The 57,671-nt window shown below is 37.9% G+C and carries 57 protein-coding genes and 2 pseudogenes (1 of these 59 running past the window's edge); 36 read left to right on the top strand and 23 right to left on the bottom strand.

Going from position 1 to position 57,671, the window contains the following annotated elements:
* Nucleotides 1–741, top strand: partial view of a polysaccharide deacetylase family protein gene (locus tag ACI6MV_RS08105; protein ID WP_407269778.1) — the 3' portion only. The gene continues 213 nt to the left of window position 1, outside the view; only the last 741 of its 954 coding nucleotides appear in the window; its start codon lies beyond the left edge, outside the window; its stop codon occupies nucleotides 739–741.
* Here ACI6MV_RS08105 and ACI6MV_RS08100 read toward each other — a convergent pair.
* Nucleotides 714–791, bottom strand: a pseudogene (locus ACI6MV_RS08100) (hypothetical protein); the annotation flags it as partial. The gene ACI6MV_RS08105 and the pseudogene ACI6MV_RS08100 overlap by 28 nt on opposite strands.
* A 592-nt stretch (nucleotides 792–1,383) precedes the next feature.
* Between ACI6MV_RS08100 and ACI6MV_RS08095 the strand changes: the two are divergent.
* The 4 genes from ACI6MV_RS08095 (at nucleotide 1,384) to ACI6MV_RS08080 (ending at nucleotide 6,502) form a co-directional block, all read left to right on the top strand.
* Nucleotides 1,384–2,067, top strand: coding sequence for a response regulator transcription factor (locus ACI6MV_RS08095; protein ID WP_407269777.1), 684 nt, complete (start codon nucleotides 1,384–1,386; stop codon nucleotides 2,065–2,067).
* Nucleotide 2,068: 1 nt separating this feature from the next.
* Nucleotides 2,069–3,073: a HAMP domain-containing sensor histidine kinase gene (locus tag ACI6MV_RS08090; RefSeq protein ID WP_407269776.1), complete on the top strand. Its 1,005-nt coding sequence runs from the start codon at nucleotides 2,069–2,071 to the stop codon at nucleotides 3,071–3,073.
* 142 nt (nucleotides 3,074–3,215) lie between these two features.
* On the top strand, nucleotides 3,216–3,899 hold the full coding sequence (locus tag ACI6MV_RS08085) for an ABC transporter ATP-binding protein (RefSeq protein WP_407269775.1): 684 nt from the start codon (nucleotides 3,216–3,218) through the stop codon (nucleotides 3,897–3,899).
* A complete protein-coding gene (locus tag ACI6MV_RS08080; RefSeq protein ID WP_407269774.1) occupies nucleotides 3,896–6,502 on the top strand; it encodes an ABC transporter permease in 2,607 nt (868 codons plus the stop codon). Before ACI6MV_RS08085 ends, ACI6MV_RS08080 begins: the two co-directional genes overlap by 4 nt.
* Before the next feature lie 104 nt (nucleotides 6,503–6,606).
* On the opposite strand, the gene ACI6MV_RS08075 is transcribed toward ACI6MV_RS08080, so the two are convergent.
* The 3 genes from ACI6MV_RS08075 to ACI6MV_RS08065 form a co-directional block, all read right to left on the bottom strand.
* Nucleotides 6,607–7,095 (bottom strand): HIT family protein, encoded by a 489-nt coding sequence (locus ACI6MV_RS08075; protein ID WP_407269773.1) that lies wholly within the window; start codon nucleotides 7,093–7,095, stop codon nucleotides 6,607–6,609.
* Between the two features lie 68 nt (nucleotides 7,096–7,163).
* Complete coding sequence (locus tag ACI6MV_RS08070; RefSeq protein WP_407269772.1) at nucleotides 7,164–8,144, bottom strand: sensor histidine kinase; 981 nt, start codon at nucleotides 8,142–8,144, stop codon at nucleotides 7,164–7,166.
* Between the two features lie 14 nt (nucleotides 8,145–8,158).
* Nucleotides 8,159–8,857, bottom strand: a complete 699-nt coding sequence (locus ACI6MV_RS08065; RefSeq protein ID WP_407269771.1) for a LytR/AlgR family response regulator transcription factor — start codon at nucleotides 8,855–8,857, stop codon at nucleotides 8,159–8,161.
* Between the two features lie 198 nt (nucleotides 8,858–9,055).
* Here ACI6MV_RS08065 and ACI6MV_RS08060 point away from each other — a divergent pair, with 198 nt between their 5' ends.
* The 4 genes from ACI6MV_RS08060 (at nucleotide 9,056) to ACI6MV_RS08045 (ending at nucleotide 12,653) form a co-directional block, all read left to right on the top strand.
* Nucleotides 9,056–9,808: an ABC transporter ATP-binding protein gene (locus tag ACI6MV_RS08060; RefSeq protein WP_407269770.1), complete on the top strand. Its 753-nt coding sequence runs from the start codon at nucleotides 9,056–9,058 to the stop codon at nucleotides 9,806–9,808.
* Nucleotides 9,798–10,955 (top strand): ABC transporter permease, encoded by a 1,158-nt coding sequence (locus tag ACI6MV_RS08055; RefSeq protein ID WP_407269769.1) that lies wholly within the window; start codon nucleotides 9,798–9,800, stop codon nucleotides 10,953–10,955. Before ACI6MV_RS08060 ends, ACI6MV_RS08055 begins: the two co-directional genes overlap by 11 nt.
* 306 nt (nucleotides 10,956–11,261) lie before the next feature.
* Complete coding sequence (locus ACI6MV_RS08050; protein ID WP_407269768.1) at nucleotides 11,262–11,834, top strand: hypothetical protein; 573 nt, start codon at nucleotides 11,262–11,264, stop codon at nucleotides 11,832–11,834.
* A 144-nt stretch (nucleotides 11,835–11,978) separates the two neighbouring features.
* Nucleotides 11,979–12,653, top strand: coding sequence for a serine/threonine protein kinase (locus ACI6MV_RS08045; protein ID WP_407269767.1), 675 nt, complete (start codon nucleotides 11,979–11,981; stop codon nucleotides 12,651–12,653).
* Here the strand turns inward: ACI6MV_RS08045 and ACI6MV_RS08040 are convergent.
* The 5 genes from ACI6MV_RS08040 to ACI6MV_RS08020 form a co-directional block, all read right to left on the bottom strand.
* Nucleotides 12,613–12,852 (bottom strand): hypothetical protein, encoded by a 240-nt coding sequence (locus ACI6MV_RS08040; protein ID WP_407269766.1) that lies wholly within the window; start codon nucleotides 12,850–12,852, stop codon nucleotides 12,613–12,615. The two genes, ACI6MV_RS08045 and ACI6MV_RS08040, sit on opposite strands and share 41 nt — an antisense overlap.
* Before the next feature lie 71 nt (nucleotides 12,853–12,923).
* The gene (locus ACI6MV_RS08035) at nucleotides 12,924–14,594 is read right to left on the bottom strand and encodes a hypothetical protein (protein ID WP_407269765.1); all 1,671 of its coding nucleotides are present in this window, start codon (nucleotides 14,592–14,594) and stop codon (nucleotides 12,924–12,926) included.
* A 537-nt stretch (nucleotides 14,595–15,131) separates the two neighbouring features.
* The gene (locus ACI6MV_RS08030) at nucleotides 15,132–15,506 is read right to left on the bottom strand and encodes an SET domain-containing protein (RefSeq protein ID WP_407269764.1); all 375 of its coding nucleotides are present in this window, start codon (nucleotides 15,504–15,506) and stop codon (nucleotides 15,132–15,134) included.
* A gap of 112 nt (nucleotides 15,507–15,618) precedes the next feature.
* A complete protein-coding gene (locus ACI6MV_RS08025; RefSeq protein ID WP_407269763.1) occupies nucleotides 15,619–15,819 on the bottom strand; it encodes a cold-shock protein in 201 nt (66 codons plus the stop codon).
* 356 nt (nucleotides 15,820–16,175) lie between these two features.
* Nucleotides 16,176–17,798: a glycoside hydrolase family 9 protein gene (locus tag ACI6MV_RS08020; RefSeq protein WP_407269762.1), complete on the bottom strand. Its 1,623-nt coding sequence runs from the start codon at nucleotides 17,796–17,798 to the stop codon at nucleotides 16,176–16,178.
* A gap of 353 nt (nucleotides 17,799–18,151) precedes the next feature.
* Here ACI6MV_RS08020 and ACI6MV_RS08015 point away from each other — a divergent pair, with 353 nt between their 5' ends.
* Complete coding sequence (locus ACI6MV_RS08015) at nucleotides 18,152–19,012, top strand: ROK family protein (protein WP_407269761.1); 861 nt, start codon at nucleotides 18,152–18,154, stop codon at nucleotides 19,010–19,012.
* Between the two features lie 46 nt (nucleotides 19,013–19,058).
* Here the strand turns inward: ACI6MV_RS08015 and ACI6MV_RS08010 are convergent, their stop codons facing one another.
* On the bottom strand, nucleotides 19,059–20,264 hold the full coding sequence (locus tag ACI6MV_RS08010; protein WP_407269760.1) for a threonine synthase: 1,206 nt from the start codon (nucleotides 20,262–20,264) through the stop codon (nucleotides 19,059–19,061).
* Nucleotides 20,265–20,476: 212 nt separating this feature from the next.
* Here ACI6MV_RS08010 and ACI6MV_RS08005 point away from each other — a divergent pair, with 212 nt between their 5' ends.
* The 4 genes from ACI6MV_RS08005 (at nucleotide 20,477) to ACI6MV_RS07990 (ending at nucleotide 24,091) form a co-directional block, all read left to right on the top strand.
* Nucleotides 20,477–21,133: a hypothetical protein gene (locus tag ACI6MV_RS08005; protein WP_407269759.1), complete on the top strand. Its 657-nt coding sequence runs from the start codon at nucleotides 20,477–20,479 to the stop codon at nucleotides 21,131–21,133.
* A gap of 557 nt (nucleotides 21,134–21,690) precedes the next feature.
* Nucleotides 21,691–22,536, top strand: a complete 846-nt coding sequence (locus tag ACI6MV_RS08000) for a DegV family protein (RefSeq protein WP_407269758.1) — start codon at nucleotides 21,691–21,693, stop codon at nucleotides 22,534–22,536.
* Between the two features lie 114 nt (nucleotides 22,537–22,650).
* Nucleotides 22,651–22,998: a hypothetical protein gene (locus ACI6MV_RS07995; RefSeq protein ID WP_407269757.1), complete on the top strand. Its 348-nt coding sequence runs from the start codon at nucleotides 22,651–22,653 to the stop codon at nucleotides 22,996–22,998.
* Between the two features lie 385 nt (nucleotides 22,999–23,383).
* Entirely contained in the window at nucleotides 23,384–24,091 is a 708-nt protein-coding gene (locus ACI6MV_RS07990; RefSeq protein ID WP_407269756.1) for a SurA N-terminal domain-containing protein, read from the top strand.
* Nucleotides 24,092–24,161: 70 nt separating this feature from the next.
* Here ACI6MV_RS07990 and ACI6MV_RS07985 read toward each other — a convergent pair whose 3' ends face one another.
* Nucleotides 24,162–25,013, bottom strand: a complete 852-nt coding sequence (locus tag ACI6MV_RS07985; RefSeq protein ID WP_407269755.1) for a DegV family protein — start codon at nucleotides 25,011–25,013, stop codon at nucleotides 24,162–24,164.
* A gap of 155 nt (nucleotides 25,014–25,168) precedes the next feature.
* On the opposite strand from ACI6MV_RS07985, the gene ACI6MV_RS07980 reads away from it, so the two are divergent.
* Complete coding sequence (locus ACI6MV_RS07980; RefSeq protein WP_407269754.1) at nucleotides 25,169–25,978, top strand: hypothetical protein; 810 nt, start codon at nucleotides 25,169–25,171, stop codon at nucleotides 25,976–25,978.
* Between the two features lie 141 nt (nucleotides 25,979–26,119).
* Nucleotides 26,120–28,921, top strand: a complete 2,802-nt coding sequence (locus ACI6MV_RS07975) for a leucine-rich repeat domain-containing protein (RefSeq protein ID WP_407269753.1) — start codon at nucleotides 26,120–26,122, stop codon at nucleotides 28,919–28,921.
* Between the two features lie 70 nt (nucleotides 28,922–28,991).
* Here ACI6MV_RS07975 and ACI6MV_RS07970 read toward each other — a convergent pair whose 3' ends face one another.
* Nucleotides 28,992–29,264, bottom strand: coding sequence for a hypothetical protein (locus ACI6MV_RS07970; protein ID WP_407269752.1), 273 nt, complete (start codon nucleotides 29,262–29,264; stop codon nucleotides 28,992–28,994).
* Between the two features lie 213 nt (nucleotides 29,265–29,477).
* Between ACI6MV_RS07970 and sppA the strand changes: the two genes are divergently transcribed.
* Nucleotides 29,478–30,479, top strand: coding sequence for a signal peptide peptidase SppA (sppA, locus tag ACI6MV_RS07965; protein WP_407269751.1), 1,002 nt, complete (start codon nucleotides 29,478–29,480; stop codon nucleotides 30,477–30,479).
* Between the two features lie 11 nt (nucleotides 30,480–30,490).
* The gene (locus ACI6MV_RS07960; RefSeq protein ID WP_407269750.1) at nucleotides 30,491–30,955 is read left to right on the top strand and encodes an RDD family protein; all 465 of its coding nucleotides are present in this window, start codon (nucleotides 30,491–30,493) and stop codon (nucleotides 30,953–30,955) included.
* Nucleotides 30,956–31,010: 55 nt separating this feature from the next.
* Here ACI6MV_RS07960 and ACI6MV_RS07955 read toward each other — a convergent pair whose 3' ends face one another.
* Both ACI6MV_RS07955 and tnpA read right to left on the bottom strand, forming a co-directional pair.
* On the bottom strand, nucleotides 31,011–31,442 hold the full coding sequence (locus tag ACI6MV_RS07955; RefSeq protein WP_407269749.1) for a DUF3658 domain-containing protein: 432 nt from the start codon (nucleotides 31,440–31,442) through the stop codon (nucleotides 31,011–31,013).
* Between the two features lie 37 nt (nucleotides 31,443–31,479).
* The gene (tnpA, locus tag ACI6MV_RS07950; RefSeq protein WP_407269748.1) at nucleotides 31,480–31,689 is read right to left on the bottom strand and encodes an IS200/IS605 family transposase; all 210 of its coding nucleotides are present in this window, start codon (nucleotides 31,687–31,689) and stop codon (nucleotides 31,480–31,482) included.
* A gap of 278 nt (nucleotides 31,690–31,967) precedes the next feature.
* Here tnpA and ACI6MV_RS07945 point away from each other — a divergent pair, with 278 nt between their 5' ends.
* Complete coding sequence (locus ACI6MV_RS07945; protein ID WP_407269747.1) at nucleotides 31,968–33,326, top strand: RNA-guided endonuclease TnpB family protein; 1,359 nt, start codon at nucleotides 31,968–31,970, stop codon at nucleotides 33,324–33,326.
* A gap of 73 nt (nucleotides 33,327–33,399) precedes the next feature.
* Here the strand turns inward: ACI6MV_RS07945 and ACI6MV_RS07940 are convergent, their stop codons facing one another.
* The 3 genes from ACI6MV_RS07940 to ACI6MV_RS07930 form a co-directional block, all read right to left on the bottom strand.
* A complete protein-coding gene (locus ACI6MV_RS07940) occupies nucleotides 33,400–33,723 on the bottom strand; it encodes a DUF1835 domain-containing protein (RefSeq protein ID WP_407269746.1) in 324 nt (107 codons plus the stop codon).
* Between the two features lie 83 nt (nucleotides 33,724–33,806).
* The gene (locus tag ACI6MV_RS07935; RefSeq protein WP_407269745.1) at nucleotides 33,807–34,220 is read right to left on the bottom strand and encodes a hypothetical protein; all 414 of its coding nucleotides are present in this window, start codon (nucleotides 34,218–34,220) and stop codon (nucleotides 33,807–33,809) included.
* On the bottom strand, nucleotides 34,217–34,429 hold the full coding sequence (locus ACI6MV_RS07930) for a helix-turn-helix transcriptional regulator (RefSeq protein WP_407269744.1): 213 nt from the start codon (nucleotides 34,427–34,429) through the stop codon (nucleotides 34,217–34,219). Before ACI6MV_RS07930 ends, ACI6MV_RS07935 begins: the two co-directional genes overlap by 4 nt.
* A 225-nt stretch (nucleotides 34,430–34,654) precedes the next feature.
* Between ACI6MV_RS07930 and ACI6MV_RS07925 the strand changes: the two genes are divergently transcribed.
* On the top strand, nucleotides 34,655–35,023 hold the full coding sequence (locus tag ACI6MV_RS07925) for a hypothetical protein (RefSeq protein ID WP_407269743.1): 369 nt from the start codon (nucleotides 34,655–34,657) through the stop codon (nucleotides 35,021–35,023).
* Between the two features lie 127 nt (nucleotides 35,024–35,150).
* Here the strand turns inward: ACI6MV_RS07925 and ACI6MV_RS07920 are convergent, their stop codons facing one another.
* Complete coding sequence (locus ACI6MV_RS07920) at nucleotides 35,151–35,501, bottom strand: hypothetical protein (RefSeq protein WP_407269742.1); 351 nt, start codon at nucleotides 35,499–35,501, stop codon at nucleotides 35,151–35,153.
* 195 nt (nucleotides 35,502–35,696) lie between these two features.
* Between ACI6MV_RS07920 and ACI6MV_RS07915 the strand changes: the two genes are divergently transcribed.
* Complete coding sequence (locus tag ACI6MV_RS07915) at nucleotides 35,697–36,218, top strand: YehS family protein (RefSeq protein WP_407269741.1); 522 nt, start codon at nucleotides 35,697–35,699, stop codon at nucleotides 36,216–36,218.
* A 19-nt stretch (nucleotides 36,219–36,237) separates the two neighbouring features.
* Nucleotides 36,238–36,438 carry a hypothetical protein gene (locus ACI6MV_RS07910; RefSeq protein WP_407269740.1) on the top strand — a complete coding sequence of 67 codons (201 nt, stop codon included), beginning with the start codon at nucleotides 36,238–36,240 and terminating at the stop codon, nucleotides 36,436–36,438.
* A gap of 44 nt (nucleotides 36,439–36,482) precedes the next feature.
* Here the strand turns inward: ACI6MV_RS07910 and ACI6MV_RS07905 are convergent, their stop codons facing one another.
* On the bottom strand, nucleotides 36,483–37,265 hold the full coding sequence (locus ACI6MV_RS07905) for an SDR family oxidoreductase (RefSeq protein ID WP_407269739.1): 783 nt from the start codon (nucleotides 37,263–37,265) through the stop codon (nucleotides 36,483–36,485).
* Between the two features lie 169 nt (nucleotides 37,266–37,434).
* Here ACI6MV_RS07905 and ACI6MV_RS07900 point away from each other — a divergent pair, with 169 nt between their 5' ends.
* Both ACI6MV_RS07900 and ACI6MV_RS07895 read left to right on the top strand, forming a co-directional pair.
* Nucleotides 37,435–38,046 carry a TetR/AcrR family transcriptional regulator gene (locus ACI6MV_RS07900; protein ID WP_407269738.1) on the top strand — a complete coding sequence of 204 codons (612 nt, stop codon included), beginning with the start codon at nucleotides 37,435–37,437 and terminating at the stop codon, nucleotides 38,044–38,046.
* 77 nt (nucleotides 38,047–38,123) lie between these two features.
* Nucleotides 38,124–39,005: an SMP-30/gluconolactonase/LRE family protein gene (locus ACI6MV_RS07895; protein WP_407269737.1), complete on the top strand. Its 882-nt coding sequence runs from the start codon at nucleotides 38,124–38,126 to the stop codon at nucleotides 39,003–39,005.
* Nucleotides 39,006–39,081: 76 nt separating this feature from the next.
* On the opposite strand, the gene ACI6MV_RS07890 is transcribed toward ACI6MV_RS07895, so the two are convergent.
* The 3 genes from ACI6MV_RS07890 to ACI6MV_RS07880 are packed head-to-tail and all read right to left on the bottom strand — an operon-like array spanning nucleotide 39,082 to nucleotide 40,606.
* Nucleotides 39,082–39,888 carry a hypothetical protein gene (locus ACI6MV_RS07890; RefSeq protein WP_407269736.1) on the bottom strand — a complete coding sequence of 269 codons (807 nt, stop codon included), beginning with the start codon at nucleotides 39,886–39,888 and terminating at the stop codon, nucleotides 39,082–39,084.
* Entirely contained in the window at nucleotides 39,872–40,120 is a 249-nt protein-coding gene (locus tag ACI6MV_RS07885; RefSeq protein WP_407269735.1) for a hypothetical protein, read from the bottom strand. The genes ACI6MV_RS07890 and ACI6MV_RS07885 overlap by 17 nt, the downstream gene beginning before the upstream one ends.
* A gap of 12 nt (nucleotides 40,121–40,132) precedes the next feature.
* Nucleotides 40,133–40,606 carry a hypothetical protein gene (locus tag ACI6MV_RS07880; protein WP_407269734.1) on the bottom strand — a complete coding sequence of 158 codons (474 nt, stop codon included), beginning with the start codon at nucleotides 40,604–40,606 and terminating at the stop codon, nucleotides 40,133–40,135.
* Nucleotides 40,607–40,908: 302 nt separating this feature from the next.
* On the opposite strand from ACI6MV_RS07880, the gene ACI6MV_RS07875 reads away from it, so the two are divergent.
* The 11 genes from ACI6MV_RS07875 to ACI6MV_RS07825 all read left to right on the top strand — a co-directional run bounded on the left by ACI6MV_RS07875 (nucleotide 40,909) and on the right by ACI6MV_RS07825 (nucleotide 55,813).
* The gene (locus ACI6MV_RS07875) at nucleotides 40,909–43,827 is read left to right on the top strand and encodes a DUF4832 domain-containing protein (protein ID WP_407269733.1); all 2,919 of its coding nucleotides are present in this window, start codon (nucleotides 40,909–40,911) and stop codon (nucleotides 43,825–43,827) included.
* A 269-nt stretch (nucleotides 43,828–44,096) separates the two neighbouring features.
* Nucleotides 44,097–45,368, top strand: a complete 1,272-nt coding sequence (locus ACI6MV_RS07870) for an ABC transporter substrate-binding protein (protein ID WP_407269732.1) — start codon at nucleotides 44,097–44,099, stop codon at nucleotides 45,366–45,368.
* 76 nt (nucleotides 45,369–45,444) lie between these two features.
* Nucleotides 45,445–46,389 (top strand): carbohydrate ABC transporter permease, encoded by a 945-nt coding sequence (locus ACI6MV_RS07865; protein ID WP_407269731.1) that lies wholly within the window; start codon nucleotides 45,445–45,447, stop codon nucleotides 46,387–46,389.
* Between the two features lie 10 nt (nucleotides 46,390–46,399).
* Complete coding sequence (locus ACI6MV_RS07860; protein WP_407269730.1) at nucleotides 46,400–47,227, top strand: carbohydrate ABC transporter permease; 828 nt, start codon at nucleotides 46,400–46,402, stop codon at nucleotides 47,225–47,227.
* A 21-nt stretch (nucleotides 47,228–47,248) separates the two neighbouring features.
* A complete protein-coding gene (locus tag ACI6MV_RS07855; protein WP_407269729.1) occupies nucleotides 47,249–48,760 on the top strand; it encodes a glycoside hydrolase family 31 protein in 1,512 nt (503 codons plus the stop codon).
* A gap of 117 nt (nucleotides 48,761–48,877) precedes the next feature.
* A complete protein-coding gene (locus ACI6MV_RS07850; protein WP_407269728.1) occupies nucleotides 48,878–50,584 on the top strand; it encodes a sensor histidine kinase in 1,707 nt (568 codons plus the stop codon).
* Nucleotides 50,565–51,803: a response regulator transcription factor gene (locus tag ACI6MV_RS07845; RefSeq protein WP_407269727.1), complete on the top strand. Its 1,239-nt coding sequence runs from the start codon at nucleotides 50,565–50,567 to the stop codon at nucleotides 51,801–51,803. Before ACI6MV_RS07850 ends, ACI6MV_RS07845 begins: the two co-directional genes overlap by 20 nt.
* 148 nt (nucleotides 51,804–51,951) lie before the next feature.
* On the top strand, nucleotides 51,952–52,962 hold the full coding sequence (locus ACI6MV_RS07840; RefSeq protein WP_407269726.1) for a Gfo/Idh/MocA family protein: 1,011 nt from the start codon (nucleotides 51,952–51,954) through the stop codon (nucleotides 52,960–52,962).
* Complete coding sequence (locus ACI6MV_RS07835; protein WP_407269725.1) at nucleotides 52,959–53,927, top strand: Gfo/Idh/MocA family protein; 969 nt, start codon at nucleotides 52,959–52,961, stop codon at nucleotides 53,925–53,927. The genes ACI6MV_RS07840 and ACI6MV_RS07835 overlap by 4 nt, the downstream gene beginning before the upstream one ends.
* A 64-nt stretch (nucleotides 53,928–53,991) precedes the next feature.
* Nucleotides 53,992–54,843 (top strand): sugar phosphate isomerase/epimerase family protein, encoded by an 852-nt coding sequence (locus tag ACI6MV_RS07830; RefSeq protein ID WP_407269724.1) that lies wholly within the window; start codon nucleotides 53,992–53,994, stop codon nucleotides 54,841–54,843.
* 4 nt (nucleotides 54,844–54,847) lie between these two features.
* Nucleotides 54,848–55,813, top strand: a complete 966-nt coding sequence (locus ACI6MV_RS07825; RefSeq protein WP_407269723.1) for a Gfo/Idh/MocA family protein — start codon at nucleotides 54,848–54,850, stop codon at nucleotides 55,811–55,813.
* Nucleotides 55,814–56,049: 236 nt separating this feature from the next.
* On the opposite strand, the gene ACI6MV_RS07820 is transcribed toward ACI6MV_RS07825, so the two are convergent.
* Nucleotides 56,050–57,369, bottom strand: a complete 1,320-nt coding sequence (locus ACI6MV_RS07820) for a multi antimicrobial extrusion protein MatE (protein ID WP_407269722.1) — start codon at nucleotides 57,367–57,369, stop codon at nucleotides 56,050–56,052.
* A 134-nt stretch (nucleotides 57,370–57,503) separates the two neighbouring features.
* Here ACI6MV_RS07820 and ACI6MV_RS07815 point away from each other — a divergent pair.
* A pseudogene (locus tag ACI6MV_RS07815) lies at nucleotides 57,504–57,587 on the top strand (transcriptional regulator); the annotation flags it as partial.
* Nucleotides 57,588–57,671 lie beyond the last annotated feature (84 nt).

Raw genomic sequence — 57,671 nt, 5'->3', positions numbered from 1 at the left:
AATAAGGTGGCATTAACGTTTGATGATGGACCAGACCCAAGGTTTACCCCGCAACTACTAGATGTTCTAAAGGAGCATAATGTAAAAGCAACCTTTTTCCTGATGGGAGCCCGCGCGGCAGCTTATCCAGACCTCATACAGCGGATTATCAATGAGGGCCATATTATTGGCAACCATACATACTGGCATCCAAATCTCGTCGAAGCGGGTGATATAGAAACACTGGAACGGGAAATCATGCAAACAGAAGATATTTTGAACGTTGTTATTGGCTACCGAACGAAGCTATTCCGAGCTCCATACGGTTTTTTAGATAACGAAATTGTGGAAAAGCTCATCTCTTTGAACTATACGGTTGTCGGTTGGTCGGTTGATTCACTAGATTGGCAAGAGTTACCGCCAGTACAAATTGCCGACAATGTCTTAAGTAATCTCCATCCCGGAGCGATCATTTTAATGCACGACGGTGCTGATTGGGAAGGAGATCGCACCAACACGATCGAAGCATTACGGCAAATTATTCCCGAGATAAGAGAGCAGGGACTAGCGTTTGAGACGGTTCCACAATTGTTGATACGGTTATGGAGCTTGTCTTTACATAAATATAGCCATACACGATGCCTCCTTTTAACCAACTGGCGGTCAAAGTCTCCCATAATAAAATGTAACGCCATAAACAGTACAGCAGACACGAGTATCGCATTCGGTACGCTTAAACGCTGTAAGTTTGCCATAAAATAACCACGTGCGAGCACTTCTTCTTTTAAAGTAGCAAAAAACCAGCCAATCATTGCCACACCTAACAGCTGATAAAAATGAATGGTAAAGATGCGATTGAAATGATATGTTGCTATCACAGTGCCTGAGCGGTCCATCATCCAAATGAAAGCTAACACCGTTACTAATGAAGCAACCGTGGCAACAACCGAATAGACAATATCCTTTTTAGTCATCTTGAAGCCCAATCGCCAAGGTTTCTTTTTGTCGACCTTGCTATACAGCCAAAATACTAAAAGCGTCGTTAATATGCCGACTAGTGCGTAGATAAAATGAGAAAAAGTAAATTCCGTTTGTAAATCATCAAATAGACCTAGTAAAACTAACAATCCGGCAATTGCGGCTAATAATATGTTTGTTAATACAATTGATGCCGTGATGCGTGTTGTGCTGCTCCATTTCATTAACATCGCCTCCTTTTGACTTTTTCTAACTTCATCATATAGAGCATTAGTCATATGACTGTAGTGAAATCAGTCATGACTTTTGTGTGATTGGAAAATGAATTTAGTAGCATGGAGATCATAAGATAAAAATTACTCTTTTATAATCGCGATGTTCAAGTATAATTTGCATATAGGATCTATATAGTTAGGAGCTGAATCAATGAAAATCCTATTTGTCGAAGATGATAAAACGATTGCCTCTGGGCTGGAATATTCCTTGCAGCAGGAAGGGTATGTTACAATTTTGCGCCATGATACTACTTCGGCTAAACAAGTGCTGTCGCAGCAATTAGAAAGCATCGACTTGTGTTTATTTGATTTATCGTTACCGGATGGCAGTGGCTATGATTTGTGTTCCTATGTGAAAGGGCGAAAAGATACTCCAGTAATTTTCTTAACGGCATTTGATGATGAAGTGAACGTCGTTATGGGGCTTGATATGGGAGCGGATGATTATATTACAAAGCCGTTTCGAGTGCGGGAGCTTTTATCTCGAATTAAATCCGTGCTTCGCCGATATCAAAAGCAAACAGTAGTGAAGAACATTATTGAAATTGAGCATATACGGATTAACACGTTAGAAGGGAAAGTATATAAAAATGGAGAGGAAGTACTCGTAACTGCTTTAGAATACAGGTTATTACTTATCTTCGCCAACCATATTGGACAAGTACTTTCTAGGAACCAATTATTAGAACAATTGTGGGACGTTGCCGGTGATTTTGTTAACGATAACACGCTGACCGTCTACATAAAAAGGCTACGCGAAAAGCTTGAGGATCAACCGCAGAATCCAACGATCATTAAAACAGTTCGTGGGATTGGCTATAAGGTTGGTGATTAAGATGTTTCGTAACCGTGAAATTCAACTATTTCTGTTGGTGATGTGTACAATCTCGTTAGTCGTGGCTGGTATAGCGGCGTTCTTCTTTTCATTGGAAGCTGCTATTCTTGTAGCTGTTACAGCGATAATGTTAATTGGTTGTGCACTTCTATTTACGAGGTGGCGTTACCGGGAATTGGAGAAACTGTCTGGTTATTTGCGAAAAATTAGCAGTGGCGATTACGCGCTGGATGTTCGTGATAATCATGAGGGAGAGCTTAGTATACTAAAGAATGAAATATATAAAGTCACCCTCATGCTCTCACAGCATAGCTCACAACTTGAGCAGAATAACGACCAGCTAACCGACGCCATCTCGGATATTTCACATCAACTGAAAACACCACTTACTTCGATGATGGTGATGGCTGATCTTCTCAGTGATGCACGATTGGATATAGCAAAACGAAGCGAATTCACCCGCAACATCCGTGTCCAGTTAGAAAGAATCGAGTGGCTCGTTTCTTCCTTACTAAAACTTTCTAAAATCGATGCTGGAACGGTACATTTTAAGAAAGATCGCATTTTAGTTAAAGACCTCATCCAAAAAGCTGTTGAGCCTGTTTTAATTCCGATAGATATCAAAACGCAGGCACTTGAAATAAAAGGGGAAGATACCGTTGCATTCTTAGGTGATTTGAACTGGACAGCGGAGGCTTTGATCAATATATTAAAAAATTGTGTGGAACATACGCCAGAAGCTGGAACACTAAGTTTGAAGTATAGCGAGAATCCTTTGTACACAGAACTTGTGATACAAGATAACGGCAAAGGCATCCCTAAAGAAGATCTCCTCTATATATTTAAACGATTTTATAAAGGAAAAAATGCAAGTGATGAAAGTATCGGCATCGGCCTGGCGCTTGCTTATACGATCATTAAAAGTCAAAATGGCGATATTGAGGTACGCAGTGAAGAGGGAAAGGGTACAGAGTTTCGGATTAAGTTTTATAAGCAGGTAATTTGAAATTGAACTTTTCTCAAGAATTTGCAATACAGTCATCAAGTAAGGATGAGTCACTTAAGTGACTAAACTGTCACTTTAAAGTCACTTGATAGTCATTTTAGACAGATAAACTAAAGATAATCAAAAATATGGAGGTTTTCACATGGACATATTAAAAATCGAACATCTGTCTAAAGTGTACGGAAATGGTGAAACGGCTGTAAAGGCATTGGATGACGTGTCTTTCACCGTCAAAAAAGGGGAATTTGTTGTTATTATCGGTCCATCGGGCTCAGGAAAATCAACACTGCTTCATATGCTTGGTGGCGTGGACCGTCCAACTAACGGCAAAGTGCTTGTCGATAACACTGATATGTACCAGTTAAATGAAACACAGCTTGCGATCTTTAGACGTCGTCAAATTGGCTTGATCTATCAGTTTTATAATCTAATTCCAGTGCTAACGGTTGAAGAAAATATTACCTTGCCATTACTACTTGATGAGCATAAAGTTGATCGAAAGCAGTTTAACAATATTGTGAAAACTTTAGGTTTAAACGATCGTTTAAACCACTTGCCGAATCAGCTTTCCGGTGGGCAGCAGCAACGTGTATCGATTGGTCGCGCACTAATTAGTAACCCGTCGATCATGCTGGCAGACGAACCGACTGGAAACCTTGACAGTAAAAACAGTACGGAAATTATGGATCTATTAAAAATGTTTAATAAAACTTATAATCAAACGTTAATTGTGATTACACATGATGAGCGAATCGCACTACAAGCAGACAGAGTGATATCAATCGAGGATGGAAGGGTTGCTAAGGACGAGGTGATCCATCCATGAACATCGTTAACAAGCTAACCATAAGGCATTTGAAAGAAAATAAACGGCGCACACTCGTTACGATTGTAGGGGTTATTATTTCGGTAGCGATGATTACTGCAGTTGCTACGCTCGGGGTTTCTTTTTTAGATTTACTGAAAAGACAAGTAATTGCAGAGCAAGGGGAATGGCATGTTCTATATAAAAATTTGGACGAGGAACAGCTAGCAGCAGTTCAGAATGATGATGCTACAAAATCAGTCGTGCTCACCCAGGACCGTGGCTATGCCTTGCTAGAAGGATCAGAAAATGATTACAAGCCGTATGTTTTTGTAAAAGGATACGACAAGCAAGGATTTGAAAATTTCCCTATTACATTATCAGAAGGGCGTTTTCCTGAGTCACCTAACGAAGTGGTGCTACCTGAGCACATTGAATCAGATGCGGGGGTAACATACGAGCTTGGTAGTCAAATGACGCTTGCGGTAGGTGACAGAGAGTATCAAGACATGCCACCAGATGTTCCTACTATTGGACAATCGACCTCATTACAAACAAATGGTGAGGAAGTTGCGGAAACGCTCGTGAACACATCTGAAGAGACGTATACTGTTGTTGGTTTCATCGAGCGTCCAACGTGGGAGCCAACATGGGCACCAGGCTATACGATTATTAGCTATATCGATGAAAGTACGGTAAGTGCAGATAATCGGGTGAATGCTTCCATCGTGCTAAATAAGGTAAATAGTGGACTTTATAATCATGCGGATCAATTAGTCGCTGAAAACAAGATTTCATCGGTTACTTTTAATAGTGAGCTACTTCGCTATTATGGGGTAACAAAAAATGATGGCTTAAGGACAACGTTGTTTTCGTTAGTTGCAATTATTATGGGTGTAATTGTCGTCGGTTCTGTGGCACTGATTTATAATGCTTTTGCGATTAGTGTATCGGAGCGTGCGCGCCATTTAGGCATGCTATCAAGCGTTGGTGCAACGAAAAGGCAAAAGCGAAATTCGGTTCTTTTTGAAGGGGTAGTTATCGGGAGTATTAGTATCCCAATCGGAATCATTGCTGGCCTTGCAGGGATGGGAATCACATTCTTATTGATCAACTCGGCAATCAAAGGGGTATTTGGGATTGCACAAGGGCTTCAATTAACGGTCACACCAGTATCAATTCTTGCAGCCTGTGGTGTATCCTTGCTAACTATTTTTATATCAACGTATATGCCTGCTAGAAAAGCTTCGAAAATTTCAGCTATCGATGCGATACGTCAATCGCAGGATGTAAAGCTGACTGGTAAAAAAGTTAAAACGTCTAAACTCGTGCGTAAGCTTTTCGGAATTGAAGCAGAATTTGGTTTGAAAAATTTAAAAAGAAATAAGCGTAGATATCAAATAACCGTGTTCTCACTTGTAATCAGCATTTTATTATTCTTAACCGTGTCGTTTTTTACCGATAACGTGAGAAGATCATTAGTTATGTCACAAGATGGCATCGATTATGATATTCAAGTAGGAGCTGAAGGTAATGGATCGACCAATATGGAAGAGCTAACAAAGTTTGCCCAGCTTGATCATATAACCGAATATAATCTAGTTAAAAAAGGTGAAGCTTACGCTTGGATTGATCAGGAAGCCGCAGGAGAAGAATGGGTTAACATCATACAAGCAGAAGACAATACGGAGGCACAAAAAGATAGCAGTATAAAATATTCGCTTTATATAAATGCCCTGGATGAAGCTAGCTTAGCTGCCTATGCGAATTCGGTTGGCGTCGATGTAGCAAAACTGCAGGATCCAGAACAACCAAGGGCAATAGTTATTGATACGATTGAATATGAAGATTACGAGACTAAAAAGTTAGTTAATACGAAGGCAATACATGCCAAGGTTGGTCAAAGTCTTGATGTCTTTGCTGAAAATTGGGAGACAGAGGAGCACTTGGAGATGGAGGATGTAGAAGTTGCGGGCATCACGGATGATTATCCTGTTGGCATCACTTCTCCCGGTTTAGGTGGAATAATTATTATTGTCTCAGAACAAGTGATGGATCACATTTATCCAGAATCAATAAAGGCAAATTTAGGAACATATGGCTACTTTAAATCATCAGATCCAATCAAGACACAAGAACAATTGGAAGAAACGATGGATAGTAATTATTTTGCTTATAACGTCTACCAAGCTCGCCAACAGGAAGAACAAATCTTATTGTTAATGTCAGTATTCACATACGGATTTATCGTGTTAATTACGGGTATATCGATCGCCAACATTTTTAATACGATTTCAACGAGTATCTCATTGAGAAGAAGAGAATTCGCTATGCTCAAATCGGTCGGGATGACGCCAAAAGGCTTTAACAAAATGATTAATTACGAGAGTATTTTTTACGGTGTAAAGGCACTATTATACGGATTACCACTAAGCATCGGTGTTATGTTCCTGATTCACAAGTCGATGCAAAATACGTTTGAATACGCATTCGAACTGCCGTGGATTAGTATCTTGTATGTGGTTGTTGCAATCTTTGTGATTGTTGGTGCAGCGATGCTTTACTCGATACAGAAGGTGAAGAAGGAAAATATAATTGATGCGTTAAAGCAGGAAAATGCTTAAAGGATTATGAAAAGTATGTTGTGCAGAATGTAGCAGTAAGTAGTTCCATTATTAGAATACTGCATGTGCAAAGGAGCATCAAAGCAACTCGATGCTCCTTTTGCTTATAATTTATTTAATTCAATCGTTAAAGCACGAATCGCAGCAATAACTTCTTGCATGTTTTCTTTGCTATTCATATGATTTCGAGCGTGAAGCAGCGTAGGTCTAACCGATTCAACGGAACGACCAAATTCGTGCATCCATTCATATCTTGGCACCATCCAGGTGTGGAAATGATGTGTGGTGTCTTCATTATAAAAATAATAAACATATTCTATGCCTAGCACGTCCCGTTGTGCCTTCCTTATTTTTGTTAGAACGTTTATATAATCTAACCTTTCTTCTTCTGTTAATTCGTCTATGCAGATAATATGCCGTTTCGAAGCTAAAATGATAAGACCCTTTATTGGATAGGCAACATCTTGATGAGCGTGAAAATATTCCGTCTCAAGCACAACACCACCTTCCGGCTCGATCAGACCACTCGTTAATGCACAGCTCAAACATTCCACTTCTACGGTTTTTCCATTTGCTAAGGTGATTTCTCTCATCGGTAAGTCCTCCTTCCATTCCAACTCCCGGTTATGGTGTCAGCGTTTCTAAGCGCTATCTATTTCTTTTACACGATCGCTGGGAATTTAATTTTCACGGTAAATGATTCGTCTTTATATATAAAATCTAAGAATCCTTGATAATCAATTACGATATCATCGATTTTTTTGGTGCCGAGACCTTGGTGGTCACCGGACTTGGTTGACTTGCCGTAATCAACAAATAGACGGTCTAATATGTCCGTTGGTATCGGTAAACTATTATTTTGACAGGTTAATAGATATAAGCCACTGCGTTTATAAAACTGTAAAGTAATTTGGGCTTGGGCATCATGTTGCTCTTGCCACTGTTGGCACGCATCAATGCTATTAGAAAGTAAATTACCTACTAGTGTGACGATATGCTTATCAGACAAAGGTAATGATGATAGCGGCACATCAAAATCGTAAAAAGTGCTTATGCCTAAGGCGCTGGCACGTCCATACATTTGATGCAAAATACCGGCAACAGCTCCATGCTCCCCTTTGATTGATAAGTTTGTTTCTTCATATCCATCTACCAAATCATCTAAATACGTTTTCGCCTCGAGATGCTTCTCGTTGTCCAGCATAAAATGAATCGCAGCTACATGCTTTAGAAAATCATGGCGTTCACTACGGACAATACGAAATGTTTCATTAAACTGTGCACGCTCTTGTTCAAATATTTCCAACTCTTGCGTAAGTGAAGCTAATCTACTTGCTAGTTGGACACGTACTACTTCGATGCAGACAAAAACCACAGCAAGTAGCAAGTAGCCTAACAACGGCACTATAAACAGGTAACATCCTAAGAGCAACACCTGCACACCGAACAACATGCCATTCCATTGCAAACCTAGAGAATCGATACGCGGGATTGTTCGTTTATACAAAATGTAAACAACGGCAATTGGTAGCAAACTAGAAAGATAAATAGGGATGTTCATAGGAATCAACAATTGAAGAGCGTACATGTGAAGCATTCCTAAAACAGTAATTATTCCCCAATAACCAAGACTTTGTTTCAATATAGTTCCACCTTTTAAAAGTAATTGTGTTGTAAAAATTCAACTTTATCCTTTGTAATCATCGCTTGCTCCTTTAAGCCTTCGAACGTGACGATGTACGAGTTCTTTGCATAAAGCGAGAAGCTTTTTACAAAGTGGATGTTAATAATAAAGGAGCGATGAGACCGCAAGAAATCCCGTTCTCTTAATTCTCCTTCTAGTTCATTAAGTGTTTGATACGTTTTTATTGGACCAGAGCGAGTGAAAATCGTCGTTGAGCGCCCGGATCTTTCGATAAAAACGATATCCTTTTTTAAAATGATATGTATATCTGATTTCTGTTTAATGTACAGTCTACCTGCAATTTCAGCTGTGTTCGATTTTTCCATTAACCGTGTGATGGAAGTAATTAATCGGTCTTTTGGGTATGGCTTCATAATATAATCATGGACATTTAATTCAAATGCATGGACAGCAAAGCCGCTATTGGCTGTAACAAAAATAACTGAAATGTTCAATGCGTGTGAATGAATAATATCAGCAAGTTCATAGCCCGATAAATTAGGCATCTCTATATCGGCAATTAATAAATTGATTGTTTCTTTCTTGATTTGTGCATACGCTTCTTCCGCAGATGTAGTGGAGAAAATAACTTCTACATTCGGTATATTTGTAACGATGCCATAAAGTTTATCTAGATCAATTGCTCGATCATCCACAATACCGATCTTCATGTTTCTCACCTCAACCAATTTCTGAAATTATCCCTCGTCCATTATACAGTTTTCTCCATCACCATACGTCATTTATTGAAAAATTCTATAAAAATACCTTTTCGCGACATCAAGTGGAACTTTTACGACATGAGTAGAGATTTCCTTAAGAAATCTTTGTATGATGAAATCAAGATATAACACAGAGAGGTGAAAGTAATGATAGAAATCAAACAGGTAACAAAAAAGTTTCAAGATAAAAAAGTATTTGTTACAGCATTAAAGCATGTCAGTTTTACGGTGGAAAAAGGTCAAGTTGTCGGCCTGCTAGGGGAGAACGGTGCTGGCAAAACGACGTTGCTACGATCGATTGCAACACTGTTAACACCAACGGAAGGATCGATCACAGTCGAAGGATACGATACCACGAAACAGCCGGATGAAATTAAGAAAAGAATCGGTGTACTTTTTGGTGGTGAAACCGGCTTATATAATCGCTTGACTGCGAGAGAAAATCTAGAATATTTCGCAGCAATGTACGGACTAAGTAAGCATGAAACAAAGGTGCGGATTGATGATTTAGCTACTATGTTTGGCATGCGAGATTACTTGAATCGTAAGGTTGGTGGTTTTTCTAAAGGGATGCGCCAGAAGGTAGCGATTGCTCGAACGTTAATTCATAATCCAGATATTATTTTGTTCGATGAACCAACGACCGGTTTAGATATCACATCATCCAATATCTTTCGCCAGTTCATTCACCAACTTAAACAGGATGGAAAAACGATTGTATTTTCTAGTCACATTATGGAAGAAGTATCAACGCTTTGTGATTCAGTTGCGATGATGCATAAGGGAGAGCTCGTCTACCATGGCGATTTGGATGCTCTTTATAAAACAGAAGGCAGTAATGATTTAAACTATATCTTTATGAGTAAATTAGTGAGGGGGAGCGAATACCATGCTTCTTAAAATATATATCAAAGAAATGAAAGACAGCTTCAGAGACCGCCGAACACTATTATTAACCGTATTATTACCGATTGTTATGATGACAGGATTAACTCTTTTTTATGAGCAGATGATTTCGGAAGGGGAGGAAAAGCTGTTAACACTTGCAGTGGACGAATCAACGACCGAAGCAGAGATGGCAATTTTTACAGAATATGAAAATGTTGAACTATTAAACGTAGCTGACCCAGAGAAGGCAGTGCAAGACGGGGAAGCACACGCGGCAGTGTTATTGTCAACTAACTTCTCAGAAGCTGTCGCATCGGGCCAACAAGCAGCTGTAACGATCATAGGCGATTCAAATAGTCAAAACTCAGACAATTTAATGAGTATGGTTAGAGCTGCACTTGGAACATATGAAAAATCTACGATCGCGGAAAGACTAGAGGCACAAGGAGCTGATCCGCAGCTCGTTCAACCATTTGCACTTGAACAAAAGGAAATAGCTGAAGAATCACCTGGTATTGGTTTGCTAGCAATGTTAGTACCACTAATATTGGCACTGTCTATTGGGGTTGGCGCTGGTCCTGCAGCAGCAGACTTATTTGCTGGGGAAAAAGAAAAGAAAACGATGGAAGCTTTGCTGATGACACCAGTAAATCGCGCAACAATGTTAGGTGCTAAATGGATGACCATTTCATCGATTGGAGCAATAACAGGAATCATTACGCTAATTGTCGTGTCGTTAGAGATTGCCTTTTTAACAGAAAACCTAAAAAAATCAATCTCCTTTGGTGATAATGCACTGCTTATCGTTGGAGTTGCACTTCTTGTATCCGTTATGTACGCGATGTTTGTGGCGTCAATGCTCATGCTAACGAGCATCATCGGGAAAACAGTCAAGGAAGCACAAAGCTACAGCACACCAATCATGATGCTAGCAATGTTCCCGACATTTATCGTATCAACAATGGGTGTAAATGAGTTAGCCTTTCAGCATTTCGCAATACCTTTGTTAAATCTATTTAGTTTATTAAAAGAATTGTTGTTTGGCGTTGTTGATTTCCAACACGTATTGATTACATTAGCTAGTAACCTGATTTGCATGATTGTTGTCTTTATCATTGGTCGAGTGTTGTTCCTGAAAGATAAGTGGGTAATGAATTAAAGCGAGGGCTCCGGGGTATATTACCGGAGCCTTTTGTGTGGGATGAGGTTGTGATTGTCGAGATAGGTGGCTGGCGAGGATGAGGGAGTGGGGCGTGATTGCACCATAGGTGGACGGAATTGCACCACGTTTTGGGATAATTGCACCAGACGTTAGAACAATTGCACCATACATGCGGTTAATTGCACCACAACTTCGTATAATTGCACTTTATAGGTGTTAACCCAAACTTTCACTAGGTGGTTGCGGAACCCAATATCGTGACATATGGTAACGTGTAGACAATTTGAGGAGGTTTTAGCGTACATGAACCAAAATAGATATACAGGTTATCCGCAGGGAAGCTATCCAAACTGGAATCAGCAGCCAAACTTCGAAGGCCCATTACCAGGCCCAGGTGGAGGCAATTGGAATCAGCAACCATACCCGCCAAACTTCGAGGGACCAGGCCCAGGCCCAGGCGGAGGTAACTGGAATCAGCAACCATACCCGCCAAACTTCGAGGGACCATTACCAGGCCCAGACGGAGGTAACTGGAATCAGCAACCATACCCGCCAAACTTTGAGGGACCATTACCAGGTCCAGGCGGAGGCAATTGGAATCAGCAACCGTACCCGCCGAACTTAGAAGGACCATTACCAGGTCCAGGCGGGGGTAACTGGAACCAGCAACCGTACCCACCAAACTTAGAAGGACCATTACCAGGCCCAGGCGGGGGTAACTGGAACCAGCAACCGTACCCACCAAATTTTGAAGGACATTTACCAGGCCCAGGCGGAGGCAATTGGAACCAGCAGCCATACCCGCCAAACTTTGAAGGCCCACTACCAGGCCCAGGAGGCAATTGGGCTCAGCCATACGGTCCTTATGAAGATTAACTAGTATAGTAATAGAGTCCTTTCTTAATGATGGGGCTCTTTTCTTCTAAAAAAGTTGGCATTAATTAACATACAAGTGAATATCTATTACTTTACTAGGTTTTCTGTTAAGCTATGATAAATATAATTAAAGGGGAAGTGAATATGAAATCTGACTGGGAAGATGCGATACCAAGCCTATCGGAAATTTCGATTACTTCTAATCCAAATAATCAGCCTGTGACCATTCATGGTAGTTCGCCAAACCTCAGGTGTGTTGGGGTTGGTACCGATGCAGCTGTTTTTCAATATATTCATACACCAGTCTATGCATTTAAGATCTATGCTGCGGATAAAACCGATAAGATTAAAGTAGAGGCAGAGGTTTATCGAAGACTGGGAGAATCCCCATTTTTTCCAACATGTTATGCTGCTAATGATCAATACCTCGTTCTAAGCTTTGAGCAAGGAACAACCTTATTCGACTGTCTCCTGCAAGGTATACATATCCCACAACAGGTTGTTCAGGATGTCGATGAGGCGAGAGAATACGCCAGGCAGAGATCATTAAATCCCCGTGACATTCATCTAAAAAATATATTACTGCAAAATGGTAGAGCAAAAATTATTGACGTATCTGAATATGTGCAGCCAGGCAATGATTATCGTTGGGAGCATACGAAGAAAGCTTACCAATATTATCATCTTATTGATGGCAAATCTGTTCCTTTTTGGTTAGTAGAAACAGTAAGAAAATGGTACCACCAGCGGAACAGTCACTTTGCATCATTCGATGAATTTATTGAAAGCGTTTTAAAATTGACGGCTTTTCGGAAATAAAGAATGGTGTGCTTGGTAAGATGCTGAGTGGATGGATTGGAGACACAGTTTGGGAGGCAATTGCACCACAAAAGCCGACGATTGCACCACACGGCGGGATAATTGCACCACACCAGCGCACAATTGCGCCACACGGCGGGATAATTGCACCACACCAACGCATAATTGCACCACACCAATGCATAATTGCACCAAACAAGCTCCTGGCCAACACTTGCCCTAAACTAATAAAGATAGTACCCCGAACTATGGGGTACTATCTTTTTACATTTACCTCAAACCTTCAATTTCAATTTCTTTCACCGGTAAGAACATTTCGCCTGTATCTAGGAACGTAACATCTACTGTGTCGCCTTCTTGGATGTAGATGGCGAGTGGATATGTTTCGGATGACACGATATAACTGTTGCCGTTATCCAGTAAGAATGACACAATCGTGTACGGATCAGATTTTTCCTTATAGACGCGGACGACCGTTCCGGTTACCTGTTTTTCATCTGCTGCTGAGTTGCCGTCGACACTTCCACCACCGCGCTGTAATGCAGTTTTATAGCTTTTTAATGCTGCATTTGGCGTGTCTGCATAGGCAGAAATTTCCGGGTTTGCTGCGGAAACGATAAAGTAATTTTGCAAAAATCCATTTGAATCAAGTACTGGGACAAGCCAGCTCGCTTCACCGTAGAAGTTATACAAAATTGGCATTTCGCCATTCCATTCTTTTTCAATGAATTTCTTCTCAATAATATCAAGCGCACCTCGAGAATCCATATAAGAATTCTCTAGGTTGCCCGTATAGTACGTGGCCTCACCAGTTCTGGAGTTGGTTAACGCATAGCCAAGCATCGAATCAACGCCTTCTTTCGGGCTTGTAAAATCAGTAAAATAATACATATCACCGTTTTCGTCAAAAACCGGACTAACGTTTGCCTCTGTTCCCTCATCAGAAGGAAGCTTCACATCTGATTTTCCAAATACACTATTCCAGAATCCGTTAATGTAATTACCGAAATAGCTGTTGTGAAGGCTGACAGACTCAGGTGAAATTGCTCCATCGATAAATGCTGGAATTTCACTAATTGGATAATCCTCTGTACTTCCACTCGTTGGGTCAACCATGACAATCCCCAGGGGATCAAAACCATTACGTGCCGAGATAAATTCACCGTACGTACGAATATAATATGGTTTTCCTTCATCATTTACTTCTAGCTGTACACTTCCATAAAAAATTCGATTCGGATAGGCCATACGAATATGGCGTTCTATATTTTTATTAAAGAAAGAAGATGGTGTATAGCTCATTGATTCATCGATGAATTTAGGGTTAGCGGATGAATCCGTTGCACTCATCGTAAAATACCCTGGCGTTTGGTTTCCTTTGATCCATTTGAATAAACCAGAAAATTCAACAGGTGCAATGTAAACATACTCGCCGTTTACCTTTTGAATTTGCAAATTACCTAATTCATAATAGCTTGTGTTTGGTACTTGACCGAATGATTTTTTCATTTTGTTACGCGCGAACTGCGGTGGAACACTTGCGGGTGTCTTTGTTTCATCAAACGCAGTAATTTCTGTTTGCTCATCCATATTGGCACGCTCATACTTTTCATCTGCATTGAAAATCGGTGCGGCAAGAATGTAAATAGCAACGAGTATGCTGGCGATGAGCAGACAGGTCTTAACGATTCTTTCCATCCCTCGAGCAAATACAGCGCCAGTCGCGGTTACAGCAATTAACAGTGGCCACAAAGACGTGAAATTTCGATCGAGATTAGTTAAGTAGTAGAATCCGAAAATTAGTGGAAATAATAGAATTAGTGTAGTAATTAACGGCCCTTTGCGATTGTTTTTTTTATCCTTTTTGCTATTCGTAATGGGTAAAATAACAAGTGCAGATGCAAGTGCTACGATAGCAGAAAACAGCAATATACTTCCCATGTGATCTCTCCTTTTAAAATAAAGCGTAATGTTTTCATTATAAGAGGCCGTTCAAAAAAGAGCTAAATGATCAGCGATGAACTCTAGAGTTATTGTTTTTCCGGGTCCTCAAGTAGCGTACATGTAGCTTCTAAGGGACTTCACCGTCTCGACCTTCTTACTGCTTTGAACATGCTATATATATTCATACGATTAGATTGAAGCAAAAGTTTCATACATTATCTTACAAACACAGAGAGGGTTGCACCGATAGATTATTCATGATACACCCTTTTAAATTATACAAATAAAGGAACTGTTATCTCAATGCTTATCCGGAGTTTTAGCAAGTTATTGTATATCTGAATAATACCTTTTTGCATGATATAAAATCTAAGTGGGAGATCGTTTTTGAGGAACAAGATGAACAAATGGAAGAATAGTCAATGTAGCATTTAAAGGCTAACCTTTATTCCAAATAGCTGGATGAAACACAAAAAACGATAGGAAAGCTAAAATGCACCGATCCTATCGTTTTTTTCGCCTAATGTCCCTTGATTACTCATTGAACCATAAAGGATCATCAATATCGACATCACCATTATAATTAATTAATATTTCTTCGCCAGCTTTTATATCAGTGTAAGCAAAAAATTTAAAGGTATGGTCAGAGAAACTAATTTCATACTCGGCATTTGGTGTATAGGAATGATTAAACAACATGCCATAGCCTAACAAAATTGCTGTATGGTTCTCTCCATATTCAAATGCGTAATCAGCAAGCAACGTTTTTTCAATATGTACATGCTGCTCGTTTGGATAAGAGATAACCGGTGCTTCATGGATCAACGCACCTTTTTCTATATCCTCGATAGCGAATACACCTCTATTGAACTCTCCGTCACTTAATGTAGAAGTCTTTATTTCAATCATGCAAGTCACCTGCTTCTTTTACTTGTTATTTTGTTTAAAAATACAAAAATTATTATAATGCAAAATAAAAAGCTCTTCCCGTATTAGGGGAAGAACCTTTTTTAAGAGCAATTTATGCTTTTTCTACATTAGTAGCTTGTGGTCCACGTTGTCCGTCTTCGATACCGAAAGTAACAGTTTGACCTTCTTCTAATGTTTTGAAACCTTCGCCTTGAATAGCTGAGAAGTGTACGAATACGTCGTCTCCACCTTCTACTTCGATGAAACCGAAACCTTTGTCTGCGTTAAACCATTTTACTTTACCTGTGTTCATTTGTGTTGCCTCCTAGTGCTTATTGCACAATAAAATTACTATCCTTGCTCTCATACTCATTCAAGACAAAAATTACCTCTTAGTTATTTCTGCTATCATTACGAATTTCCGAACAACAATAATTGAATTAACTATAACACATAAAAAATAAAAAAGATATAGGGAATGCTTTTCCTTTTAAAAATAAATGTAAGATTTGTTTTCGATTAGATAAAAATATAGTGTGCGCCTATGATAGGAAGGGTTTTGGTAATATTTGTTTATTATAATGTTTTTGTTCACATCACCCGTATAATAATGATAACGATGAAGATCACACATAACAAGTTACATTGACAGTACTATTGATAAAAATACTATTTTGGTTTAACCCAATGAGATACAACAAACACAGTCGGTGAATTCCAATAAATGGTGACTTCGTTCGTTGAGTAACTGTCTTGATGATCAACAAAACATTGAGCAGGTGCTCTACCTTGTAAATGTTTTTTCACATATTCATCTTGTAATTTTTTGTTTGGCCCGCCTGAAACGAGACCGGGGACGGGTTCAATCACGTTATCTGCCACTGATGGTCGGTGGTGGTGATTCATAACACGGTGGTCACCAAAACCAGTAACAAAGCTAAGGTCATGGACATTTCGACCGATAATGTAATGGAGGTGCTCTAGCGCGCTTGCCTCAAAAGTTGTATCACCAGTAAAATGGTAGGCGAATAATAAGGTCATTGCATGGTTCATCACAAGCATATTACTGCCCCATATATATTGATTTTCTTGTAAAGAAATTAAATATCCATCACGATTACTTTGTGCTACTAGCTTATCTGCCTCCTCGATCAAGCCAGTCTTTAATGATTCAAACAGGGAATCATCGGCATTTGATTGACCATGCAACAAATAAGCTAGTGTTCCATATCCACCAACATCGGTCCAGCCTAATTCATATTTATTAAATGATTGCTTGGCGATTTGTATGAAACGTTCATGGTATTGTTGGTCACCAGTAGTACGATACAATTCAGCCATCGCCCAATAGCGTTCATCAATGTCTTGGCTGTCACCATATTCTCCTGTGCTGATTTCAGGAGGGTTTTTAAAGCCAGCAACATTGGAGTTTTTTGCTAGCCAGTCATCCGCAAACTGTGCTGCACGTAAACAGTTCTCCGAGAATATAGCATCAAATGGCTTGTATACACGTGCTGCCATGGCCATAATTGCTGCAAAGGAAGCTGTAGCTGTGGCGGAAATCGGTGAAAAGTATAAATCAGCCTTGTCAGCCTCTGGCATCACGTCTAGGCCAGGAAACTGAAGAGTGGTCAGCTTATGAAAAACACCACCAGATCGATTATCTTGCATTTTAAATAACCATGCTAATTCATAGCGGCATTCATGTAACACATCAGGGGTGTGGTTGTCCGTTTCTGGAATAGGGATCGGTCTTGTAAAAGCGTCTGGATACATGTCATAAGCGAGAAGTAGGTCGGCAATTGCTTTAGCTGCTGCCACGGTATATTTACCATAATCACCAGCATCATGCCATCCACCACTGCTAACGAGCTTGCGGTCTGGTTCGCCGTAGACGATACCTTCTGCGGTATGGCAAGCGCTATGCTTCCAAGGCCCAGCAAGTTTTTCTTCCAAATCGATTCCACAGCGAAATAAATAAAATGCCTTCAATAATCCGTGATGAAGTGTTTGGTAAGGTGCCTCTGAAATTTCAAACCACGCAGAGGTAGCGGATCCACTTTTCACTTGATATGTACCAGGTTTAGTTAATTCAGTAAAATCCCCTTTGCGGATGATCATACCACTATTGTTATCTTTAAGTGGCGTGCTCAGTTCACCTTTATAAACGATTTTCCCAGCTTGATTGATTACTTGAAAAGAGCGGTTAGGTTCAGTAAAAACTGCTACTTTCTTTGCTGCTAGTGGGTAACCAATCTGATTCACTGTTATTGTCCGTTTTCTATGTTTCATGCTTCATCACTCCTCAATTTGTGTGTAACGCTTACATGCTTTTAAATGATAGTGTACTATGCTTTCAACAAAAACAGGCGAGAATTCCTCTTCAAAATCTTAGATTTAGGTGGAGAGTGTTCACTGATAATAGAATATATTATCGCCAAGAAAAAAATAAATGCCAGCTTTATCAGAAGTTCTAACAAGTTAGTTGACGACTGTACAAAGTTTGAATGGACTTGTTTACTTGCTTGCTATTACTTTAATTTTGGGATTGCGTAAAATCATTCTTTTCCATTTCTGCTAACGATGGTAAAGTTTACATAGGACAATTAATAAAGCGACGTAACAAATTAGTAGGAGGATTTCTTATGTATTATGGTGGAATAGAAGCAGGCGGAACCAAATTTGTTTGTGCTGTCAGCGATGAGCAGTTTCAAATAGTAGAAAGGGTTAGTTTTCCAACAACAACGCCGACAGAGACGTTGGAGCACGTGTTTGCATTTTTTGACCAATACAAGTTAAAGGCAATCGGGATTGGCTCTTTTGGACCTATTGATGTAAATAAAAATTCGGATACATACGGTTACGTAACATCTACTCCGAAAAAAGGCTGGAACAACTATGATTTCCTTGGCGCGATTAAAGATCGTTATCACGTACCTGTCGCATGGACGACAGATGTGAATGCAGCGGCTTATGGAGAAACGAAAAAAGGCAACGCCAAAGGAAGCAGCTCCTGTATTTATTTAACGGTAGGTACAGGCATTGGAGGTGGAGCTGTCGTTAATGGAGAAGTGCTAGAAGGTTTTGGTCATCCGGAAATGGGGCATATTCTAGTCAAAATTCATCCTGAAGATGATTACGCAGGTACTTGTCCATATCATGGTAATTGTTTGGAAGGAGTAGCGGCAGGGCCAGCGATTGAAGGTAGGTACCATAAAAAAGGCCATGAATTGGCTGATAATGCAAAAGTGTGGGAGATGGAAGCCTATTATTTGGCGCAAGCACTTATGAATTATACGTTAATTCTAAGACCGGACGTGATTATTCTAGGTGGTGGCGTGATGAAGCAGCAGCAGCTTTTTCCGCTCGTTCGTGAGCAGTTCGAAAAGCTGTTACATCATTATGTTGAAACGCCGGCACTGGAAGATTATATTGTTCCACCAGGCTTAGAGGATAATGCTGGAATTACCGGCAGTCTTTTATTAGCGGCGGATAAAGCCGAATAAATTAAAAAAATCCCCGATGGACGTTTACATCGGGGATTGATTTTTGTTATATTTTGTCGCCTTTTTCAATTACAGGCACATCAACCGAAACAGTTTCTGGATATTTAATACCCATTCCTGTATTTAACGCGACAACAACTTGATTGTCTTCAATCCATCCTGATTTTCGTAATCGACGTGCAGCTACGAAGGTCGCAGCGCCCTCAGGACAAACAAACGCACCTTCCATGGATGCGATCTTTTCTTGCTCTTGTAATATTGCATCATCTTCAATTGCGATCGCACAACCCTCTGTTTTATAAATCGCATCAAGGACTAAGAAGTCCCCGATTGCTTTTGGTACATTGATCCCAAAAGCAATCGTTGAGGAGTTTTCCCAGAAAAGTGATTCCTGTTTCCCTTCCTGCCAAGCTTTTACGATTGGCGCGCAACCTTCTGCTTGCACAGCTACTAACCGTGGGAGTTTTCCTTCTACCCAACCAAGCTCTTTCAATTCTGTTAAAGCTTTATAAATGCCGATAATACCAACACCACCGCCAGTTGGATAGAGGATTACGTCAGGCATTTTCCAATCCATTTGCTCTGCAATCTCAAGTCCCATTGTTTTCTTTCCTTCAATTCGGTATGGTTCCTTTAACGTCGAAGCATCAAATAATTCATATTCCTTAACGGCTTGTCCAACAACCTTGCCAGCATCACTAATTAATCCATTAATGATATGAAGATTGGCACCTGAGACGGCGACTTCATTCCTCGTTATTTTCGGTGCATCAACAGGCATGACAATCGTTGATTTCAGCCCTGCTCGTGCAGAGTACAGTCCCCAGGCTGCACCTGCATTTCCATTCGTAGGCATCGCTAATTCTTTCACACCTAGTTCTTTGGCCTTGGATACACCAACAGCTGCACCGCGCGCTTTAAAGGAACCAGTCGGAATAATTCCCTCATCCTTCATGAATAGATTAGGAATATCCATATCAGCTCCGATTGAGGGCATATCCAATAAAGGTGTCATGCCCTCCCCTAATGTGACAACATTGGCTTCGTCTACTACTGGTAAAAGTTCATGGTAACGCCAAAGGCTAGCGGTTCTAACAAGTAATTCGGCTTTGGTTAAATTTTTAGAAAGCTCTTCTAAATCGTAGGCCACCAATAGTGGTGCTCCGCACTCGCAGAGCTGATTCACTTTTGTGTGATCATATGTAGTTTCGCATTTTGGACAATAGAGATGGGAAATATAACTATATTTCATTTAAAGCGCTCCTTTCTGTTTGTAAGCTATGATTCTATTATTGCATATTATTTTGTGCAACAAATAGTCTTAGGAAACGATATATTGTTAAAAGGTTTGTATGATGAAATTGGCCAATTGATATAGTCCAAGAATTTATAAGTTAACTGTCCCCTGTACCCATATGATTGCATAGGATATTAGAAAAATAACAAAAAGGGGGAAGGCTAAAAATGAGCTTATTTATTAACAATGGCAAATATCCAACACTGTATAAAACGAAAGCTAACTTAAAGGCATCAAATCAAAGTAGTTTTCGGCTTAACTATCTTTCTGAGCTGTTAGATGAACAGCAAAGAATTAACAAATCATTATCAAGATCATTTGATGAATTACAATTGCTTCAGCAGCAACATCAGTTCAAGCAATCAACGCGTTGGCAGGATGTGGATAACCAATTAAACGCATTAAAAGAACAAAATGTTGACCGAGAGAATGTGACTAAGCATACACAAGCACAGCTAACTGAAATTGATCAATCAACACAGGCGGTGCTACAAAAGTTAGAAAGTTATCAGCAAATTAATCTGCAAATGATGGAAATGCTGTCCTTACAAAAACAGATGGCAGATCAAATAAATCATCAAGAAAAGCATCATGATCACGTACTAGACCGGTTGGAAAGCCAAGAGGCATTAATGCAAAAAGCACTAAGGCAGTTAGACAATATTCGAGCGACGATCTTTGAGCGAGCGAGTCACCTTTCAGACAAAATGGAAGATGGATATCATGTAACAGCTGCCTATTTTTATAAGTTGGTTTCAGGGTCTAAACAACCATTGAATTTTTTTATGATGAAGGATAGAAAGGAAGAGCAAGATAAAAAGTGATATATAATCTGATAACTGTCGATTATAAAAAAAGCCAAAACCTTTTGTGATAGAGTGTTTTGGATTTTTTTGTGCGTGTCTAGCTCCGAGCGCCAGAAACTAGGCGACTTCACGAATCGCCTACGATAAGTCATCATTGATTCGCAAGCTCATCATGATTCCTTTATCTTTAGTCGATTCGCTCCAGTCGCTACGTTTCTGAGCGGCGCTCTGCGCTTTTCTTATATATTTCCCTATTATAATAGCTAGACAGTATACGACATATTTCCCGGGAAAAGATTTTTGCTTCGTAATTTCATAAAGTTTGTCGAATTAGTTACAAATCTGTTTGGAGAAAAAGGGGAAAGTCGTCCTAGAATAGAACAGTCAAGCCTATATATATACGAATAATTGGAAAGTAGTAAACAAATTATATAGGTATAAGCTAACAGCTAATTCAAATTATAGTTAAAAATAATTACGTTTGTCACTATTATTAATACGTTGTTCATGATAAATTCAGTAGCAACTACTACTATTAAGTAACAATACTTCTATTGCATAAAGGGGAAATTTTAATGACTAAAATTGCCTGGATAACGGATAGCACATGTGGGTTGTCTCAAGCATTTATTGATGAAAACAATATCCATGTATTACCGATGATTGTAAATATAAATGGCATATCGTACCGAGAAGATATTGATATATCAAAAGAAGAGATTTATGAATTATTAAGACAGCATGGCGAAGGTGCAAAAACGAGTCAGCCTGCTTATGGAGAATTCGTCGAATTATACGAACGTCTAAAAGGTGAATACGATGTCGGGATTGCGATTCATGCATCAAGTGAACTGACCGGTACATACCAAAGTTCAATCAGTGCAGCGGAACTGGCTGACTTTCCAGTTGAAGTCATCGATTCAAGAATCGGCTCCTACGCACTCGGTAAAATGATTTCTAATGGCATTGAATTCCAATCAAAAGGAAAAACGTACGAGGAAATTGTGCAAACGTTACGCACGTATCCTGCTAAAACTGAAATGTACTTACTGCCAGAAAGTTTGGAACAGTTAAAACGAAGTGGGAGGGTAAGCACCACTCAAACCGTGTTTGCAAACCTGCTTAATATTAACTTGTTGTTAAAGTTTGATGATGGCAAAGTAGTTGTTGATGAAAAAATCCGCAGCAAAAAACGAACAACAAGAAGGATTTTCCAAATCATTGAAGAAGCTGTCGAGAAAAAAGAATTTACTGAGTTGTGTATCATGCACGCAGGTGTGAAAGAGACAGCGGATCAGTGGAAACAAGAATTGGAGAAGCTCCATGACCATATCAAAATTAAGGTGGAAGCTTTAGTTCCAGTTGCCGGTGTACATACAGGATATGGGACAATGTCTGTTGCTTGGTTAAAAGATAAGTAAAGAACAATAGACCCTTTATGCAGGGGTCTATTTTTGATTGCAAACTTGAGAAAAAACTTATATCTCGTAAGTGGTAAAGCATTCATTTATAATGAGGACAAGGAGGTGAACAAGATGGAAAAGCAAATATTAGAACTGTTGACTGATTTTAAACATGAACTTACTGGAATGCGTAAAGAATTTAAAGAAGAGCTAACAGGAATACGTACTGAATTTAGGGAAGAACTAACAGGAATTCGCACAGAGTTTAAGGAAGAACTGTCAGAAATGCGAAAAGATCAGAATTCACTTAGAGTAGAAATGAGGAATGGATTTGCTCAAGTAAATGACAAGCTGGATATACTAACAAAGCAAATGAGTAATGTGGTCATAGAAACGTATGTAGCGGGAGCGGCGTCAAAGAAGGAACTGAAATCCTTATCATCACGAGTAAATAAATTAGAAGATGAAGTGTTCAAATAGCCATCAAGAGGACGGTTTCTTGATTCTGGAGTCTTTTTTTGAACAAAATACAGAATCGTTTAACTATAATAGGGTGTTAATGAAAAAAATCATGTTAAAGAAGCTGAAATTTCCTCTTATAATCAATCACTATGAATTACACCTTGCAGCGTCCTTGGTTAAAGTCTTGTAATGCATACCTAAAAACAACCCCAGTATTAAAGTTAACTTTAACGCATTTTTATTTTAAATCAAATGTCTCCCCATACTTAGTTAATTTCCACACTCAATAAACCATCATGGAAAAACTCTTTTTCTATTCTAACAAAAAATGTTTATTCAGATTCTGACTGAGGAACAGTTGTTAGTGAAGTATACTTAATAAGGAAAGAGAGGGGTTATTAATATGAAACAAAAATTACTATTAATTGTCGCTGCTGTAAGTTTAAGTCTACTTCTAGCAGCTTGTAGTGGGCAAGAAGAAAGCGCAGATGATAACACACAAAATACGGATGATACCTCCTCAGATGTTACAGAGGTAGAAAAAGTAGCAGAGGATAAGGTTGTTGCTACAGTCAATGGTGAAGAAATTACTGGTAGTAAATATAATGATATGTATAGCCAAACGCTAATGATGTTTCAGCAGTATGGACAAGATGTGAGCGACGCTAGCCAGTTGCAAGAACAGACATTGAGCCGATTGATTGAACAGGAGTTACTCCTGCAGGAAGCAGCAGAGGTAGGAATTGAAGCTCCGAGTTCCGAGATTGATGACAGACTAGCACAGATTAAATCACAATTTGAGAGTGACGAACAATATCAGCAACAATTAACAGAGCTTGAATTAACGGAGCAATCATTACAAAATCAGCTTGCCTATGAAATTAAGCTTAACAAATATATGGAGCAAGAACTTCCAGCGGTGGAAGTAACGGATCAAGAAATTCAAGATTATTATGATCAACTTGTGAATCAGCAAGGTGATCAAGCTCCAGCATTAGAAGAAGTTGAATCTCAAATTAGAGATGCACTAATGCAGCAGAAGCAACAAGGTAAACTTGCAGCTGAAATTGAAATTCTCAGAGAAGAAAGTGAAATTGAGACATTAATTTAATTTTGTCACCTGATAAGGAGTGGGTTTCCATCTGTGAAATCCACTCCTGTTTTTTTATTGTAGATGAAGCTTAAACTTCTAATCCTGCAATTCCGAACCCACCAGGACCGGCGTGAGTGGAAATCATTGCGCCAGCTTGCATCCATTGGACATTTTTGAATCCAAATTCTTTTATTAATTCATCGATCCGCTCCATAATCTGTTCATCCAATCCAATCGAGTATTGTAGGTAAATAAGTTCTCTATCAATGTCATATTGATTGAAATAATCTTTGATCAGCGCTTCTGCAACATTACTCATTTTCCCACGGTATTTCTTTGTTGAAACGAGTTTGCCATCAATCAATTCAATACGAGGCTTTATCTTTAGCAAAGCACCTCCGAGATAAGCGACATTGCTAACTCGTCCACCCGCTCTTAAAAACTCTAAGCTACCAGGAACGAAAGCAAGTTTTGATTTTGGAATGATTGCTTCAATTTTTTCTATCAATTGTTCAGGCTGAATCGTAGGCTCTTTTTCTAATACGCTAGCAGCATACAACACAACCGCAGCAAGGCCACCTGTAACGTTCAGGGCATCAATGAGAAAAAGATTATCAAAATTCTCTGAAGCAATCACTGCGTGTTGAAAGGAGGAAGAGGCTTTAGACGTATAACCAATATGAACGATAATGCAGTCAGGAAAATCAGCTTTTATCTTGGTGAAAAAATCATGATACTCATGAGGATTTGTTGAAGTTGTAGAAGGTATTTTTTTTGTGCGGTCATAATGATCGTAAATATCCTGTACGGGTAAAGAGCCATCTAAATAATCCTTTTCACCCATAATAATGTGCATCGGAACGATTTGAATATTATGCTTTTCTGCTAGGTCCTGTGGCAAGTCTGCTCCGCTTTCTGTCGATAGAATAATTCTTCTCATACTTTTTCCCCTTTCCATATATGTATTACATTTAATACTATACAGGAAAAGGTGCCGTCATTCATAAGAACCGTGTAAATTATATGTTATTATAAGGAAAAAATCTTAATTACTAAGCTAAATAGGCTAGTTATCATTGTTAGGGGGAGAAATGTTTGATTGCAGCAATGTATAAACGAAGGGAAAAATTTGCTTACGTCGGATTTGTAGTAATTACAGTCTTGTTTGTTGGATTTATCATATTTGATAGACCTGATACAGGGCAGGAATGGATGGAGGCATCACTCATCTTAATGCCAGCTTTATTTCTATTCTTTTTAGCTATTGTTAGTAGACGACATTATAACAAGATAAAGGAAATCGCCATACCCAATTCAGATAAAGCCATAACGGATGTAGATCACCTTGTATTAAAGAAAGATGCTGGACTAAACCCAAGGGTGCTTTGCTTTGAGAAAAATGGACATTACATAGGGATGTTTAAGTCTGCTCAGCTTCCTTGGTGGTTATATCCTGTCCTGCTTTACCAAAGTTCACTGATCACTTTGTTTCCGATTACAATTGCATTTATTTCAAACGACAATAAGACGTTGTTGACGTTAAAACGTAAAGGCTTTAAGGAAAGTATCATAGCTGTCTATGATCAGAATCGTACATTTCTAGGTGAATATGTGCGAAAGGAATTTAAAAGCCTTATAAAATTACATGGAGAATTACGAAATGAGCAAGGCGAGGTTATTTTACCTGTCAACGTAGATGGATTTTCAGGTGATTTCACATTGAAGGATGAAAAACAGCATACATGGGCGCATTTTTATAACGGTTATTTCCCACATGAATACACTAATATTTTTAAGGATATCGACAATGATATTGTGGAATTAAGTAATGAAATTCCGACACCTCATAAACAAGTCTTGTTAGGAATGGTAGGTTACTTATTTCTGGAAAGGAATAATAGGTGAGATAAAGGGGGGCAGTAACCCCGTCACTGTGAAAATGTATACCAGGGTATAGTGTTCGTGCGTAAGCGTTAACGGTAGTATGGTACATACACATGAGAATTGGATTTGATTGTGGAATAACCATACAAAGGAGACGTGTTAATGATAAAAAAGAGTTTTGTACTGATGGTACTCTTATTTGTAGCAGTGATTGGACTAGTGGTACCGAAAGCGGATGCCGTTACAGCAGTAGTTCCAGATACTGGCTTAAAAGAAGCGATTAATGATGAGCTGGGTGAACCTGCCACATATGAACCTACCATCGCAGATATAGAATCGCTTACAACACTGACTGCTTTTGGTAGGGATATTTCAAATTTAGAAGGGCTACAACATGCGATCAATTTGGAGGAGCTTATTCTAAATGGAAATGAAATTACAGAAATATCACTACTAAGCGGTTTAGTCAACATAGAAGAGTTGAGCATAGCACACAATTCTGGATTGAGTGATATTACACCATTAAATAACCTAAATCAATTAACCTACTTAAGTTTAGAAGGAAATAATAATATTGATATCGCGCAACTTAGTAATTTCGTCCAGCTAGAATACTTGTCGTTACGTTCTGTCGATATTAATGATATAAATCCTTTAAGCAACTTAACAAATTTAACTATGTTGGATTTAGCTTTTAACAATGTCAAAGATCTTACACCAATTAAAGACTTTACTAATCTACAAAGCTTATCAATAAGAGGTAACAATGTAAGTGATTTATCACAAATAGACACGGTCATTAGCCTGTTAGGAACTTTCGATGCAGAAATGCAAACAATCACGTTACCTGATAAAGTATTGGCAGATTCAGCCACTTCATTGACGATAGATAATCCAGTCATTGCTAGTGACGGTAGCGTTGTTGATGGCAATATTACGCCAAGTGACGGTGGAACCTACAATTCTCCAGAAATTGAATGGACAGGATTAACTGCTACGGATACAGAAAGGTCCTTCACTTTTGAACAAGGAAACTTCGCTGGAACCGTAACACAGCCGATCAAAAGGACGTTGATCCCAGATGACGCATTAAGACAATTAATTAATGTTGAATTAGGAAAGTCTACATCCTACGAACCGACACAAGTGGACTTAGAATCACTTACGAAGCTTAGAGGTTTTAGAGAGAATATAGCTGATTTGGAAGGACTGCAATATGCAATTAATTTAGAGGAACTGACGTTGAGTTATAATCAGTTCGATGACCTTACACCAATAAGTGGACTAACTAGTTTGAAGCACTTAAATATCGACAGCAGTATGCTTGATGATATTTCAGCGATAAGTGGATTGACTAACTTAATCTCCCTAGACATAGGTCATAATCAGATTAGCAAGCTAACAGCACTAAACAATCTGACCAACCTAACTGAATTAAGAATCCAAGCAACGCCAATTGATGATCTCACACCTTTAAGCAATTTGACGAATTTAACGAGCCTATACCTTATGGACACAGATATCACTGATCTTTCACCGATCAGTAGTTTAACAAATCTAACTGAATTAACCGTGAACAGACAGCAATTTGAAGATGATGATATCCAGCCGATCTTCCAATTACCTAACTTAACGTACCTTAGTCTTAATGACAATAACATCACTGATCTATCACGATTCACCGTATTTACAGATTTAGAGGAGCTTTCACTTGTAGACAACAAAGGAATTACCGATATCCAGCCGTTGGAAAGTCTGGATCACTTAGAAGCGTTAAATATAGCCTATCTTGAAAATTTAGGTGATGCTGGTGTAGCGGTGCTAGAAGGTTTAACGCAGTTAAAAGAGTTGAATGTAGCAGGTTTAAACCTTAGTAATCTTACCTTTTTACGTAACATGACAGATTTGGTGGAATTGATGGTGTTCAGCAATAATATTACTGACCTTACACCAATAAAGGATTTACAAAATTTAAAAATACTAAATGTAAGCTATAACTCGGTTAGTGATTTATCACAAGTGACAGGTCTGATTAATCGATTAGATCATTTGTATGCTTTTGATCAAGAAATCATATTACCGGCAAAAGAAGTGCAGTCGACAGAAACGTCTTTAACTTTAGAAAATCAGATTATGTTGGCGGATGGATCGATTGTTGGTAATATAATGCCAAATGATGGTGGGACATATCAAGCGCCAAACGTTACATGGACTGGCCTGACAGTATATGAAACCGATCTTTCCTATGCATTTGATGAAGGGCAATATACAGGGACTGTAACACAACCACTTAAATGGAATCACGAAGATATAGTGATAGACCCTGATGTTGAAACGGAAGTATTTGCAGATCAAAATGTTACAATCAGAGGGACAAATGTTGTGATCACGACGCCATCTGATTTACCACTTGGAACAAAATTGACTGTATCAGATAAGACTGGTAATACAACAGGGGATGGAATGGAATCCGCAGGTAAAGCGTTCAGCTTTAACTTTGTTTACCCTGCTAACACAAGTTTTTCTGATGATTTTACTTTAGTTATGGGCTATGAAACGAATAGCTATACAGAAAGCCAGGTAGACATATATTATTATAATCCATCAACGAGTAAATGGGAAAAGCAGAACGGACATGTAGATAGTGGGAAAATCATGATCCACCCTGCTCATTTCTCCACATATGGTGTTTTTGCTACTGTTGACAGTAAGGAAGACAGCGATGACGAGCAAAATGATGACAACAACGATAATACTGACAGTGGAGAAAACGACAATAATAATGGTGGAAACGGCGATATGGACAATGATACAACCGATGACGAGGGTACTAGCACAGACGAAGAAAATGAATTACCGAACACCGCAACACCATGGGTATATCAATTGATGTTACTAGGTCTTGGACTACTGGTAGTTGGTGGTGGACTGCTTTTATTCCGATTGCGACAGAGTAAACTGTAAATTTCAAAGAGTTTAATATGGATGGGACCGCCTACTATGGTGGTCCCATTTTCTATTTTGACAAACCGAATTACATATTTTGATTTAAATCCTGAAAAGCTTGTTTTTGTTGTGCCAACTCTTGACGAGCTAAACCTATAGCACTTTCGTTGTCGGCAACCTGTTCTGCTTGCTCGAGCGATTTCTCGGCACGTTCCATTGCGTGTGTGATCTGACCCATCACCTCATTGGTTGGATGACTTTGTGCTTGATGTATCGCATTTCGCAGGTGCATGATAGACTGCTGTGCTTGCGTAAGCTGCGTTTGGTCCTGCATACTTGAAAGATTATTGCCTCTTCTCAAAATAATACCTCCTTATTTCTTCATGAATCGTCGTTTTTAATGTGCCTATAAGTGCGTTAAATATACGTGGTATCTTGGAGACGGTTACATGGTAGAAGGTTTGTGCTTTCTGAGAAAATGTAAATACTCAAATCCGAAGTTGTCAAAACTCGAAAATGGGTATTTTTTCTTGTACTATTGATACTATAAATAGAAGAATGGAGGACATTACATATGAACATGAAACGATGGATTGCATTAGTGATTGCAGTTGGGCTGTTTTTTGTGTCGATAGCATTTCAGTTTATATCAAGTATTGCCACTGCTGATTTTGAATCTATGTTTAGCATGGAACAAATCGATGATGACATTTCTGAAAAGGTAATTGAGGAAGGGGCAGGAACGAATAAAATTGCAGTGCTTCATTTAAATGGAGTTATTCAGGATACGACACCTAGCTCGTTTATTAACACGGGTGCCTATAACCATAAACGATTTTTGGAGATGCTTGATAAAGCAGGAGAAGATCGTAATGTAAGTGGGATTATACTCCGCGTTAATACACCTGGCGGAGGAGTCGTGGAAAGTGCAGAGATACACGATAAAATCGTTGAAATTCAAGAAGAATATGAGAAGCCTGTTTACGTATCAATGGGCAATACCGCAGCTTCAGGCGGTTATTATATTGCGGCGCCAGCTGATAAAATCATTGCGCATAACGCAACACTAACCGGGTCGATCGGTGTTATTATGGAAAGTTTTAATTTTGCAGAATTGGCCGATAAAATAGGCGTGGATTTCAATACGATCAAGAGTGGAGAATACAAAGATATTATGTCAACATCACGTGAAATGACCGATTCAGAGCGTGAAATCCTGCAGACGATGATTGATGATATGTATGATGATTTTGTGCAAGTAATAGTCGATGGCCGAGATTTGTCAGAGCCACGTGTGCGCGAGTTAGGTGATGGACGCGTGTATACAGGAGCCCAAGCACAAGAGGTAAATCTCGTCGATGAACTAGGCTCTCTAGATGATACCATCGCGATGATGATAGAAGAGCAAGAATTAGGTAACGCAAAAGTTGTCGAGTATGAACAAGGCTTGGGGATTAACCAATTCCTAGGTGTATCGATGCAAAGTATGTTCAGAGCGGACTCGGATATGTTTGAAATACAAGATCTGTTACGCGAAGGTAACGCACCGCGTGCCATGTATTTATATTCTAAATAGGGGGTGTCGTAATGAGTGAAGCGCAAGTAGTGTTTGCTGAAGAGCAACCTAAGGAAAAGCGATATGCAGGATTTTGGATGCGGTTTTGGGCGTATGTGACCGATTTAATCATTGTATTCAGCATTAACGGCATCCTGCTCATTCCATTCAAATTTATGAACGATAATATTCAATTGGATATTGGCTTTTGGACGGTCACTGGGATTATTAGTTCGATCGTCTTTTATTTATACTTTTTGTTTATGACAAAGAGTTTTAAGCAGACGTTAGGAAAAATGATTTTTGGATTGAAAGTAATACGGGAAGATGATAAACCACTAACATGGAGTGATCTTCTGTTCAGAGAAGTTGTCGGTAGATTCATTCATCGTGTGTTTTTTATTGGTTTATTTTTGTATGTGTTTGTAGCCTTTACAAATGAAAAACAGGGAATACATGATATGTTTGCTAGTACGCGAGTCGTGTTTGCGGAATAGGGATAGTTCAGACAAGGAAATGCTGTGTTGCATTTCCTTGTCTGAACACACCAACTTATCGAAGTTTCACACTATAAAACCGCATCGCCTTGGGCACGCCTTCAATGTCAAATACACCATTGATAATTAAATGTCTAACCCTATATTCCACATACCCATCGCCGATGTATTGTTCTAAATGCCCAATCACTTCACCAATGAGACGTGCTGATTTCATAAATTCACCTCTGTCCAATTTTTTTGCTTTACTTATAATAAAGTCATCGAAATAGGATGCATCAACATGATGTAACTTACCTTCTTGCCAAATCCGAAGTACTTCCTGCTGCGTGGATAATTGCTCCCATTCAGATTCAAGTTTTTCCCTTTCTTCAGCAGTTAATAGGTGTGTGATTCTTTCTGGTGATAATTCTCCTGTATGTAATGGGAAATGCTCCGTGCCGAATTGAGTTTTGAACCAAAATGTTAGCGCCGCATTCCCCTTCAAAATCTACCGATTTAGTGGGGGTTAGGCGCTAAGGTCTTTATTCTCCTTGATTTTCGATATATTTTTTTATTACATCAATAGTTGCTCCACCAGTAGTTAAGATCATATAGCTTCTACTCCAGAAATAAGGTTTCCAATAATAATTCGATAGTTCTTCTTGGAAATCTTTCCTAATATAACGTGATGTCACAGTTTTATAACTATTAATGGTGTTTGCTAGATTGATTTGAGGTGGGGCATCAAACAAAATATGTATAAGCTCCTCCTTGCCATTCAATTCTATAAGTTCGCAATCTCATTTTTCAAATAGTGATAGATTATTCTCTCTTAGCCTTTTCAAGATGACCTCAGAAATACACTTATGTCTATATTTTGTTCACAACAATTAAATGATATGTGAGTTTGTAAAAAGAATGCCTATTCTTGTTAAAAGGTGTCATTGATTTACCCTTTTCTGTTTACAACTAAATAACTACATGATATAGTTTATTTTAGAACACACGTTCTGTAAAGAGGGGTGTAATAATGAAAATAGCAAAAACGCTAAGTCATAAAATCACCAATCACTCACATATTTTTGATAACACTTTAGCTATTTATAATTGTGCACTATCCTTTGTCATTAATGTTATAGAAAAAGAGTTTAGTAACCTCAATGAATTTACCTCAAAAGATATCGTGCCTGCTGTAGAGCGACTTATACATAGAACCACATCAAATCCTTCTCCAAAATATAAAGATTTTGATCAACACTTTTATAAATTTCCTTCTTACTTTAGAAGAAGTGCCATTGCAAGTGCTTTTGGTAAAGTCAAAAGCTTTCGCTCTAACTATCGTAACTGGTTAAAAGAAAAAGAAATTGCTCTAGCCGAAGGTAAGAAGTTCAAGAAAAATTCCCCAACATTACAAATAGAACATAAAGAATTCCCAGTTTTTTATCGAGGAAACATGTTTGAGCGAACATCCGATACAAGTGCTCAAATAAAAATATTCCATAAGAATGATTGGGTGTGGGTGGATATCCAATTCAAAGAACAAGACCTATATAAACGCGGGGTTTGGGATTGGAAAGAGTGTAATCCCAAGCTTGTAAGAAGAGGAAAGAAATACTTTCTCAACTTTACCTATACATCGAAAGTAGAATTGTCAAAAAACAAAATCAAAGACCAAATTATTTGTGCTGTTGACTTAAATATCAATAAATCTGCAGTTTGTTCAATCATGGATGCAAGTGGCACTGTCTTGGCTCGTAAGTTTATTAACCAGCCAATAGAAAAAGACCAACTGTATACCGTGACGAATAAACTTCGTAAAGCTCAGGCATATTCTGGTTGGGTAGCAGCACCAAATTATTGGAGAAGAATTAAAGGCTTACAAAAACACATTATTAACCACACTTCGTCTGAAATTGTAAGTTTTGCAAATGCTCATCATTGCGATGTGATTGTTTTTGAGTACCTTGATAAAATGAAAGTCCCTAATAATCATTATGGCGCAAAGAAACTTCGTTTCAAATTGAGATATTGGAGAAAGAAAGCCATTCAGAATAAGGTCGAAGAGATGGCGCATTATCAAGGTATGAGAATCTCAAGGATAAATGCACGTAATACAAGCGCATTAGCATTTGATGGTTCAGGAAAAGTAGAACGTAATACAAAAAGAGATCTTGCAACATTCACATCCGGTAAAATCTATAACGCGGACCTTTCAGCAACATATAACATTGGGGCTAGATACTTTGTTCGTGGATTCCAAAAATCCATCTCTGAAAAGAAATGGTTGGCTTTTCAGGCAAAAGTTCCTGATTTGTCAAAAAGAACACAACAGACTTTGTCTTCGTTAATTAGTCTTAATCAAGCAATGAATTCACCGAAGGTGGCTTAACAAAGCTTATTTTGTACTGTATTCAAGATAAGGGATGCTCCATCAAATTGCGATAGCAATTAGTTGGAGAGGTTCACAATAAATCCGAAAAGAAGATAACATTTTCCTCATCTTGCAATTTCATCTCTTTAAGTGCCATTTTCACACTACTGGCGGCCGAATCACCGAAAACAATATGGACTGCCTTATAGTTTGGATCAAGGTTAACACTACTTTCTTGTTCGCTTTTAACATTTAGAAAATCGTGATAGATCTTTTTCAAGTCTAGTATTAATTGGTCTTCTGAATATTGATTTTTTTCCTCAAGCATTTGGATTCGTAGTAAAATCAGAAGTAATAACGTTTTTACTTCATCATCATCAGACTCGCCAATCAGCCTTTTTAATTCATCAATCATCACAACGGCCCCTCTCATGGATAATGATACCAAAATATAGCGTGGAGAGGCAGTGTTTACTGCGTGAAAATATCACCCTTCTCCTAGAACAATATCTTCATAACCAGTGCCCCAAGTATGATTAACACATATAATGCCCCCATAAAAACGATTAACATTCCCGTTTCTATCTTATCAATCCCGTTCGCATACAAAACCACTAATGCAGCACCACAACCAATCATAACGACATAAAGTACAACGATGAAATATCGTTTGAAAAGTACAATGCTACGTTCGTCGAATTGTGGTAGATTAGTTTTTCTTTTTTTACGAAGAAACATAAAAATAAGCGTTACTCCAATTCCAATCAATACTCCACCAATCATCGGCGCGACCAAATCATATGGATATTCGCCCATTTCCTTACCTATCAGGTATAGTCCTAAGAAGCCACCTATTAAGATACAAACAATAAGAAAAGCCCAAACAAATAATAATTGATGCTGTTTTTTCACCTTTTTTCCTCCTGTTCTAAATAAAACAAATCCTCAATCGGCACATCGAAATAATCAATTAATTTTAACGCTAATTCCAAACTAGGATTGTATTTGTTTTTTTCAATTGCATTAATTGTTTGGCGTGTGATTTGTAAATCTTCCGCCATTTTGACTTGAGATATACCTTTGCTTAACCGAATTTCTCGAATGTGATTGATTACTTTCACGAACAAACCTCCAAACCGATGTGTAAAGATATCTTTACGTATAGTATAAAAAATAAACAGTGAGATGTAAAGATATGTTTACAGTTTTGTTGAAATAGAACACGCTAAGCATTATCCTACAATTCGTCCTCGTAATATGAGCGTAGGTTATAATCAACAACAAGAAAAAAGGGTTTTCCGCAGTATTGTCGAAAGTATATGCATCTGAAACTAGGAGAGATGCTTTTGAAATTAGCGGCTGGAATTATTCTTATCTTAATGAGTGTTGTGCATGTGATCTACGGCGAAAAGATGCAAGTAGACGAACTGAAAAAGGTAAAGGCAAACAATATGTTAATTGCATCTTTAAGAGTAATGTCTTTGCAAGGTGGAATAGTAGTGTTTGCAGTTGGTTTAGTTGAGGTTTTGACTTTTGCAGAAATTATTGCGTTAACAGGGTTTGCGGCTTTCATTCCTGTAGGTATAATTTGTATAAATGTCCTATCCGTTCTTATCATATCGATGATTAAGCACCGTGAGTTGTTAAAAGCGACTTTACCACAGCTTATTATTTTTTCTGTTATCATTATTTTGCAGTTGTGGAGTGTTCTATAAATTAAACTGGTGCCAGTTTCTTTTTGTAGAAGGAATCTGACACCTTTTTATATTGGGTAAAGAAAACGAGAGGTTATTTTAAGGGGCTGAGTATTTGGGGAAAGGGAGATTAAGAGTGTCTTTTTAATTAGGCAATTTCTCTTTCGTTTTTAAAGGATTTTCCCAAAATGTGATCTTGGTCTGCTTGTATTCGGCGAAAATTATCCAACGTTTCCGTATGACGTTTTTCACTTAATAAGACAAAGTTGGTAAAATCCTCTCTTAAGGATTTTAGTTCGTATTTCATAGAGTCCATGTCAGTTTTTTGTGAGCCGACATCACTTTTAAGGGAGTCCATGTCAGTTCTTAGTGAGCCAACATCATTTTTCATGGGGGATAAGTCAGTTTTCCTTGATTTTACTTCAGTAACTAATGTTGCTACCGTCGAGATCAACTGTGTTAACAAATCCTCAATTCGGTCAAATCTTTCCTTGCTCATTAGTATCACCTCCTTGTTAAGACAAGTATACCTTATTTTTTAAGCAGCGACCAATACATATGAGTGGGATATAGTGTTAATTCACATACCATTCCGCAGTGACCAGCTTTTCATAATCTCCTGAAAAATTATAAGTATGTGTTAAAGTGTTATACTAGTATCTTAATGGTAAAAGTAGTGAAGGAGGCTTCTAAAATGGACATGAATAATAATGATATTTTAATACGATTAAGATATGCGCTCGATATAAAAGATGCAGATATGGTGAAAATATTTAAACTTGGAAACATAGAAGTAACAAAAGAAGAAGTGCAGAAAATGCTGATTAAGACCAAGGAAAGTCAGGATTATGAAGATAATATTCTAGATGAAGAAGAGAATATCGAATGTGATAATCTCACATTGGAATCCTTTTTAAATGGGCTTATTATACATAAAAGAGGGAAACAAGATCCGAAGCCTGGACAACCAGAGAAACCGCCGATGTCGATAAAAAATAATAGAAGTGTTAATAATGTTTTGCTGAAAAAATTGAAGATTGCTCTTACGTTAACTAGTGATGAGATGCTCGATATTTTAGCAGAAGCAGGAGTGATCATCACAAAAGGAGAATTAAGTGCTATATTACGAAAAGAAGGTCATAAGAATTATGTAGCATGTGGCGATCGGTACGCTAGGAATTTCTTGAAAGGACTAGCATTAAAGTATAGAAAGTGATCGAGTGGAGTGGGTGTAGTTGTTAGATAAAATTAAATCGTTGTCCCATAAAAGACTATTTGAGATTGGTTTGACTATTATTTTCCTTGCTCCGATAATTGGCATGTTTCTGCCTTTTAATAGTTGGAAACATGCCATCATACAAGGTTTGATGTATGGTATTGCATTATTAATTGTTATTATTGCTTCTGATAAGAAACATAAAAATTCAAAACGCTGATCAAATAAAAAGCCACAGCAACGGCGCTGTGGCTTTTTTATACCTTAGTATTGGTAAGACTGTCCGCCATCAATAGGCACGACAGCTGCGTTAATGAAATTGGCTTGATCAGATAATAGAAATGCAACCAAGGCACCAACTTCCTCAGGCTTACCGAAGCGTTTCATTGGATTGACACTGACGAATTCTTTTCCGGCTTCTTCCCAGTTTTCGCCACCGATTTGTTTTAGTGAGCCTTCTACCATTGGAGTCATAATCGCACCTGGGGCAATTGCTTTAATACTTATACCATATTGACCGTATTCGACACCAGAATTGCGAGTTAAGCCAACAACACCGTGCTTACTTGCCGCATAGCCGGACTGATTGCCAACACCACGAATCCCGCCTACAGAAGCAGTATTAACAATGGAACCAAAGCCTTGTTTTTTCATTTCCTTAAGCACATATTTCATACCATAGAAAACACCGTTTAAATTTACGTTTACAACGCGATTAAACTCATCGCTTCCATATTCTTCGGTTAAATTTTGTGTTCCTTCGATTCCCGCGTTGTTGAAAAAGCCATCAATTTTACCGAACTTGTCGATTGTGAACTGTACATATTTTTCCACTTCTTTTTCGTTTGATACGTTTGCCTCTACTAGTTCAATCTCGGCTGTTTCAACAGCTGCTTGAATTTCCTTTTTACTTTCATTTAACCCTTCACTATTTAAATCGACGAGAACTAATTTCGCGCCTTCTTTAGCTACTTCTAGAGCGGCTGCTCTGCCAAGACCTGATCCTCCACCAGTAACAATAATGACTTTGTCTTCATAACGTTTCATTTATATGCACTCCTTTTTTCCGTTGTATATCACATATTGTGATATGATAATAATACTTATATATCAATTGTAAACGCGCTCAAATTTCTTCTCAATCAGTAAAATTCGTTGTTTTGTTGATAAAATCAACACTTTTATAATAATTGTAGATATTAGGAGGAGTGTTGCGATGAAAGCAGAGTCAGGAAGTCTTTCGAAACGAAGTGAACGAACAAAATCAGATTTAAAGCGTGCATATATTTCGCTAATTAATGAAAAAGGATATAGTCACGTTTCAATCACAGATATTGTAAAAAGGTCTGACTATAACCGGACTACTTTCTACCTACATTATTTAGATAAACCAGATATAACCGAGGAACTGCGACAAGAGATGTTTGACGGCGTTAAAAATACGAGTATGGATCGCTATGAAGAAGATCGTGTGATTCAGGTTGAACAGATGGGTCCTTATTCGTTTGAGTTAATGAATTACATATTTATGAATCAAGAATTTTTCAATCTTTATATAAAAGATGATACGATTCCTGGCTTGAATCAAGACATGCCTAGAGCTATTTACGAAATTTTAGAGGAGCGATTTATATTGACAGCTGTTGAGTCAACTACGATAAACACAACCGCACATAAACGTTATATGGCGCACGGTACTGCTGGGCTAATCCTGGAATGGATCAGAAGCGGTTATTATCCATCTCCAAATGATATGACAATCCAATTAATTGAAATTTTAAAATCATTTGCAAAGGAATTTAGGATTGTTCGTAGTGAGTATAAGTAAGTTAGATTTAGGCTTGATAAGAGCCAATTGCTGTTTTAATCTATTTAATAAATATCGGATAGGAGGTCTTAAAAATTATGAATGAAAAACTAAGTCTTGTGCTTGATGCGAAAGCCACGTTAGCGGAAGGTCCTTGCTGGGATCATGATCGTCAATTGCTTTATTGGGTAGATATTGAGGAGCATCTGGTGAATCAGTATGATCCGAAAACTGGTCACAATCGGAGTGTTGATGTTGGTCAGTATGTTGGTGCACTTGCTGTCACGCATTCCGGTGAATTGATTCTCGCGCTGGAGCATGGATTTCATTTATTTAATATGGAAACAGAAGAATTAAAGATGATCACCGAACCAGAGCGTGATATGCCGGAAAACCGGTTTAACGATGGGAAATGTGATCCTGCAGGAAGATTTTTAGCAGGGTCAATGGCTTTTCATTTCGGTCAAAAATCAGCATCACTTTACAGTTTAGACACTGATTTCAGTGTGAGGCGTCAAGTTGACCAAGTTGTTTGTTCCAATGGTCTTGCATGGAGCCTTGATCATAAGACGATGTATTATATTGACTCTCCAACTAAGCTTGTAGTGGCATATGACTATGATATCGAAACGGGTGAAATTGCTAATAAAAGAGAAGTGATCACAATTCCAGAAGGAGAAGGTGTACCGGATGGCATGACAATTGATGATGAAGGCATGCTTTGGATTGCGCAATGGGGTGGATCGCAAGTGTCTCGCTGGAACCCAGAAGCCGGGGAAAAAATAGGCTCTATTTCAATTCCGGCAACACAAGTAACTTCTTGTGCATTTGGTGGTGTGAATATGGATGAATTATATATCACGACTGCTCGGAACGGATTAGATGATGCAGCATTACAGGACCAGCCCCTTGCTGGAGGAGTATTCAAGTATCAGGCAGATGTTAAAGGGGTGCAGAGTTTTAAGTTTGGTAAGGTATGAGCAATAATAGAAACCGACGCAACGGGTGTTTGTTGAATAAGAAGCAGGGACGAATCCCTGCTTCTCCTATTAATTACTAGACTTGTTTCGATTTTCTTCTATTAATAAGAAGTAGTACACCAGCAGTTGCTAATAAAACAATTCCAATCGCAATGGAATAAATGATAGCATCCATGGAACGATTAGTGTCTGGTAACTCTTTACCGGGCTCATTGCCATCTTTAACTGGTTCATCTTTATCTGGCTTCACATCAGTTTCTGCCTTAACAGTAAATGTAACACGATAAGTAAGGATATTATCGTCTTCAGCAGTTACCACCAACGTAGCAGATCCTTTACCGTCAGTTAGTGTAACGCCATTGATTGCAGTGATCAAAGCTAACGGATCAGCAGTTTGACCGACTAAGTTGATAACAGCATCTTTCGCTGTATTACTAGGGAGTATTAGGTTGTATGCATAGGTATTAGGATCAAAGCTTGGTACCGTCACTGCATCAGCACCATTCACAGTATAGCTAAGTGCAGCTAACGTCGCATCATCACTCATTTGATAAGGATGAACGGTTAACTCGACTGGAATACTTTCATATTTACCATATTCCGTAACGGTCACGTAAAACTTAGTAGACTCGGTTACAGGTGCATCCAATGTTAAAGTTAATTGGTCATCTTGTACCGTCGCTGTGGCACTTGCTTCTTGTGTACGTGCTTGATCTACATAAACCTTATAAGTTGTTGCAGTAGCTGGTGCTGCAGCTGCTGTAGCCATACTGAACGTCGATAAACTAGTAGTTAGCGAGTTTTCGATCAAAGGTTTTAAATCAAAATTAAACGTTACGTCATCTCGTGAAGTTGCTGTCGCTTCACTAAATTTCAAATCCAATGGTGAGGTTGTACTGGTCAGCTTCCGTACGTAATTTCCAAACTTCAAAACCATTATATGGACCAGATGTTGTAAAGAATAACGCATCATCCGCACGTAAGAATGTACGTAATCCGTAGCTTTCCGGATGTCCAAAGCCGTCTTTCGTTAGTGCGTCAAAGTTTTCTCCGTCCGCACTATAGTAGATGTCATACCCCATAGTGGCACCCGCAGTGAGTTCTTGAATCCCCATAAAATAGGCGAATTACTCCGCGCTTGTACTAAAGAACCCTTCCAATACCGAAAAGATTTGGCCGACGATTGGTTGTAAAGATGAATCTAATGCTGGGTCTTCTGTTAACTCAGACTCAATATTTTCCGTATAAAATGTTTCCAACGCTTGATAAGTTGAAACTACGTCGGAGTCATCTTCTGCTTCTAATTCATTTGCAAGAGTGATCAATTGAGTTAGCATTGCTTTTAACTCATCAACAGCTAAAATACTGTGTAATTGCTTAGTATCCACATCACCTTCAGCAAGTACAGAATCTTCCATACTTAACGCAGGAAGCCCTTTAAGTGGAGGTAATTCATCCATTGGCGGAAGTGGAATCTCATCAAGTGGTGGGATATCTTCAACGCCAAACGCTTCTAAAATACTTACAATTAAATGGTAAACTTGATAAAGCCTTTGCACAAATTCTTCTTCTATCATATCTGCCAGACTGACATCTAACACACTTGTAATCGTTGAAATATTAAACGTTCCAACAAATAGTTTAAGAACCAGTGTAGCAACATGTCGTTCAAATCGTAAGGTGCTTAGTGAAAATATAAAGTAAGCGCATTCATAAAGTTAATGTTTGGGTGCAAATCTTGAGAAGTGGGCTTTTACCTCTTAAGGCAATTACACTACGCTTAATTTGTAACAATAAAAATATAGGTGCATTTTTTCCCTATTGTAAGGTGGTGTTTAATAGATAACAAAAATCAGACCTGGGTGAATGAAAGCTTTCCAAATTCAAAACATGGAGGTTAATTATGAGAGGAAACACTAAAATTGCATCTTGTTTTTTTGTTTTTATTTTACTTCTTAGCTTAGTCATAACACCACTTTCAAGTCTAAAGATACATGCCGAGTCTACGGAAACGAATTTAGTCATCGATGACTTTGAAAGCTATGCAACAGATCAGGAATTAAAAAGCGTTTACGGACTTTGGTCACCTGGAGGAAATGCCATCGAATGGACTTTGAGTCAAAACTATGTAAATGATGGTGCAAATTCAATTCATATTATTCCTAATGAGCCCTTAGATTCTTGGGCAGCCTTATCGCACAATTTCTCAGTAAGTGATTGGACCGATTATTCTGGAATCAGCTTTTGGATTCATAATCAGGCTGAGGAACCATTTGAATTCACCTTTGATCTTAAATCAGAATCTAAAGTTTTTGGCCAAGAAGGAGCTTTTAATGCTTTACTAAAAGAAGATGGTAACGATTCATGGGAAGAGATTTCTTTTGATACCATGCTGACTATTCCGAAGAATTTTTCTGGTATTGTGCGTATTGCCTGGGACCAATTTACACAGAAGGCATGGCAATGTATAGAAAGCTGTGATAACCCTAATCTAGCTAAGATGGAAGGGGTCGAATTTGGCTATAATCCACAGGCAAATCCGACAAACGAAATATATATTGATTCCATCGGTCTTTGGGGTACTTCAGATGGGTCTGATGAGGAGCCAGTAGAAGAACCTTATGAACCACGTGAAAAACCCTTACCTCCAGATTGGGCAACTGATTCCGAAACGTTTAACCTTAACTATAAACGAGCACCAATAGATAACCCATTAAAGGGATTTTTACCTTTTAGTAAGGCAAGAGAAGAACAATATTACGAAGACAATGATGAGACATGGCGGTCAAATGTTAATCAGATGCCATACAGTATGGAATTCTTCTATCTACCACTGAAGGATATTATGACAAATTTTAATGAGTATGACTGGAGCAAGCTAGAATCTAGAATTGATGATATCGCTTCAAGAGGAAATCAGGCTATTTTTAGGGTGTATCTCGATTACCCACATAAGCCATCCGGAATCCCTCAATTTTTGATAGATCTCGGGCTGGAAACCAAGGAATATGACTACTTTAATAATGGTGGGCCTGATGGAACAAGTGTTGCTCCGGATTATGATGATGAGAATCTTAACACCGCAGTGCTACAATTTATTGGAGCACTTGGAGAAAAGTACGATGGAGACCCTAGGGTCGGTTTCATTCAGGCTGGTTTGATAGGGTTTTGGGGGGAATGGCATACCTACCCACAGGATGGCTGGACCCCAACTGGATCTTGGGATGGTGAATTAGCAGAACACGAGGATGGACATGCAACGGACTGGATGCCAAGCTTGGCTAATCAAGAAGCTATTATTCAAACCTTTGATGATTCGTTTGATGAAACAAGAGTACTTGTGCGTTATCCTACTGCATTTAATCGAGACTTGAATATTGGTTTCCATGATGATTCCTTTGCTTTTCAAACTTTACCTCCTAGTTATGGTGGAATGGAATGGCATTTTGTTGGACGCCTTCAATCTAATAACGCCATGGAAAATTGGAAAGAAGAACCTATTGGTGGAGAGATGCGTCCCGAAATTCAAATTGATATGTGGAATAACGACCCGCCTCAATATTTAGGTGAACCGATTGAAGGAGCGCAAGGAGAAGATTTTTATGACAGTCTGTCTCTGACTCATGCTTCTTGGCTAAAAGTACAAGGGATTTTCCAAGTTCCCCTAGAAGAAGATGCGCTTGAACGTGCCCGTGAGGCTTCACGGAGTTTAGGTTATGAGTATCATGTACCTACAGCATATGTGAATGCAAATAATGGTCATTTGCAAGCCGCAATTGAAGTTAAAAATACAGGTGTTGCTCCTTTCTATCAAAATTGGAAGGTGGAGCTTGCAGCAAGAGACGAGCAAGGTAATATAAAGGAATGGACTACCGATTGGGACATCTCAGGAATTTTACCGAACGATGAGGAAACTGGCGATAACAATGAAGTTTTGTTGGAATGGACAAGTGACACTTCAATACTAGGGAGCGGAACACATGACATTTTAGTTCGCGTTGTTAACCCATTATCAGAAATCACATCTAAAGCAAAGGCATTCCATTTCGCCAACGAGGAGCAGGAAACGAATGGATGGCTTAATATCGGTCAAGTACAGGTCGAGGGTTCCGATCAAGGCGACCAAGACGATGACCAAGAAGATCAAGGTGGTAATGAAGACGACGATCAAGATAGTAACCCAAATGCTACAACAGTAGATGATAGCGTTGTAAATAATGTTGTAGATGGTGGTACATTAGAGATTACACTTGATGATTCTGATAACTCAATGGTTAATTTAAGTGCTTCTCAGGTTGCAACCCTGAAAGCGAAGAGTGCAGTAATCTATATCAAAAAAAATGATGTGGAACTAACCATCCCTGCAGAAAACTTCGGTGAAGGTTCCGTTGAAATTGTAGTTACTAAACAAGAAAGTAATCCTGATGCACTATCTACTGTGTATGACTTTACCATTATTCAGGCAGGAAAAGAGATTCATAGTTTCAAAGCACCTGTTACGTTAAAGTTCAAAGTAGAAGAGTCAAGAGTACAAGATCCAGATAAGATAAAAATATACTATTTTGACGAACAAGCTAGTGAATGGGTATCTGTCGGCGGTACGTATAAAGATGGTTATGTAACAACTGAAACAAACCATTTTACGCAGTTCGCCGTTTTTGAAAAAGCCGATCAGGTTGTTCCTGATAATGGAGACACTTCAGAGGACGGAAATGAGCTTCCAGATACTGCAATGAACATGTTTAATTCCATGCTATTAGGGACCATATTGTTGCTGGCAGGAGCAATTACCCTGTTTATTAGAAGAAAACAAGTAATGTAAGTAAAATCAGGCGGCCTTTAATAGGCAGCCTGATTAATTTCTATAACTGAAATGCAACTCCGTAGATCCTGAGATAAAATAAAATCGCTGTGATTACCACGGGCAAAAATTTAAGACAACGATGATAGTTATAAATTTGGTCATTAATAATAGTATAGCGCATTCATCAAGTTAATGATTGGGTATAAATCTTGAGAAGCGGGCTTTTACTTCAGAAAGCGTTTACATTATGCTTAATTTGTAATAATTAAATATAGGAGGTCATTTAAGTGAAGAAATTATTAAAAATGAGTTTTCTAATGATTGCAGTAGTAGCTATCTTAGCTGGACTTACAGCTTGCAACAGTTCAAGCGACCAAGACACCAGCGGATCAGGAGGTAAGAAAACGGAAATTACTTATGGAATCTGGGATCCAGTCCAAAAACCAGGTATGGAAAAAGTTGCAGAAGAGTTTATGAATGAAAATTCAGATATTATTGTAAAAGTTCAAGTAATTCCTTGGGATCAGTATTGGACAAAACTTGAGGCAAGTGCCAATGGAGAGACTTTACCAGATGTTTTTTGGATGCATGGTAGTGAAGCGGTTAGATATATGGAAGCAGGAGCACTTCTTGATATTACTGATTCGTATAAAAAGGTAGAAGGAAACTTTCCGGAGGATTTAGTCGAATTATATAGTTATGATGGCAAAAACTTTGGTATTCCAAAAGACGTAAGTACTATAGGACTTTGGTATAACAAAAAGATTTTTGATGAAAAAGGTGTAGCATATCCTGATGATAGTTGGGATTGGGATAAATTTAAAGAAGCAGCAAAACAACTAACAGATTCTGATCAAGGTATTTATGGATTTGCAGCACCAAATGATACAGAAGTCGGTTACTATAATGCAATTTTCCAAAATGAAGGAGCTGTCATTAGTGATGATAAGACAAAGTCAATGCTAAACACTCCGGCAACACAAGAAGCACTTCAATGGTGGGTTGATTTCTCATTGGAAGACAAAACATCACCTACAGTTGCAAAAATCGCTGAAAATAATGTTCGTAGTTTATTTTCATCAGGAAAAGTCGCTATGATTTTTGATGGTTCATGGATGTATGGAGAATATTCATCAAATGAAGAGTTGAAAGAACATGTCGATGTTGCCGTACTGCCAAAAGGAAAAACGAGAGCAACTGTATACAATGGATTAGCAAATTCGGTATCAGCTTATACAGAAAATGAAGAGGCAGCTGTTAAGTTCGTAGACTTCCTAAGCTCACAAAAAGGGATGGAAATTCAAGGTGGATCCGCAGCAGCAATTCCTGCTTATAAAGGAACTGAAGCGAAATTTATAGAATCAACGGAAGACACCTTTAACACGAAGGTTTTCTCAGAAATGCTAGATTATGGTGTACTGCGTCCGAACGGACCTAATTTTAACAAAGCTGAAACAATTGCCACTGAAGGGTTAGCAAAAATGTTTAGTGGTACGGAAACAGTGGAGGAAGCAACTAATAATGTAGCAAGTGAAGTGGATGAAATCCTGAATCAATAAAACCAGATGAAGTTATGGATGTCTAAGATGAATACCTACGTATTCATCTTAGACATTTAAAGGAAGGGGGATAAACTTGGAAATTGTTAAAAACACCCAAAATATAAAAAAACAAAAAACGCAGTATTTTACATTCGCGAAAAAAAGGTATAAAAAGGATGCACTTTTTTGGGCGATCATATTTATTGCCCCGACAATGTTGGGATTATTCTTTTTAAATATTAAACCAGCCATTGAAACTATTCTTATGAGTTTTCAGCAGTCTAGTGGATTAGGATCCTCGCAGTGGGTTGGTTGGGAAAATTATGAACAGTTGGCCCAAGATACAAATATACCGTTAGCAATATGGAACACCATTAGATATTCGTTGATTGTTGTTCCGGGAATCATTATCTTTTCACTCTTAGCAGCAGAACTTCTGAATCAAAAGATTAGGGGTATATCCATTTACCGTGTCATATATTTCCTTCCAGTGGTAGCGACACCGGCAGCAATTGCGATGGTGTGGAAATGGCTATACAATTCTGACTATGGTTTAATCAACCATGCTTTGAGTCTCATCGGAATAACAGGCCCGTCTTGGTTGACAGACCCCAAATTCACAATTATCGCAATTGCTATTGTCGGTATATGGAGTGCTATCGGCTATAATATGGTCATTTTGATAGCGGGGTTTCAGGAAATTCCGAAAGATTATTATGAATCTTCCAACTTAGACGGCGCAGGTCCGATACGTCAATTTTTTTCTATCACATTACCATTAGTGTCTCCTGCATTGTTCTTTGTCTGTGTAACAACAGTGATTAATTCGTTACAAATTTTTGATGTTATCTACATGATGTTCAGCCCAACAAGCGAAGTTATTCCGTATACGCAGACACTTGTTTATTTGTTCTTTAAGCATTCGTTTATGCTGAATGAAAAAGGTTATGGTGCGACGATCATTTTAGTATTGCTAGTACTTATAGGAGTGCTTACGTATATCCAAATGAAATTACAGAAAAAATGGGTTCACTATTAGGAGGTTCATAATGAAGAAGGGGAAAATAAGAAATAAAGTAATCATCCATACATTATTAATCATTGGCGCAATAATCATGATCATGCCATTTGTGTGGATGTGCCTTACATCCATAAAAACTCTAACTGAATCAGTAGCAGTGCCTCCAATTTTGTTTCCATCAGAACCTCAATGGGGCAACTTCCCTGAGATTCTGACTAAACTACCGTTTGATGCATTTTACATCAATACATTACTGATGATAGTAGGGCGTGTAGTTTTTGCATTGGTTTTCAGTTCAATGGCGGCATATGCTTTTGCACGCCTTGATTTTCCATTTAAGAATTTCCTGTTTAGTGTCGTTTTAGTTCAATTGATGATTCCACCACAGATTTTTATTGCTCCACAGTTCTTACTAGCACAACAACTTGGTATTCTTGACTCTGTTTCAGGATTAATATTACCAGGTTTAGTAAGTGCATTTGGAACATTCTTATTGCGACAATTCTTTATGGGATTACCGGATGAATTAGAGGAAGCTGCCATCTTAGATGGTTGTAATCAAGGGCAAATATTTACGAGGATTATGTTGCCACTAGCCAGATCAGGACTAGTTGCTTTGGGTATATTCACCGCGCTATTTGCCTTTAAAGACTTAATGTGGCCATTAATTGTTAATATTTCCGAGGATAAAATGCCATTATCAGCTGGGTTGGCAACTTTACAAGGACAGTACACAACAAACTACCCAGAACTTATGGCAGGATCATTTCTCGCAATTTGGCCTATATTATTAATATTTATTATTTTCCAGAGAAAATTTATCGAAGGTATTGCGACTTCAGGAGGAAAGCTGTAATCGCATGTGAAGGAGGATAAGATGCAATTACGAATTCGTGATAATGAATATTGGTATGGTGGTTATGTGGTTGATGGAAGTAAAATGCCCTTTGGAGCAAATAGTGATGTCACTATTAATCTAACAGAAAATCAAAGTCCTAATCAATTAATGCCATTATTCATTTCAACAAAAGGAAGATTTATTTGGCGAGATACGGGTTATACGATTTCATTTGAAAATGGTGTTATCGATGTTCCTAATGATGTAGTAGTAGCTGATGGATATCAAAACTTAAAAGGGGCATATTTGGCTGCAAAGAATAGTCATTTTCCCTTTGAAAATAGAATGCCGGCTCAAGAATTATTTGAAAGTATTATTTATAATACATGGATTGAATTAACGTTTTATCAATCCCAAGTAGCGATTGAAAAGTATGCTGAGGATATCATTCGCAATGGTATGCCACAAGGTGTACTCATGATTGATGACGGTTGGTCCAACTATTATGGAGACTGGACGTTTCACACTGGAAATTTCCCTAACCCTAAACGTATGGTGGATCACCTTAAAGCATTGGGATTTAAAGTAATGTTGTGGATTTGTCCGTTCATCAGTGCGGATACAGTCAAGTACAGAGAAGCCGTAGCAAAAGACATTTTAATAAAAACACCAGAAGGAGAGCCGTTTATAACGAAGTGGTGGAATGGATATTCAGCGGTTCTGGATATGACAAATCCTAATGCTCACCAATGGCTAAAAGAACAGATGGACGCACTGCAAGAACTAGGAATTGATGGGTTCAAATTTGATGCAGGTGATAGCATCTTTTATCGATTGGATAACGAAACATTCCATAAAACTACTCCTGATGGACAGTCTAATTTATGGGCAAAATTTGGGGAACAGTATCCGTTTAACGAATACCGTGTAACATTTCGCGCTGGTGGTTATCCTTTGTTACAAAGATTGTGTGATAAAAATCATTCATGGACTAGAAATGGCATTGCTTCATTAATTCCAGATACATTGGTCCAAGGTATAACAGGGCATCCATTCACAAGTCCAGACATGATTGGTGGAGGGGAGTATTTAAATTTTCAACAATTAAGTGGAAACTTAGACCCAGAATTATTTGTGCGCCATGCTGAAATTGCTTGTTTAATGCCAGCTATGCAATTCTCGGCGGCACCATATCGTATACTTGATGAGACTCATTTCTCATACGTTCAAAAAAGTATATCCGTCAGAGAAGAACATGCTTCATACATGATGAAGTTGGTTCAACATGCAAGAGAGACAGGAGAACCGATTGTAAGATATATGAGTTATGAGTTTCCTGATGCCCCAGTTGAAAAAATCATTGATCAGTTTATGCTAGGCGAGCAATTTCTAGTTGCCCCTATAGTTGAGAAGGGAAAAACATCCAGAAAAGTATATCTTCCCAAAGGTAGTTGGGAATATAACAATAATGTATATCAAAGTGATGGCGAGCACGTTGAAGTAGTGACAGAGTTCGGTAAACCTGCTATTTTTAAAAAGCTTGTCTATTGATATACTAAGATTGTATTTAAAAGTCTGATATGGATAACGGATCTAGGAATTTCCTAGCCGTTTTCTATAACAGTTAGTCGACCGCAAATCAATGATATTGAAAACTGGGGTAATGAAATGAGAAAAAAAGCGACTATTTTACTAGGTTTATTAATCATCTATATTTGTGTGATTCTTTTATTTATTGGCTATTTTTACTTTCAAACCATCGAAACCAATCGACAATATCAAATCAATATAACAAGTACGCAGTTAAATTACGCAATGAGTCGACTAGAAATTGGGCAGAAAAAAATCGAGGATAACGCTGCGACAATATTGGTAGATGAAAAAGTTAAAGAATTAAAAAGTTATGTTGGCGATCATGAAAACTATACTTATCTGAGCATGCTGCTAGATATTAAAAGCATGTTAAAAGAACGTCTTATAAATGGTGAAGAGATGAGCAGTATTTCTCTTTTTTTTACTAAACAAGATGTTTTCATTTCTACCGAGACCAACTTAAATATGAGAAATGAAATGGAAAAAAGTATGGTTAGTAAAAAAGAATGGAGACAAACAGATAAAGGGCTCTACTTTTTTATGAAATATGCCTTTGGAATAGAGGAAAAAGTTGATTTAGTCGTTGCAATTAAAATGTCTGATGCCTTGTTATTTGAGACGGAGTCTGCACTCACTTTTACAAAGAATGAGGAAAAGGGTTTATCTTATGTGGTCCTTCCGAATAATCAGGTTGTTGGTGGGATAATGAAATTTAAAGAAGACATTATCCAGCACATTAAACAGGAGAAAAAAAGTGATTTTATTATAAATAGTAGAATTGATAATATTTCGGGTACTTTAATTAGTGAAAGAAATGAATCATCTGGAATTCGTCTAGTCACATTTTTACCTACAGATAAAATCGAGATAAATTATAACAAGCATACTATTTTCATTATTATTTCAACTATAGCTGTAGTAATAATGTTTGGCTTTCTATTAATTTTTCTTTTTTATAGAGATGTATTATCTGAAATTAGATTGCTTACAAGTAAATTCAAAAGTGTTGAACAAGGAGATTATGATACAAGGGTTTCAATCGTTCGGAACAACGAATTTAACTACCTATTTGAGCAATTTAATTTAATGGTTAGCAGCATACAAAAATTATTATCATCATTATTTATAGAAATAAAACAGAGGAAACTAGCAGAAGCACGTCAATTCCGGTCGCAAATACAACCACATTTTTTATACAACAGTCTATTTTACATTGTTTCAGTGGCACACAATCCAAAAGCAGTTACTGAAATGACAAGGCATCTAGCTGAATACTATAGGTACATGACTCGAAAAAAAGATATAGTAAAAATTAAAGATGAAATAGAATTTGCTAGACATTATCTGACCATACAATCTTTAAGAAAAGATTTCAACTTTAAAATAAAGATTGATCCTAACATAGAGGATTGCTTCATTCTACCGTTAATTATTCAACCAATCATTGAAAATGCAATTGAACATGGGATTGAAGGCAAAGATGGCGCACATCACATAATGGTGCTTGCAACCTTGAAAGGGGAAATTTGTGAATTTGTTGTCGAAGATGATGGTCCTGGATTAAAGGAACAAGATATGGAAGAGCTATTGAGAAATATCTCAAAGCACCAAAGAGATGATAATGATCGTGTAGGGCTCTGGAATGTAAACCAAAGATTGATTAATTATTATGGTAAAAAAGCAAGACTAAGAATAAATAAAAATGAATTAGGTGGTCTGACGGTTTATTTTCAGCTTAATTTGAAAGGGTTGCTTAGTGAAAATGAAACTATTAATCGTTGATGATGAAAGGCGGATTTTAGAATTTTTATTAAATGTCATGGAGTGGAAGAAATATGGATTCAGTGATGTTAAGGGAATCTCGAGCTCAAAGGAAGCATTATTATTAATCAATAACGGATATGAACCAGATGTCCTTATCACCGATATAAAAATGCCTGAAGTAACTGGGTTAGATTTGGTGCAAGCAATAACCAGAAACACGAAAGTCATTATTATTTCTGGATATTCGGATTTTGAATATGCACAAAAAGCAATTCGATATGGTGTAAAGGATTATTTATTAAAACCAATTTTCCCAGATGAATTGAAAACAACAATTTCAAAAATCATAAATGAAATATCGATTGAAAAGATGGAAAACGATATAAATTTGCTTGATTTTTATTTGCATATTTTGAATGGAAAAGAAACCGATGTTCACGAGTATAACCATTTTTTAAATAAGGTTATAGAAAGCAATTTTGTTGCTAGCTTTGTTTCATTTGAAATGAAATCGATTTGTAATTTTACTTGGGAAAATCGTGTGTTCGGTTTTGTGAAAAGTGAAAAGGACGAAATTGCAAAATCCAAAAATACGTATCGAAAAGTAATTATTGAAAAATTATATAACACCGAAATCAACGATTTGCCCAGTGAAACGATGTTGAAATCCGTGATTCAGGACAAAAATTGGAATCTATTGATTGAAGAGCTCAAGAAAATAGAAAAAAACACACAACAAGATAAAATTATTTTTAAGTTGGAAATTCTATTTTATTTATATGAAGCTCTACCAAAAATGTTCAAAAATAGTGATGTAGGAACTGTTCTGGATTTAGTAAATGGTGATAATTTGTTGAAATATTTGTACTTAAACTTGGAGCACAACATCGAAACGATTGATAATAACGGAGAAACAATACTATTTGTACAAGATTACATTCATAAAAACCTTAGCATGCCACTGTCCTTAGAAATGATTGCAGACAAAGTATACATGCATCCGGTTTACTTATCGAAAACTTATAAAGAAGCTACAGGAGAAAATTTATCTTCGTATATATTGAATAAAAGACTTGAAAAAATGAAAGAGTTACTTGAAAACACAGATTTAAGAATTAAGACAATAACGGAAATGATCGGATATAAGAAACCACAGAACGTCATTGAATTATTTAAAAAGAAATATACGATTACTCCGAGCCAATATCGACGGAATACGAAAAAGCAAAAAACATAGAAGTTTTTTAAAAAATATGTAAGCGATTACGTTGAATTTGAGCTAAAGAATACTGTATTAAAAAAATGGTTGTTACTTTTTTTCCTTAATAATCATTCCACTTTATTTGTGTCTAGAGTTTCCAATAAACAGTAAAGGAGAGTTCCGTGTGTTAAAAACAATTGTAATTGGGGCGGGAACAATGGGTAGTGTCCATGCGGACGCGTTTGCAAAATTAAAAGATGTTGACTTAGTGGGGATCGTTGATATAAACCTTCCAAAGGCAGAAAAATTAGCAGTTACCTTTAGAACCAGTGCTTTTCGCACATATGAGGACGCCTTAGAGCAGGTAGGAAGTGTTGATGTAGTGTCTGTTTGTTTACCTACTTCACTACACAAAGAATATCTTATGAAAGTAGCGGATAGTGGAAGTCACGTAATCTGTGAAAAGCCGCTAGCTCGCACTTTACCTGATGCGCGCGACATGATTACTTATTGTAAAGAAAAAGGAGTCAAATTGTTTGTTGGTCATGTTGTACGTTTTTTTCCAGAGTATGCACAAGTGAAGCGTTTATTAGCGGAAGGTAAAATTGGAACGCCTGCCATGGTTCGTACGAAAAGAGGGGGAGGGTTTCCAGACGCCTCGAATGACTGGTATGCAAACTATGGGCACAGTGGTGGTTTGGTCCTAGATATGGTTATCCATGATTTTGATTATTTAAGATGGTGTTTTGGAGAAGTGGAACGTGTCTATGCGAAGAGCAGTAGAGGGAGAGTGTACGCTAAAATTGAATATGCACTTGTTACTCTGCGTTTTCAAAGTGGCGTAATTGCACATGTGGAAGGAACATGGGCACATCAAGGATTTTCTTCAAATTTCGAGATCGCTGGTAAAGGGGGAATTATCGAATATGATAGTTCAAAGGTTGAGCCAATTGTGACTAGCAGTAAAAGTGATACTAAAGGGGGAGTAGAGGTGCCTGAAAGTCCTACAAAGGATAACCCATACTTCTTGGAAATAAGTCATTTTATACACTGTATAGAAACGGATCAACAACCGATTGTTACAGCTGATGATGCATATAAAGCATTGGAGATTGCAATTGCTGCCTTGGAATCAATTGAATCTGGAAAACCAGTTGTGCTAAAGGACGACTTAGTTGAGGAGGGAGTGCAATGAAAGTAGGAATTATAAGTTTTGCACACGGTCACGCGTTCTCTTATGCCAATCAACTAGCCAAAATTGATGATGTAGAACTTGTTGGAATTACAGACGATGATGAAATACGAGGACAACAGGCTGCTAAGCAATTTGAAACGACACACTATCTCACTGTTGAGGAGCTATTTGATCAAACTTTAGATGCTGTAATTATTACGTCAGAAAATAGCATGCATAAAGAACAGGTTGTCGCTGCGGCAAGAAGAGGTGTGCACATTTTATGTGAAAAGCCATTATCAACAAATCCAGAAGACGCAAAAAAAATGGTTGCAGTATGTAAAGAGAATAATGTTATCTTACAAACAGCCTTTCCGGTTCGTTTTAATACACCAATTGCAAATGCTAAAAAAGTTATTGAAAGAGGAGACCTTGGAAATATTGTTGCAATAAAAGGAACAAATCGTGGAACTAACCCTGGTGGTTGGTTTGTCCAAAAAGATAAATCTGGAGGCGGAGCAGTTATTGACCATACCGTCCATGTTGTTGATATTATGCGTTGGTATACTGGCGCCGAAGTTAAAGAAGTGTATGCAGAAGTAGATAACATCATATCTGACTATGATATCGATGACTGTGGATTACTCACCATGGAATTCGATAATAATATGTTTGCGACACTTGATTGCAGTTGGTCACGAAATAAAAATCATCCAACTAGAGGTGACGTAACTCTTGAGATTATAGGTACCAATGGAACACTAGCTGTGGATGCTTTTGCTCAAAAGACAAATGTATACAGCAATGATGGAGCTGAGGAGCAATTTTGGGGTGATAACATGGACCGGGGCTTAATTGAAGATTTTATAACAACTGTACGAGAAAATAGACAGCCTTCTATTACAGGAGAGGATGGATTAAAAGCTCTAGAGGTTGCAGTAGCGGCTTATAAATCATCTAAATTGAAAAAGCCAGTTTCGCTATAAAAAAATGACTTCGGTTCGGATTTAATTGAGCTGAACTTATTCCGAAAAAAGGAGTGGGGAAATAATGTTAAAAGGGATAAATCAATGGTGTTACCCAGAAGGGACACCGCTTGAGAAGGTGTTTGAATACAGTCGGGATGCTGGATTTGATGCTGTAGAATTAAATCTTAATTCCGATGATGGTGTTGGACTGACAATGAATACAACAAAAGAAGAAGCAGAATTAATTGTTGCGTTAGCTGCTTCCTATAACTTGAAATTAAGAAGTATATCAACAGGTCTGTTGTGGGATACGGCGCTGAGTGACCCAAGCGAAAGTATTAGGGAAAAAGGAAGAGTGGTAGTCGAAAAACAGCTGGAACTAGCTTCCTTCATGGGGATAGACACCATACTAGTTGTGCCTGGATGTGTAACTGAAGAAGTTTCCTATGAAGAATGTTATGCGCGTAGTCAAGATCAACTAAAAAAGCTTATCCCACTTGCTGAATCTTTTGAAGTAGCAATAGGGATAGAAAATGTTTGGAATAAATTTTTACTTTCTCCACTAGAAATGGTCCGGTACATAGATGAACTGGATTCTGAATTTGTAGGCGCTTATTTTGATGTGGGAAATGTATTACAGTTTGGATATCCGCAACAGTGGATTCGCACGCTTGGAAAACGAATCAAAAAGATTCACGTCAAAGACTTTAGTACTTCTGTAGGAAATATTACCGGATTTGTCCCGTTATTGGTAGGAGATGTTAACTGGGACAAAGTTATGGATGCGCTTAAGGAAATAGGATATGATGACACGATAACCTCTGAACTTACACCTTATAAATTGGATCCAAGACCGCTAGCAGTTGATACAGCCCGGAATATGGGAGCCATTATCGAGCATGGAACAATCCAAAGTCAAAAGGCTAAGGGGTGATTAGATGAAGAAAGTTAAAGTAGGGTTTATAGGTGTAGGTGGAATCGCATCTGTACACATGGCTAATATAGCACAACATGAACATGCCGATATTGTAGCAGTGTGTGATATTGTAGAAGCATCGGCCCGCGCTGCTGGTGAAAAGTTTGGAGCAACAGTTTATACTGACTCCTCTGACCTGTTAGAAAAGGAGAAAATAGATGCCCTTTTTATATGTGTTCCTCCATTTGCACATGGCAACATAGAAGAAAAAGCAGCACAATTAGGAATCCATTTAATGGTTGAAAAACCAATTGGACTTGATTTGCCATCCGTGCAAACAAAGCTGAAAGCAATAGAAGATGCAGGTATATTGTGTGCAACAGGGTATTGTTTACGTTATTTAGATACGATCGAAAAAGCTAAGGGATTTTTAAATGGAAGAGAAATTGCAATGGTACGTGGTTATTATCTTACTTCCTTCGTGCACACACCCTGGTTTAGAGAAATAGAAAAATCAGGTGGCCAGCTCGTTGAACAAGCAACACATATACTCGATTTGATTCGTTATTTATGTGGAGAAATTAATCAAGTATATGCGAATATGAATTTGAATGTATTGAAGGACATCCCAAATATAAATATACCAGATGTTACATCGCTAAACTTCACGTTTGAATCAGGAGCAGTAGGTCACTTAGATTGCTCGCTTACGCAACCGGACCACCGTATGGGATTAGAAATTTTAGGGAAAGATTTTCGTGTTGAAGTAAATGGTACAGACGTGACGATCGTGGAGAAAGATAAAAAAACAATCTTTAAATCAAATGTGAATTTCTATGAACAACAGGACAAAGCTTTTATTGAAGCCGTTCAGACGAACGACACAAAACAAATTCTATCAACATATGAAAATGGTATAAAAACGCTTGCTGTTACGCTGGCAGCATACGAATCAAATGAAACAAATACAAGAATAGTTATAAAGTAAGTATTAGATGTAGGGCTGTGAACATAACTAAATCGCTCAAAGATTGACCAATTCACTAATTTCAATGGAAGAAATATATATAATCCATGGATAATCAACTCAGAATCTCGGGTTTCACAGCTCTCGCTATTGCTTAAGTCTGTATAAATCTCCAAAAATTGAGATATCTAAAAAAGCTTTGTTGAGTCTAACCTTACATTTTTCATAACTGAAAAGCCATTTGGAACATATTTAGGCTAGAATCTAGTAAAAAGTGACGTTTTAACTTTCTCACCTGACGAACTTCCCATCCTTTTAAACACAATAATGACAACGATTAAGCCAATAACTTCCCCGAGCGTTGATGCAACAGAGCCATTTAATCCGTTCCATTCCGGAAACATATTTACAAGAAAGACTAATGCAATGATTACTGTAATAAGATTTAGGATTTGTGCTATCAGTATTTTATTTGTTTTTCTTCGTAACATAAAAAAGCCATTCAAAAAGTCTACCCAAGGAAAAACGATTGTTTTAACAATAAAGATTCTTAGAACATTTATCGTTGCTTCTGCTAAGGAAGCGTCTGCTCCCATTACAACACCCATAAACCACGAACCTGCAGGAGTATAACAGAGAAAGCTTAGTAATAGGCAGGGTAAAAAACTTATAACTATCGTAAATTTAACAACTTTTTTACCATGTTCTTCATAAAATTGCAGTACTAATTGATGTGTATAGGAGAAAAAGCTCAATACCATGCCGGTTATGCTAATAGCGAGTGCGAACGAGGCGATCGCCACTTCCTTATCACTTGTATTGGATAAAAAGACATAAATGACTGGAATCAGGAAAGTTTGCGAAATAAAATAAAATAATAACGGGAAATAAAAACGAGTGATTTTTTTAATATTTAATTTCGACGGTCTGCTAATTTTTCCGTTTAGCAATGACTGTCCTTTCCAAACACTAATAATCGATTCAACAGCCATACCAATTAAAAAAATCATTGCTCCCGTAAGACTTGTTATATATCCAGATACTACAAATAAGTAAGCAGAAATAAGCATTGTCGCAAGTCTTACTACAACCATAATCGTAAGCCACTTTGTTTGCTGTTCTCTAATAATGACGCCTTCATATATCCCTCTAATTCCGGAAAGTACCATGACTACTGATAATATTTTGAACGTATTTGAGATTGTTTCAACCATATTAGGTTCTGCATTAAACCAATGAACAAACACCCAATCACCAATTGGTGTAAATCCTAAAATAATACAGACAAATAAAACAGCAGCCACAACAAGTAGTAAAAATAGCATAAGTGCCTTAAAAGATTTTTTATCTTTTACCAATGTGGAACATGCTTGCCTAAAAATAATTAACGGCTTTTCGATGATTCCGAAGATCGACATAGCAACTGCATAACTGGCGATAATAAAGGCGGCATTGTCCCCTCTGCTCATCGTCCCATTTATGATTAAATGCGTAATGGCAGTTAAACTTGCTGAAAATCCTAAAGGAATAAAGAATGCCAAAAGTTGGTTATAGGAAAGTTGACCCTTACTTCGCACATAACTTCCGCCTTTCGAATCTACGTATTTTTCACAGCGTTAAGAAGTTATTGTGCTTTGTATTGCGTTTTTTATTCCTTTTTTGCTGATATGGTTTGGTTGTTATGCAATCTTATAGTTGTGTAAACCAATATATGAATGGGGACAAAGACGCTATATTCAAAGCGCTTATTATTAGACGAGCTATCTGAATGCAACAGTGGACGTTGTATGAACTTTACTCGATCCATCCTTTGAACAAATCTTTTAGTGGATCATTATTAAATATAATTACTCGATATTACCTATTTCTTCTTAAAATT

The sequence above is a fragment of the Radiobacillus sp. PE A8.2 genome (genome assembly GCF_045635475.1).
Lineage (GTDB): Bacteria > Bacillota > Bacilli > Bacillales > Amphibacillaceae > JBJGXI01.
This window is presented reverse-complemented; position numbering and strand designations above follow the sequence as displayed.

Bases quoted from the DNA above. Each gene is read 5' to 3' on its own strand.
- ACI6MV_RS07895 (WP_407269737.1), top strand. From the start codon at position 38,124: ATGAATGAAAAACTAAGTCTTGTGCTTGATGCGAAAGCCACGTTAGCG.
- ACI6MV_RS08015 (WP_407269761.1), top strand. From the start codon at position 18,152: ATGTATTATGGTGGAATAGAAGCAGGCGGAACCAAATTTGTTTGTGCT.
- ACI6MV_RS08065 (WP_407269771.1), bottom strand. From the start codon at position 8,857: ATGAAGATCGGTATTGTGGATGATCGAGCAATTGATCTAGATAAACTT.
- ACI6MV_RS07995 (WP_407269757.1), top strand. From the start codon at position 22,651: ATGGAAAAGCAAATATTAGAACTGTTGACTGATTTTAAACATGAACTT.
- ACI6MV_RS07855 (WP_407269729.1), top strand. From the start codon at position 47,249: ATGCAATTACGAATTCGTGATAATGAATATTGGTATGGTGGTTATGTG.
- ACI6MV_RS07900 (WP_407269738.1), top strand. From the start codon at position 37,435: ATGAAAGCAGAGTCAGGAAGTCTTTCGAAACGAAGTGAACGAACAAAA.
- ACI6MV_RS07975 (WP_407269753.1), top strand. From the start codon at position 26,120: ATGATAAAAAAGAGTTTTGTACTGATGGTACTCTTATTTGTAGCAGTG.
- ACI6MV_RS07920 (WP_407269742.1), bottom strand. From the start codon at position 35,501: ATGAGCAAGGAAAGATTTGACCGAATTGAGGATTTGTTAACACAGTTG.
- ACI6MV_RS07990 (WP_407269756.1), top strand. From the start codon at position 23,384: ATGAAACAAAAATTACTATTAATTGTCGCTGCTGTAAGTTTAAGTCTA.
- ACI6MV_RS07875 (WP_407269733.1), top strand. From the start codon at position 40,909: ATGAGAGGAAACACTAAAATTGCATCTTGTTTTTTTGTTTTTATTTTA.
- ACI6MV_RS07885 (WP_407269735.1), bottom strand. From the start codon at position 40,120: ATGGGGATTCAAGAACTCACTGCGGGTGCCACTATGGGGTATGACATC.
- ACI6MV_RS07940 (WP_407269746.1), bottom strand. From the start codon at position 33,723: ATGATTGATGAATTAAAAAGGCTGATTGGCGAGTCTGATGATGATGAA.
- ACI6MV_RS08030 (WP_407269764.1), bottom strand. From the start codon at position 15,506: ATGATTGAAATAAAGACTTCTACATTAAGTGACGGAGAGTTCAATAGA.
- ACI6MV_RS08080 (WP_407269774.1), top strand. From the start codon at position 3,896: ATGAACATCGTTAACAAGCTAACCATAAGGCATTTGAAAGAAAATAAA.
- ACI6MV_RS07915 (WP_407269741.1), top strand. From the start codon at position 35,697: ATGGACATGAATAATAATGATATTTTAATACGATTAAGATATGCGCTC.
- ACI6MV_RS07830 (WP_407269724.1), top strand. From the start codon at position 53,992: ATGTTAAAAGGGATAAATCAATGGTGTTACCCAGAAGGGACACCGCTT.
- ACI6MV_RS07845 (WP_407269727.1), top strand. From the start codon at position 50,565: ATGAAACTATTAATCGTTGATGATGAAAGGCGGATTTTAGAATTTTTA.
- ACI6MV_RS08085 (WP_407269775.1), top strand. From the start codon at position 3,216: ATGGACATATTAAAAATCGAACATCTGTCTAAAGTGTACGGAAATGGT.
- ACI6MV_RS08075 (WP_407269773.1), bottom strand. From the start codon at position 7,095: ATGAGAGAAATCACCTTAGCAAATGGAAAAACCGTAGAAGTGGAATGT.
- ACI6MV_RS07825 (WP_407269723.1), top strand. From the start codon at position 54,848: ATGAAGAAAGTTAAAGTAGGGTTTATAGGTGTAGGTGGAATCGCATCT.
- ACI6MV_RS08060 (WP_407269770.1), top strand. From the start codon at position 9,056: ATGATAGAAATCAAACAGGTAACAAAAAAGTTTCAAGATAAAAAAGTA.
- ACI6MV_RS08090 (WP_407269776.1), top strand. From the start codon at position 2,069: ATGTTTCGTAACCGTGAAATTCAACTATTTCTGTTGGTGATGTGTACA.
- sppA (WP_407269751.1), top strand. From the start codon at position 29,478: ATGAACATGAAACGATGGATTGCATTAGTGATTGCAGTTGGGCTGTTT.
- ACI6MV_RS08005 (WP_407269759.1), top strand. From the start codon at position 20,477: ATGAGCTTATTTATTAACAATGGCAAATATCCAACACTGTATAAAACG.
- ACI6MV_RS08055 (WP_407269769.1), top strand. From the start codon at position 9,798: ATGCTTCTTAAAATATATATCAAAGAAATGAAAGACAGCTTCAGAGAC.
- ACI6MV_RS07960 (WP_407269750.1), top strand. From the start codon at position 30,491: ATGAGTGAAGCGCAAGTAGTGTTTGCTGAAGAGCAACCTAAGGAAAAG.
- ACI6MV_RS07835 (WP_407269725.1), top strand. From the start codon at position 52,959: ATGAAAGTAGGAATTATAAGTTTTGCACACGGTCACGCGTTCTCTTAT.
- ACI6MV_RS08050 (WP_407269768.1), top strand. From the start codon at position 11,262: ATGAACCAAAATAGATATACAGGTTATCCGCAGGGAAGCTATCCAAAC.
- ACI6MV_RS08045 (WP_407269767.1), top strand. From the start codon at position 11,979: ATGAAATCTGACTGGGAAGATGCGATACCAAGCCTATCGGAAATTTCG.
- ACI6MV_RS08000 (WP_407269758.1), top strand. From the start codon at position 21,691: ATGACTAAAATTGCCTGGATAACGGATAGCACATGTGGGTTGTCTCAA.
- ACI6MV_RS07985 (WP_407269755.1), bottom strand. From the start codon at position 25,013: ATGAGAAGAATTATTCTATCGACAGAAAGCGGAGCAGACTTGCCACAG.
- ACI6MV_RS08095 (WP_407269777.1), top strand. From the start codon at position 1,384: ATGAAAATCCTATTTGTCGAAGATGATAAAACGATTGCCTCTGGGCTG.
- ACI6MV_RS07860 (WP_407269730.1), top strand. From the start codon at position 46,400: ATGAAGAAGGGGAAAATAAGAAATAAAGTAATCATCCATACATTATTA.
- ACI6MV_RS08025 (WP_407269763.1), bottom strand. From the start codon at position 15,819: ATGAACACAGGTAAAGTAAAATGGTTTAACGCAGACAAAGGTTTCGGT.
- ACI6MV_RS07850 (WP_407269728.1), top strand. From the start codon at position 48,878: ATGAGAAAAAAAGCGACTATTTTACTAGGTTTATTAATCATCTATATT.
- ACI6MV_RS08020 (WP_407269762.1), bottom strand. From the start codon at position 17,798: ATGAAACATAGAAAACGGACAATAACAGTGAATCAGATTGGTTACCCA.
- ACI6MV_RS07945 (WP_407269747.1), top strand. From the start codon at position 31,968: ATGAAAATAGCAAAAACGCTAAGTCATAAAATCACCAATCACTCACAT.
- ACI6MV_RS07905 (WP_407269739.1), bottom strand. From the start codon at position 37,265: ATGAAACGTTATGAAGACAAAGTCATTATTGTTACTGGTGGAGGATCA.
- ACI6MV_RS08010 (WP_407269760.1), bottom strand. From the start codon at position 20,264: ATGAAATATAGTTATATTTCCCATCTCTATTGTCCAAAATGCGAAACT.
- ACI6MV_RS08035 (WP_407269765.1), bottom strand. From the start codon at position 14,594: ATGGGAAGTATATTGCTGTTTTCTGCTATCGTAGCACTTGCATCTGCA.